Raw genomic sequence first — 54,271 nt, 5'->3', positions numbered from 1 at the left:
GGGGCGCTTGCGCAGGCCGTAGCCCTCGGTGAAGGCCAGCTTCGCGTTGGTGTGGCGGCGGCCGAACGGATAGGGGACGCCGGTCGCCTGGCACTGGCGGGTGAACTGCCTGCGGTCGTAGTCGCCCCAGCTCGCCCACGGGCGCGGCCCCGCCCGGTGTTCCACCGCCAGCAGCCGGCACGCCTCGGCGAAGGACACACCCCGGTCCACCTCGGCCTGGGTGAGGCCCGTCAGCTCGGTGCAGAAGGCGCTGACCCTCGACCTGGCCGGCCGCACCACGACCCGGTGCCGGTCGAGCCGCTCACCGGCCGCCAGGTCCACCACCGTGAGGCCGATCTCGATGATCTCGCTGACCTGGCCGGGTGGCGGCTGGCCGGTCCAACACGTCGCCTCGACGTCCACCACGTTCAGCAACTCGCCGGTCGCTCCCATGCCGTCGACCCTACGGAGCCGGCCGCCCGTCGGCACCCCCTTTCCGGTTTGAACGTACGTCCTGAACGCTCGTTCAAAACTCGGGTAGGGTGTGCCCCCATGGGCAACGCGAACGACCGGGGCTTCACCCATCTGCACGTCCACACCCAGTACTCGCTGCTGGACGGCGCGGCCCGGCTGGGGGACCTGTTCGCCGCATGCCGGGCACACGGCATGACGCACCTGGCCGTGACGGACCACGGGAACCTGCACGGGGCGTACGACTTCTTCCAGCAGGCGACGGGTGCCGGGGTGACGCCGATCATCGGGATCGAGGCGTATGTGGCGCCGGAGTCGCGGCGGCACAAGCGGCGGGTGCAGTGGGGACAGCCGCACCAGAAGAAGGACGACGTCTCCGGTTCCGGTGGTTACACGCACAAGACGATCTGGGCCGTCGACAAGACCGGCCTGCACAACCTCTTCAAGCTGTCCTCGGACGCCTACGCGGAGGGCTTCTTCGTCAAGTGGCCCCGGATGGACAAGGAGACGATCGCCGGACACGCCGCCGGTCTCGCCGCCTCGACGGGCTGCCCGTCCGGCGAGGTGCAGACCAGGCTCCGCCTCGGCCAGCCCGAGGAGGCGCTCAGGGCCGCCGCCGACTACCGGGACATCTTCGGGGCCGACAACTACTTCCTGGAGTTGATGGACCACGGTCTCGACATCGAGACCCGGGTCCGGGACGGGCTGCTGGAGATCGGGAGGAAGCTCGGCATCCCGCCGATCGTCACCAACGACTCGCACTACACCCACGCCGCCGAGGCGAGCGCGCACGACGCCCTGCTCTGCATCCAGACCGGCAAGAACCTCTCCGACCCGGACCGCTTCCGGTTCGACGGCACGGGCTACTACCTGAAGTCGCCCGAGGAGATGTACGCCATCGACTCCTCGGACGCCTGGCAGCAGGGCTGCGCCAACACCATGCTCCTCGCCCGACGGGTCGACACCACGGGCTGGTTCGAGAAGCGCGACCTGATGCCGCGGTTCGACGTGCCCGAGGGGCACACCGAGGTCTCCTGGTTCCGCGAGGAGGTCGCGCGCGGCATGGCCCGCCGCTACCCGGGCGGGGTCACCGAACGCCACCGCCGCCAGGCCGAGTACGAGATGGACGTCATCATCCAGATGGGGTTCCCCGGCTACTTCCTCGTGGTCGCGGACTTCATCATGTGGGCCAAGTCGCAGGGCATCGCGGTGGGTCCAGGGCGCGGCTCGGCGGCCGGTTCGCTGGTCTCCTACGCGATGGGCATCACCGACCTCGACCCCCTCGACCACGGGCTGATCTTCGAGCGGTTCCTCAACCCCGAGCGCGTCTCCATGCCGGACGTCGACATCGACTTCGACGAGCGCAGGCGCGGCGAGGTCATCCGGTACGTCACCGAGAAGTACGGCGCCGACAAGGTCTGCCTGATCGGCACCTACGGCACCATCAAGGCCAAGAACGCCATCAAGGACGCCACCCGGGTCCTCGGCTACCCGTACGCGATGGGCGACCGCGTCACCAAGGCCATGCCGGCGGACGTCGGCGGCAAGGGCATCCCGCTCTCCGGCATCACCGACAGGGACCACCCGCGCTACGCCGAGGCGGCCGAGGTCAGGTCGATGTACGAGAACGAGCCGGACGTCAGGAAGGTCATCGACACCGCGCGGGGTGTGGAGGGCCTGGTCCGGCAGATGGGAGTGCACGCGGCCGGCGTGATCATGTCCAGCGAGCCCGTCACCGACCACATCCCGGTCTGGGTCAGGCACACCGACCGGGTCACCATCACCCAGTGGGACTACCCCACCTGTGAGGCGCTCGGCCTGCTGAAGATGGACTTCCTCGGCCTGCGCAACCTCACGATCATGGACGACGCGCTGGCGCTGATCGAGCGCGCCGGCGGCGACCGGCTCGACCTGCTCGCGCTGCCGCTGGACGACCGCGCCACCTTCGAACTCCTGGGGCGCGGCGACACGTTGGGCGTCTTCCAGTTCGACGGCAGCGCGATGCGGTCGCTGCTGCGCATGATGAAGCCGAACCACTTCGAGGACATCACGGCGGTCACCGCCCTGTACCGTCCGGGCCCGATGGGCATGAACAGCCACATCAACTACGCCCTCCGCAAGAACGGCCAGCAGGAGATCACCCCGATCCACCCGGAGTTGGCGGATCCGCTGCGCGACGTCCTGGACGTCACCTACGGCCTGGTGGTCTACCAGGAGCAGGTGCAGAAGGCGGCCCAGGTGCTCGCCGGCTACTCGCTCGGACAGGCCGACCTGCTCCGCCGCGCCATGGGCAAGAAGAAACCCGAGGTGCTGGCGAAGGAGTTCGTCACCTTCCAGCGCGGGGCGCGGGACCGGGGCTACTCGGACGAGGCGATCCAGGCCGTGTGGGACACCCTGGTGCCGTTCGCCGGCTACGCCTACAACAAGGCGCACGCCGCCGCCTACGCCCTGGTCTCCTACTGGACGGCCTACCTCAAGGCCAACCATCCGGCCGAGTACATGGCGGGCGTCCTGACGTCCGTCAAGGACGACAAGGACAAGATGGCCGTCTACCTCAACGAGTGCCGCCGGATGGGCATCAGGGTGCTGCCGCCGGACGTCAACGAGTCGGACGCCGACTTCACGCCCAGCGGAGCCGACCGGATCCGCTTCGGCCTGACGGCCGTCCGCAACGTGGGCCGGAACGTGGTGGACTCGATCATCCGCACCCGCGACTCGAGGGGGAAGTACGCCGACTTCACCGACTACCTCGACAAGGCCGAGGTCGTGGTCTGCACCAAGCGGGCCACCGAGTCGCTGATCAAGGCGGGCGCCTTCGACCAGCTCGGCCACACCCGGCGAGGTCTCGCCGAGCGGTTCGAGCCGCTGATCGACGCGGCGGTCGCGGTCAAACGGCGGGAGGCCGAGGGGCAGTTCGACCTGTTCGGCGGCGCCGGCGCGGCGTCCTCCGACTCCTCGCCGGTGCTCGGCCCGCCGGTCGACTTCGCGGAGGCGGAGTGGCCCAAGCCCCGACTCCTGGCGCAGGAGCGGGAGATGTTGGGTCTGTATGTGTCGGACCACCCGTTGTTCGGGATCGAGCACATCCTGGACGAGAAGGCGGACGCGGCGATCTCGGCGCTCAACGGCGGCGACTACCCGGACGGGGCCGTGGTCACCATCGGTGGCATCATCTCCGGGCTCCAACGGAAGATGACCAAACAGGGCAACCCCTGGGCCATCGCCACCGTCGAGGACCTCGGCGGCTCCCTCGACTGCATGTTCTTCCCCGCCACCTACCAGCTCGTCTCCACCCAACTCGTCGAGGACGCCGTCGTCTTCGTCAAGGGACGCCTCGACAAACGCGAGGACGTCCCCCGCCTCGTCGCCATGGAACTCCAGGTACCAGACCTGAGCCACGCCGGCTCCGACGCCCCGGTCCGGCTCGAGATCGCGGAGTCCGCGATCACCCCGGCCTCGGTACGGCGCCTGAAGGAGGCCGTGTCGGCCCACCCCGGCCCGACGGAGGTCCATCTCCACGTCCGGGGTCTGGAGAAGACGACGGTGCTCAGGCTCGGTCCGCGCGTCGCGGCCGGTCCGGGACTGTGGGCGGACCTCAAGGCGGCGGCGGCCGTACGACGGCTCGTCTGAACGGTCGTTCAAGCCCGCGATAGGGTGCCCGCATGGGACACCGTGAGCGGTTGATGGCCGGCGCCAGGCGCCTCCTGGCGGAACGCGGCTACGCCCGCATCACCTCGCGCGACCTCGCCGCGGCCGCCGAGGCCCCGCTCGGCACCATCAACTACCACTACGGCTCGAAGGAGGCCCTGCTCAACGCCGCCCTGCTCGAAGCGCTGCACGAGTGGGGCGACCGCACGGTGCCGCGGTCCGAGCCGGCGGCCGAAGGGGACGACGCCGAACGGCTCGACCGGATGTGGTCGGACATCATCGAGTCGGTCACCACGCACCGACCGATGCTGGTCGCCGCCGTGGAGGCCTACGCCCAGGCCGAGCGCTCCGAGGACATCCGCCGGCAGATCGCCGAGGCCCTGGAGCGGTCCCGTCCCCGGATGGCGGAGGAACTGCACGGCGTCGGCACCGAGGCGGACGGCGAAGAGCGGGAGGCGCGGGCCATCGGCTCGGTCCACATGGCCCTGACCATCGGCCTCATCCACCAGTGGCTGGTCGACCCCGACCGCGCCCCGAGCGCCGCCGACCTGGCCCTCGGCCTGCGGGCCATCGCCCGCCGCCTGGAGACCGCGGACGACTGAGCCGCCCGCGGTCTCTAGGCGGCGCGCCCTCCCCGGCATCGCATTTACTTGCATACGCCTGCTATCACGATGGAGAATAGTCGGCGTACGCAAGGATGCCTCTCGCCGCACAGGAGCGAACCCTCATGAAGGTGCTGGTCACCGGCGCGACCGGATACATCGGCGGCTCGGTCGCCGTGCGTCTCGTCGCCGCCGGCCACACGGTCGTCGGCCTCACCCGCGACCCCGCAAAGGCCGACGCGCTCGACCGGCTGGGCATCGCCCCGGTCGTGGGGACGCTCGACGACGCCACCCTCCTCACCGCACAGGCCGGCGCGGCGGACGCCGTGGTCAACGCGGCCGACAGCGACCACCGGGGCGCGGTCGAGGCGCTGATCGCCGGCCTGGCCGGCTCCGGCAAGCCACTGCTCCACACCAGCGGCTCCAGCATCGTCGGAACCGACTCACGCGGCGAGCCGTCGGACACGGTCTTCGCCGAGGAGATCATGGCTCCCGGCTCGACCTGGCGTCCCGCCCCCGACAAGGCGGCCCGCGTCGCCATCGACCGCCTCGTCCTGGCGGCAGCCGATGCCGGCGTCCGCTCCACGGTGCTGTGCAACACACTGATCTACGGCCACGGGCTCGGCCCGGCGCGCGACAGCGTCCAGATCCCGGCCCTGGTCCGCCAGGCCCGCGCCAGCGGCGTCGCCCGCCATGTCGGCCGCGGCCTGAACATCTGGTCGAACGTCCACATCGCGGACGTCGCCGACCTCTACCTCCGCGCCCTCACCAAGTCCCCCGCCGGCTCCTTCCACTTCGTGGAGAACGGCGAGGAGTCCTTCGCCGCGATCACCGCCGCCATCGCCGAGCGGCTGGGCGTCGCGGGTCCCGAGCCGTGGGACGTCGAGGCCGCCATCGACGCCTGGGGCTACGAGCCCGCCGTCTACGCCCTCGGCTCCAACAGCCGGGTCCGCGCCTCCCGCGCCCGCCGGGAGTTGGGCTGGTCCCCGCGCCACGGGTCGGTCACCGCGTGGATCGGGGACGAGCTCATGACGGGCTGACCGGGGTCACGCTCCGCTCGACCGCCGCCGCGACGAACCGTTCGCGACGTGTCGGGCCGCCGGCTACGCCGCGCCCTTCTCACCTGGCTGAGGACGACAGTGCGGATTCGTGCACACAGCCGAAGTCAGGCAGGCGGACCTGACAGCGCGAGGCTCCGACACCTCAACACCCCCACGTCCCGGCGGCGGTGTCAGTCCCCCCGGGCCGCGGCCAGCCTGGCCCTCGCCTCCATGAGGGCGAAGCCGAGCAGGTTCGTGCCGGGCCAGCACGCCGGGTGCTCCGCCCGGTCGTCGTCCGCCGCCAGGCCGATGCCCCATATCCGGTCCAGCGGACTCGCCTCGACCAGCACCCGGTCGCGCGTCCCCAGCAGGTAGGCGCGCAGGGCCGGGTCCTGGCCGAACTTCGCCACGTTCCCCCGGACCACGAGCTCGAAGCGGGCCGCCGCCCAGCGCCGCTCGTCGAAGCCGCGCACCCGCCGCCCCAGCTTCTGGGCCTCGGCCGGATGCCGGGCCGCGAGGATCCGCTCCACCGAGCGCGCGTCGTCGAAGAGCCGTGCCTTGCCGGCCATCATCCAGTGCTCGGCGGTGGCGTACTCCTGCCCGTCCACGACGAAGGGCGAGGGGCACCACTGGCTGAACACCCCCGGCCCCACCGAGCCGTCCGCCTCCGGCGGCCGATGCCGCCAGAACATCAGCCACCTCACCCGCGCCCCCGAGCCGACCAGCGCCGCCAACTCCTCGCGGCTCCGCGCCTCGACCGGGCTCCTCCCCCGCTCCGTGTCCATGCCCCCGATGCTCCCAGCCACCACTGACAGCCGGCCAGGGGATTACCGCCGCGCCGCCCTGCCTGCCGGCCCACTCACCGGCCGCGCCGGCGTTCGCCGCGCTCCCCGCCGTGCGCTGGCAGCTGCCCGAGCTGAGCCAGGACCGTTGTCAGGTCTCCACCGGTGGGCCGGCGGGGTCGGGCGCGTCGAGGCCGGCCAGGTCGGCCATGACCCGCACCTGGTGGTCGAAGTACTCGTGGCGGGCGTCGATCATGCCGTCGAGCCGGCCGAAGCACTCGAATGTGACCAGGCCGAAGAGCTGCGTCCACAGGGTCAGCGCCATGGCGAGCACCCCGTCCGGCGGCACGGGCAGTTCGGGGGGCTCGGTGGGCCAGTAGCCCATCAGCCGCCGTACGTCCTCCCGCATCGCGGGCGGCAGCGGCCGCTCGGGCACGGCCTGGCGGCCGCCGCCGGACGCGCTGGCGAACAGGATGCCGGTGAGCGTGAGCAGGATCCGAGCGGCGGGTCCCACCGTCTCCCGCGGCGCGACGTAACCGGGCACCGGACTGCCGTAGATCAGGGCGTACTCGGCCGGATGCGCGAGCGCCCAGGTGCGCACGGCGTGGCAGAGGGCGAACCAGCGGTCGGCCTGGCCCGCTGTCGGCGAGGCGGCGACAGCGGCGTCCACCGCGTCGGCCAACGCCTCGTACGCCTCGGTGATCAGGGCGCTGAGCAGGGCGTCCCGGCTGTCGAAGTAGCGGTAGAGCGCCGACGGCACCAGCCCGGTGTCGCGGGCCACGGCGCGCAGGGAGAGATTGGCCCCCTCGGAGGCCAGATGCCGACGGGCGACCGCCAGGATCTCCTCGGTGATCTCGGCACGCACGCGTTCGCGGAGTGTTCTTCCTGGCATGACACCGGATTATGGCACGCGAGGAGAACGGGGGAGCGATTCGAGAACACTGTTCTTGCGCGGCAGGGTTCCCGTGTGTACGGTTACCCCCACACAGAGAACACCGTTCTCGAAACAGAACGGCGTACCAGGAGGTCAACGTCATGCCCCAGCACGTGATCGTCGGAGCCGGCCCGGTCGGCACGGCCACCGCCCTTCTTCTCGCCGAACGCGGCGAGCGGGTGCGCCTGTTGACGCGGCGTGGCACGGGCCCCGAGCACCCGGCGATCGAGCGGGTCGTCGCGGACGCCACCGACGCCGCCCGGCTCGCGGAGCTCGCCGAGGGGGCGACGGCCCTCTACAACTGCGCCGCCCCGCCCTACCACCGCTGGGCCGAGGAGTGGCCGCCGCTGGCCGCCGCCGTGCTGGGTGCCGCCGAGTCCAGCGGCGCCGTGCTGGCCACCGCCTCGAACCTCTACGGGTACGGCCCGGTGGACGGCGCCATCACGGAGACGGCCCCGCTGCGCGCGACGGGCGTCAAGGGCCGCGTCAGGGCCCGCCTGTGGCAGGAGGCGCTGGCCGCGCACGAGGCCGGGCGGGTCCGGGCCACCGAGGTCCGCGGCGCCGACTACCTGGGCGCCGGCACCCTCACCATGCTGACCGCCGCCGTGCTCCCCGCGGCCCTGGCCGGCCGCCGGGCCCGCGTCCCCGCCGACCTCGACGCCCCGCACAGCTGGACCTATGTCGGCGACGTCGCCCGCACGCTGGTCGCGGCCGCCGAGGACGAGCGCGCCTGGGGCCGCCCCTGGCACGTGCCGAGCGCCCCGCCGCGTTCCATCCGCCAACTCACCTCGCTCGCCTGCGACATCGCCGGCGCCCCCGCCCCCCGGCTGGCCACCATGCCGCGCCCGGTGCTGTGGCTCGGCGGCCTGTTCGACCCCCTGGTCCGCGAACTGCGCGAGACCCAGTACCAGTTCAGGGCGCCCTTCGTCCTCGACTCCACCGCCGCGACCGAGACCTTCGGCCTCACCCCGACCCCGATCGAGGACTCCCTGGCCGAGACCGTCCGGGCCCTGCCGGGCTCCGGCACGGGCTCGGCCGCGCCGGACCGTCCCTGAGCGGGGCGGCTCAGGAACCGCGTTCGTCAGAGCTCGCGGACCGGGCGGGCGGGGTTGCCGACCGCGACGACGTTGGCCGGGACGTCCTTGGTGACCACCGCGCCGGCGCCGATCACGGAGTTGTCGCCGATGGTCACGCCGGCGAGCACGATCGCCCCGCCGCCGAGCCAGACGTTGTCGCCGATGGTGATGGGGCGCGCGGCCTCCAGCTTGTCGCGGCGCGGCTCGGGCTCCAAGGGGTGGGTCGGGGTGAGCAGTTGGACGTTGGGGCCGATCTGGCAGTCCGCCCCGACGGTGATCCGGGCGACGTCCAGCGCGGTCAGGTTGTAGTTGACGAAGGTGCGGGCCCCGATGGTGATGTTGCTGCCGTAGTCGACGTACAGCGGGGGCCGCACCTCCGCGCCCTCGCCGAGCGAGCCGAGCAGCTCGACGAGGAGGGCGCGGGCGGAGTCCGGGTCCTCGACGCAGGCGGCCTGGTAGCGGGCCGCGAGCCGCATGGCGTGCCGCAGCCGCCTGCCGATCTCCGGGTCGTCGGCGACGTAGAGGTCACCCGCGAGCATCCGCTCCAGGTTCGTGCGCGGATCGCCCGCGAAGTACTCCTTGACCATGTGTACGATCGTACGCCCCGGGGGCCCGCTCGCCGCCGCCCGCCCGGTCGTCAGGCACCGACATAGGCCGCCAGGTGCTGGCCGGTGAGGGTGGAACGGGCGGCGACGAGGTCGGCGGGCGTGCCCTCGAAGACGATCCGGCCGCCGTCGTGGCCGGCGCCCGGGCCGAGGTCGATGATCCAGTCGGCGTGCGCCATGACCGCCTGGTGGTGCTCGATCACGATGACGGACTTGCCGGAGTCCACGAGCCGGTCGAGCAGGCCGAGCAGTTGCTCGACGTCGGCCAGGTGAAGGCCGGTGGTCGGCTCGTCCAGGAGGTAGACGCCGCCCTTCTCCGCCATGTGGGTGGCCAGCTTGAGCCGCTGCCGCTCGCCGCCGGAGAGCGTGGTGAGCGGCTGGCCGAGCGTGAGGTAGCCGAGCCCGACGTCGACGAGCCGGCCGAGCACGGCGTGCGCGGCCGGGGTGCGCGCCTCGCCGGCGCCGAAGAACTCCTCGGCCTCGGCCACCGACATGGCGAGCACCTCGCTGATGTCCCGGCCGCCGAGGTGGTGTTCGAGCACCGCGGCCTGGAACCGCTTGCCCTCGCACTCCTCGCAGGGGGTGGCGACGCCGGCCATCATCGCCAGGTCGGTGTAGACGACCCCGGCGCCGTTGCAGTTGGGGCAGGCGCCCTCGGAGTTGGCGCTGAACAGCGCCGGCTTGACGCCGTTGGCCTTCGCGAAGGCCTTGCGGATCGGGTCGAGCAGCCCGGTGTAGGTCGCCGGGTTGCTCCGCCGCGAGCCGCGGATCGGGGCCTGGTCGATCGCCACCACGCCCGCCCCTGGGCGCCCGGCCAGCGATCCGTGGAGCAGCGAGCTCTTGCCCGAGCCGGCGACGCCGGTGACGACGGTGAGCACCCCGAGCGGGATGTCCACGTCGACGTCGCGCAGGTTGTTCGTGGCGGCGCCACGGATCGGCAGCGTGCCGGTCGGCCGGCGCACCGTCTCCTTGACGGCGGCCCGGTCGTCGAGGTGCCGGCCGGTGATGGTGTCGCCGGCCCGCAGCCCCTCGACGGTGCCCTCGAAGCACACGGTGCCGCCGGCCGCGCCGGCGCCCGGGCCGAGGTCGACGACGTGGTCGGCGATGGCGATGACCTCGGGCTTGTGCTCCACCACCAGCACCGTGTTGCCCTTGTCCCGCAGCCGCAGCAGCAGGTCGTTCATCCGCTGGATGTCGTGCGGGTGCAGGCCGATGGTCGGCTCGTCGAAGACGTAGGTCACGTCGGTCAGCGAGGAACCCAGGTGCCGGACCATCTTGACGCGCTGCGCCTCACCGCCGGAGAGCGTGCCGGAGGAGCGGTTCAGCGACAGGTAGCCGAGGCCGATCTCCACGAACGAGTCCAGGGTCCTGCCCAGCGCGGTGAGCAGCGGCGCGACGTTGGGCTCGTCGAGGCCGCGGACCCACTCGGCCAGGTCGCTGATCTGCAGGGCGCACGCGTCGGCGATGCTGATCCCCTCGATCTTCGACGACCGGGCCGCCTCGCTGAGCCGGGTGCCGCCGCACTCGGGGCACTCGGTGAAGGTGACCGCCCGGTCCACGAAGGCCCGGATGTGCGGCTGCATCGCCTCCCTGTCCTTGGACAGGAACGACTTCTGGATCTTGGGGATCAGCCCCTCGTAGGTGAGGTTGACGCCCTCGACCTTCACCTTGGTCGGCTCCCGGTAGAGGAAGTCCGCCATCTCCCGCTCGGTGAACTCGCGGATCGGCTTGTTCGGGTCGACGAAGCCGGACTCCGCGTAGACCCGCACGGTGAAGAAGCTGTCCGACTTCCAGCCGGGGATGGTGAACGCGCCCTCGGCGAGCGACTTGGAGTCGTCGTAGAGCTGGGTGAGGTCGATGTCGGACACGGCGCCGCGCCCCTCGCAGCGCGGGCACATGCCGCCGGTGCGGGAGTAGGTCGCCTTCACGGCCTTCTTGGCGCCGCGCTCGACCGTGATCGCGCCGCTCGCCCGGACCGAGGCGGTGTTGAAGGAGTACGCGCTGGGCGGCCCGATGTGCGGCTGCCCGAGCCGGCTGAAGAGGACCCGCAGCATCGCGTTGGCGTCGGTGACGGTGCCGACCGTGGAACGGGGGTCGGCGCCCAGCCGCTGCTGGTCGACGACGATGGCGGTGGTCAGACCGTCGAGCACGTCGACCTCGGGCCGGGCCAGGGTCGGCATGAAGCCCTGGACGAAGGCGCTGTAGGTCTCGTTGATCAGCCGCTGCGACTCGCCGGCGATGGTGCCGAAGACCAGGGAGCTCTTGCCGGAGCCCGAGACGCCGGTGAACACCGTGAGCCGGCGCTTCGGGATCTCGATGCTGACGTCCTTGAGGTTGTTCTGGCGCGCGCCGTGCACGCGGATCAGATCGTGGCTGTCGGCGGCGTGCGGCGCGGGCGCGTCCTTCCCCGTGGCCTTGCTCATCGTGTTCTCCATGGGTGTCGGGATCCGGCTCGGGGATCCGGGTCGTGCGAGGGCCGCCCTCGCGGTCGTGGGCTCGGCGTCGCCTGGCTGAATCCGACCGGCGTCGAGCAGTATGTCTGATTTACCTTCGTCGGCACGACGGTGGTCGCGGTCGGCGGACCACGGCCACCGTCGCCCGGTCGTTCAGCGGACCTCGTTGAAACGGATCATGTTGCCCGCGGGGTCGCGGAAGGCACAGTCGCGGAACCCGTACGGCTGGTCGGTCGGCTCCTGCACGACGTCGGCGCCGCTGTCCCGCACCCGCGCGAAGGTGGCGTCCAGGTCGGTGGTGGCCAGGGTGACGCGGCCGTAGCTGCCCTTGGCCATCATCTCGACGATGGTGCGCCGCTCCTCCTCGGTGATGCCGGGGTCCATGGCCGGCGGCTCGAGGACGATCGCGGTACCGGCCTGACCGGCGGGGCCGACGGTGATCCACCGCATCGTGCCGCTGCCGACGTCGTTGCGGACCTCGAAGCCGAGGGTGTCGCGGTAGAAGGCCAGGGACGCCTCGGGGTCGTCGTGCGGGAGGAAGGTCCAGTGAATGGTTATGTCCATGGCTCGAACACTAGGTACACGCCTCTGACCGGCGCTTCTTCATTCCTGATCGGTTCCGGCCGCCCATCGGGGGAGCCCACCGTGGCAGACTGACCGGGTGAGACGGCAGGACCTCGACGACCTCCGCCGGCTGCGGCGGGCCCGCGACCGGATGGACCGCGACTACGCCCAGCCGCTGGACGTCCCGGCGCTGGCGCGCGAGGCCCTGATGTCGACCGGCCACTTCGCCCGCAGCTTCCGCGCCGCCTACGGCGAGACGCCCTACAGCTACCTGATGACCCGCCGCGTCGAGCGGGCCAAGGCGCTGCTGCGGCGCGGCGACCTCTCGGTGACCGAGGTCTGCTTCGCGGTCGGCTGTACGTCGCTCGGCTCCTTCAGCACGCGCTTCACCCAGCTGGTCGGCGAGAGCCCGAGCGCCTACCGGGCCCGGGACCATGATCACGGCGCGGCCATTCCGGCGTGCATCGCCAAGATCCACACGCGACCGGTCAGAAACGGAGAAGCGAGCGCCGCCCCCCAGCCGTAGCGTGATCACTATGAACATCAGCCTTTCCCAATGCTTCATCGCCGTCGACGACCACGACAAGGCGATCGCCTTCTACCGCGACGTGCTCGGCCTGGAGGTCCGCAACGACGTCGGCTTCGAGGGCATGCGCTGGGTGACCGTCGGGGCGCCCTCCCAGCCGGACGTGAACATCGTGCTGGAACCGCCGGCCGCCGACCCGAACACCTCGCCGGCCGACAAGCAGGCCATGGCGGAGCTGATGGCCAAGGGCCTGCTGCGCGGCGTCATCTTCTCCACGGACGACTGCGACGCCCTCTTCGAACGCGTCAGCGCCTCGGGCGCGGAGGTACTGCAGGAGCCCACGGACCAGCCCTACGGCGTCCGCGACTGCTCCTTCCGCGACCCGGCGGGCAACATGCTGCGCTTCAACCAGCCACTGAAGAAGTGAGCCGCGCCGGGCCCGGGCACCGGCCCGGGCCCGCGCCACGGGCGACGGCCTGAGCCGCGCCGGCCGGGCGACCGCTCAACCGCTCGGCGTGCCGATCCGCAGCCGGTTCCCGTCGGGGTCGCGCAGCTCCACCTCGCGGCCCCACGGCGCCTCCCGCGGCCGAACCCCGAACTCCGCCGCGACCTCGTCCAGATCGCGCACCCGCAGATAGACCAGGGTGTCGGGCCGCGCGTCCCCCTCGTGCTCGGAGAGGAAGAGCCGCACCGCTCCGCGCGCGACCTCCGTGAACACGGGCAGGCCGGGCTCGAAGCGGTGCTCCCACTGCTGGACGAAGCCGAGCCGCGCGTACCAGGCGACCGCCGCCGCGGCGTCCCTCACGCGCAGGATCGGGATGATCTCCTCTGTCATCCGGCGATCGTCCCACCGCCCACTGACAGCCGCCGGCGCACGGGCGCCCACCGCACAACGGGTCGGGTCCACCGTGACCGTCGCGGGGTTCGCCCGCTCAGGCCGGGCGGCTCGTTCGCCGCATCGTCGCCGTCCACGATCACCACGCGTCGCGTGGGGCGCCGCCGAGGTCAGCGCCAGCGCCCCCGCACGAGCCTGCCACCGACCACGCCCGCGCCGCCAGCCGGGTGACGGGCCCAACTCATCACACCCGCACACCCCTTGACTCCCGCCGAGCCCGCCGGGACACTCTGGGCGCACCATCAGCAAGCGCTTGCCGCCGGGCGCGCGCCATCCCGATGAACCGCTTCACGAGCCGCGCGCCACACCCCGCTTATGAATCGATTCACCCCGGGATCCGCCCTGCCCGTCGGCAAGCCCGTGCCACCAACCACACAGGAGTGAACGGATGGACGGAACAGCCGCCACGCCCCCCACGGGCCACCGCAGACGGACGGTCCTGCGGGCCGCGCTCGCCGGCGCGGCCACGGCCGGCGCCGCCGGCCTCGCGCTGCCCGGGACCGCCCGCGCCGCCGACGCGGCGGGCGCCGCTACCGGCGCCGGGACCGGGCCCACGATCTACATCGCCAGCGACTCGACCGCCCAGACCTACGACCCCTACTACGCGCCCCAGGCCGGCTGGGGCGAGGTGCTCGGGCAGTTCTTCTCGGACGCCGTCACCGTCGCCAACCATGCCATCGGCGGGCGGAGTTCGCGGAGCTTCATCGCCGAGGGCCGGCTTCAGGCGATCCTGGACGTCATCCAGCCGGGCGACTACCTGTTCGTGCAGTTCGGCCACAACGACGCGACGATCAGCCGGCCCGAGCGGTACACGCCGCCAGCCGACTACAAGGAGTTCCTGCGCAACGACTACATCGGCGGCGCCCGGGCCCGCGGCGCCGTCCCGGTGGTGGTCACGCCCGTCTCGCGCCGTGACTTCAACCGCGCCACCGGGAAGTTCAACGTCTCCTTCCCCGAGTACGTGGCGAAGGCCGTCGAGGTGGCCTCCGAGGAGGGCGTGCCGCTGGTCGACCTCTCCGCCTCGAGCCGCGCCTACCTGGACGAGGTCGGCATCGAGGAGGCCAGGTCGGTCTTCCTGCACGTGCCGCCCGGCGTCTACCCCAACCGCCCGTTCGGCACCATCGACGAGACCCACTTCCAGCACTACGGCGCCGTCCGGATCGCCCGGCTGATCGCGCTCGACGTGGCCCGGCTCGGCGTCCCGCTGGCGCGCCACGTCCGGAACACCGCGCCCCCGCGCCACCGCCCCGACCGGCCGACCGCCGCGCCCGTCGCGGCCCTGGTCTCGCACGAGGGCGCCAGGCTCACCTGGGACGAGGTGCCGGGCGCGGAGCTCTACCGGATCCAGCGACGGCGGCGCGACGTGCCGGACGACGAGTACACCCTCGCCACCACCTCGCCCATCCCGCTGGCCGACATCGGCGGCCTGGCCGAGGACACCGCCTACGACCTGCGGGTGATCGCGGTCAACGGCCGCGGCCAGTCCGCCCCCTCGCCCAGGCTGCGGCTCACCACCCGCGTCGCCGACCTGCGGTACGACTTCGGCCCGGCCGACAGCCCGGTCGCCGAGGGCTTCGTCGGGGTGAGCCCGGAGACCCTGTACACGCCGGAGCGCGGCTACGGCTTCACCGACGCCACCGGCCTCATCACCCGGGACCGCGGCCCCGGCACCGACGACCTCGGGCGCGACTTCGTGGCCTACTTCGACGGGCGCTACGAGTTCAGGACCGACACGCCGAACGGCACCTACGCGGTGACCGCCCACGTCGGCGACGCCGCCGGCTCCTCCCGCTCCGGCTTCGTCCTGGAGGGCGGCGACCGCGGGCAGGTGATCGGTTCGCCGAACGCCATCACCCGGCAGACCTTCACGCTGGTCGACGTCCGGGACGGCCAGCTGAGCGTCACCGTCTACGGCCAGACCGGCCACCTCAACGGCCTGGTGATCACCAGGGTGGGCTGACCGCTCCCCTTCCCCGACGGCGGCCGGGACGCACCGGCCCGCCGTCCGTCAACAAACATCAACGTTCCAACAGGCTCACACAAGTCTTGACGGAACCGATCAGCGATTGCGAGACTCGCCCGCAATGAGAGCGCTTTCCATCGCTCGAATGAATCGATTCATCCCGAAACGCCCCGCCCCGGGCCCGAGCGCAGAACGCACCGCCACCCTCCGACGAGCAAAGGAGCACCGGATGGGCACCAGAGCCGCCGCCCCCGTCCCGCGAGCTCGGCGCGCGCCCCGCCTCGGCACGCTGCTGACCGCGGCGCTCGCCGCCCTCGCCACGGCCGCGGCCGGCCTCTCGGCCCCGGCGGCGGCCGCCTCGGACGCCGACCGGCCGCACCGCCCGGCGCGCCAGATGGAGAACCTGGACCGCGCCCCGGTGGCCGTGGCGACCGAGGACGGCGTCTTCGTCGGCTGGCGGATGCTGGGTCTGGACCCGGAGTCCGTCGCCTTCCACGTCTACCGGGACGGCGAGCGGATCACCCGTCGCCCGATCACCGGCGCGACCAGCCTCACCGACCCGCGCGGCACCGAGGACTCCGTCTACCAGGTGGCGGTGCTCCGCGGCGGCCGGGTCGCCGAGCGCACCGAGCGGTTCGGGGTGTGGGAGCAGCAGTACCGGGAGATCCCGGTGAACCGCCCGCCGGACGGCGTGACCCCGACCGGCGCCACCTACTCCTACCGCCTCAACGACGCGAGCATCGGCGATCTCGACGGCGACGGCCGCTACGAGATCGTGCAGAAGTGGGAGCCGAGCAACGCGCAGGACAACTCGCGTTCCGGCTACACGGGGAACGTCTACCTGGACGCCTACACGCTGGACGGCGAGCAGTTGTGGCGCATCGACCTCGGCCCCAACATCAGGGCCGGCGCGCACTACACCCAGTTGATGGTCTACGACCTCGACGGCGACGGCCGCTCCGAGGTGGCGGTGAAGACGGCCGACGGCACGGTGGACGGCACCGGCTCGGTCATCGGTGACCCGACCGCCGACCACCGCAACGCCTCCGGCTACGTGCTGGCCGGGCCCGAGTACCTGGCGGTGTTCGACGGCGCGACCGGGGCCGCGCTGGACACGGTGGAGTACACGCCGCCGCGCGGCGACACCTGCTCCTGGGGCGACTGCTACGGGAACCGGGTGGACCGGTTCCTGGCGGGCGTCGCCTATCTGGACGGCGAGCACCCGTCGGTGGTGTTCGCGCGCGGCTACTACACGCGCACGGTGCTGGCCGCCTACGACTTCGACGGCGGGAGCCTGGAGCACCGCTGGACCTTCGACTCGGCCCAGGCGGGTCGTGAGTACGAGGGGCAGGGCAACCACAACCTCTCGGTGGCCGACGTGGACGGGGACGCCAGGGACGAGATCGTCTACGGCTCGATGACGATCGACGACGACGGCTCCCCGCTGTACAACACCCGGCTCGGGCACGGGGACGCGCTGCACGTCGGCGACTTCGCGCCGGACCGGCCGGGGCTCGAGGTGTTCGCGCCGCACGAGTCCATGTCGGCCTCGGGCAACCGGGGCGCGACGTTCAGGGACGCGGCCACCGGCGAGATCATCCACGAGCTGCCGGGCACCAGGGACACCGGCCGCGGCGCCGTGGGCGACATCGACCCGAGGCACGAGGGCGCCGAGAGCTGGGCGGTCACCGCGACCGGCGCGTGGAACTCACGCGAGGGTCAACTCCGGGGCGCCGACGGCACGTTGATCGGCACGGACATTCCCTCGGCCAACTTCATGATCTGGTGGGACGGCGATCCGCTGCGCGAGATCCTCGACCATGACTTCGTGGAGGGTGTGGATCCGGCCGGTCGGCCCTATGTCGCCGAGTGGGACTGGGAGTCGGGCGAGCAGCGCGTGGTCTTCCAGCCGGACGGCGTCTACTCCAACAACTACACCAAGGGCACCCCGGTACTTCAGGCGGACCTGTACGGCGACTGGCGCGAGGAGGTCGTCTACCGCGCCCAGGACGACTCCGCGCTGCGGGTCTACACGACGACCGAGGAGACGGAGCTGCGGTTGCGGACGCTGATGCACGACCCGCAGTACCGGCTCGCGGTGGCCTGGCAGAACGTGGCGTACAACCAGCCGCCGCATCCGAGCTACTTCATCGGGGAGGGGATGGCTGATCGGCAACCGCGGCCGAACATCCGCTACACGGCCCGGCACTGAATGTCCAGACTCAACTGAATAGCCTTTCCGATCGGCCGGTTCTCTTCCCTCACGAGGGCGGAGCCGGCCGGTCGGAATGGCCGACCGCTATTCCGATGGATCTCGTAGTTGTCCAGCAGTCGATCCATGTTTCGCCGGGTCACGACGACGTTTCTGAAAAGTTATCCGCGATCCGGTTGCCGGGTGGGGACCCGCAGGTATTGTAACGATTCACTTCGGCCGGGCGCCGGAGCCGAAAAGGGCCAAGCCACCGCCTCCGGAGTGTAGTTCCACATTGACAGAGCAGGGAGGCTCCTATGTCAATCAGAAAGACCGCGACGAGCGGCATCGCTCTCGCCCTGGCCGGTTCGCTGGCCCTCACCGCCTGCGGCTCCGGGGGCGATGACGGTGGCGACGGCGGGAACGTGACGCTCAACTTCACCTGGTGGGGCAGCGACGAGCGGTCCGAGCGTTACGAGGCCGCCATCGATCTCTTCGAGGAGGCGAACCCGGGCATCACGGTCCAGACGAGCTTCGCCGAGTTCCAGGACTACTGGACCCAGCGCAGCACCGACGCCACCTCGGGCGAACTCCCTGACGTGCTGCAGATGGACGTCTCGCGACTGCTGGAATATGCCAACAACGGTCTGCTGTACGACCTCACCGAATTCGAGGGAAACGGCATCGACACCTCGACGATCGACGAGGGTCTGCTCGAGTCGGGCCGCACCAATGAACAGTTGGTCGCCATTCCCACGGGCTCCAATACCCTCGCGCTGATGGTCAACCCCGACCTGGTGGAGGAACTCGGCGTCGAGCTGCCCGACTGGGACTACACCTGGGAGGAGTACCAGGACTTCGTCGTGGCGGCCAGCGAGGCCGGCGCGGACCGCGACCCCCGGGTGTACGGCGGTGGCGACTACACCATGACCTGGTGGTTCTTCATGCAGTACCTCGTCCAGCAGGGCATCGAGCCGTTCTCCGAGACCGGCGAGATGAACTTCACCGAGGACGACATGCGCGACTTCATCAGCAGCGCCGACCCGGTTCGCGAGGCCGCGGGCGGCGACGCGTTCTTCCCGCTGGAGCGCGGCGAACAGCTGCTGCCCAAGGGCGGGTTCACCAGCGGCGAGGCGCCCGTCGAGTTCCACTGGGACAACTTCATCAGCGGCTACAGCAACGACCTCGGCAGCGACAACATCCAGCTGATGCCGATGCCGACCGGGGCCGACGGCCAGAAGCACATGTTCTTCAAGCCGACCATGCAGCTGGCGATGGGCGCCAACACGGCCCACCCCGAGGAGGCCGCCGCGCTGATCGACTTCCTGATCAACGACCCGGAGGCGGGCCAGATCATCGGCACCGACCTGGGCGTGCCGTCCTCGCAGACCCGGCTCGAGGCGCTGGAGGTCGAGGAGGGCAGCCTGGACCAGCGGGTCATCGAGTACGAGCAGCGCGTCCGTGACGAGGGCTACGCCACCGCGACCGTGCCGTTCCAGCCGGAGGGCTTCGGTGCCCTGGAGACCGAGTACGTGGAGGTCCTCTCGCAGGAGTTCCAGTACGGGCAGATCTCCGTGGACGAGTTCGTCGAGCGCTGGTTCTCCGAGGCGTCCAACCTCCTGGTGACCTCCTGACCGGCGTCGACTCCATGTGACCCGTGTGACACCGATTCACCGAACGGAACCCCCTCATGACCATCACCCATGAGGCGACCCGGTCCGCTCAGGTCGGCAAGCCCCCGCGACGGCCGCAGAACCGGCGGCCGTCGCGGCGGGCCGCCGAGACCCGGGCCGGCTACGCCTTCCTGGCGCCCTGGTTGCTCGGCTTCATCGCCCTGACCGCGGGGCCGATGATCGCCTCGCTCTACCTGGCCTTCACCGACTTCCACCCGATCCGCGGCGGCGAGTGGATAGGCGTGGAGAACTTCACCCGCCTGTTCGACGACCCGCGCTTCCTGGACTCGGTCCAGGTCACGCTGACCTACGCCATCGTCGGCACGCCGATCAAGCTGGCCGCCGCGCTCGGCGTGGCCATGCTGCTCAACAACCGCCGCCGGGGCCAGGGCCCCTACCGGTCGATGTTCTACGCGCCCTCGCTGATCGGGGCCAGCGTCTCCATCGCCATCGTGTGGAAGGCGATGTTCAACGACCAGGGCATCGTCGACGACGTCGGCGACTTCTTCGGCACCTGGCAGGGTGGCTGGGTCGGCGACCCGGGCAAGACGATGCCGATGATGGTCCTGCTGACGGTCTGGCAGTTCGGCGCGCCGATGGTCATCTTCCTGGCCGGCCTCAAGCAGATCCCGGGTGAGCTGTACGAGGCCGCCGAGGTGGACGGGGCGGGTCCGTGGCGCAAGTTCACGCGGATCACGCTGCCGATGCTCTCGCCGGTGCTGTTCTTCAACCTGGTGCTGGAGACGATCCACTCCTTCCAGGTGTTCGCCTCCGCGTTCATCATCTCCGGCGGCCGTGGCGGCCCGGCCAACTCGACGCTGTTCTACACCCTCTACCTCTACCAGCGCGGTTTCGGTCAGGGGCAGTTGGGCTACGCGGCGGCGATGGCCTGGCTCCTGGTGATCGTGGTCGGCGTCATCACGCTGATCTTCTTCAGGACCTCCCGCTACTGGGTCCACTACACCGGAGAGGGCCGATGAGCACAACCACCCTCACTGAGCAGCACGAGACGTCACGCCGCCGGGCCAAGCGGCGGCGGGTCGGGCGGACCGTGGTGTTCCACGCCGCGGTCTGGGCGATCGCCATCGTGATGCTCTACCCGGGCGTCTGGATGCTGCTGTCGTCCTTCCGGCCGACCAACCAGATCATCGGTGAGACGGGGCTGATCCCGGACAACACCACGCTGGACAACTTCAGGAACGCGCTGGACGGCATCGGCGGCATCTCGTTCTGGACGTTCTTCGGGAACTCGCTGTTCCTGGCCGTCGGTTCGGTGGTCGGCGTCTGCCTGTCGTGCTCGGTGACGGCCTACGCCTTCGCCCGCATCGACTTCCCGGGCCGGGGGCTGTTCTTCAGCCTGATGATCGGCACCCTGCTGCTGCCGTTCCACGTGGTGATCATCCCGCAGTTCATCATGTTCAACGAGATCGGCTGGACGGACTCGTACCTGCCGCTGCTGGTCGGCAAGTTCCTGGCCGCCGAGGCGTTCTTCGTCTTCCTGATGGTGCAGTTCATGCGGAACCTGCCGCGCGAGCTGGACGAGTCGGCGCGCATCGACGGCGCCGGGCACCTGCGGATCTTCTCGGCCATCATGCTGCCGCTGATGCGTCCGGTGCTGGCGACGTCGTCGATCTTCGCGTTCATCTGGAGCTGGAACGACTTCCTGGCGCCGTTGATCTACCTGCGCAGCCCGGACAAGTACCCGCTGCCGCTGATGCTGCGTCAGTTCACCGACCAGACCAGCGTCTCGGACTACGGGGCGCAGATGGCGGCGGCCGTGCTGGCGCTGGCACCGGTGATGATCTTCTTCATCCTCTTCCAGCGGTACATCGTGGAGGGTGTGGCCACCCAGGGGTTGAAGGGATGAGTGCCGTGGCGGGGCGGAGCGGCGGGAAGCGGCTTGGCGCGAGCCTCGCGCTCTTCGGCGAGGTGGTGATCGTCGGGGTGCTGGTGGCCGTGCTCGCGCTGCCGGTGGTCACCGCGCTGCCGGCGCTCGCCGCGGGCGCCGCGCACCTGCGGCGGCACTTGTCGGGGGACAGCGTGCGGGTGGCGGACCTGCTGCGGGACTTCGCGGCCGCCTGCCGCTCGCTGTGGGCGGCCGGCCTGGCCGCCGCCGTGGCCGCGCTCGTGCTGTTGTGGAACCTGTCGCTGGCGCAGGCCGACGTGCTGCCGGGCGCCGGCGGCCTGCTGCTGGTGACGCCGCTGATGATGGCGGCGCTTGGGGTGGTGGTGCTGCGCGCCGCCGCCGGCTGGCGCCCGGAGCGGGCCGAACCGCTTTCGCTGGTGCGGGAGTCGGCCGAGGGCGCGGTGCGCGATCCGGCCGGGTCGGTGCTGTTGGCGTTCGCCTGGCTGATGTGCGCGGTGTTCGTGTGGATGCTGCTGCCGCTGGCGCTGGTGGCCGGCGGCCTGTTGGCGCTGGCCGGCATCGCGGTCGAGCAGCGGTCGGCGGCGCGGGATCAGGCGGAGAGCGACTTGTAGAAGAAGGTCGTGGGCCGCGGCTCGCCCGAGGGGGCGGCCGCGTGGCCCGGCACGACGCCGATGCTGGTCCAGCCCCGCCGCGCGTACAGCGCCTCGGCGGGGCTGCCGGTCTCGGTGTCCAGCATCAGCAGGGTCCGGCCCTCGGCCAGCGCGGCGGCCTCGGCGGTCGCGAGCAGCGCGCCGCCCACGCCCCGGCCGCGGGCGTCGCGGCGCACCATGAGCTTGACGATCTCGGCGCGGTGCCGGCTGTTGGGCTTGTCGGCCCTGACCAGGCTTATGGTGCCGAGCGGCTGGCCGCCGGCATCGTTGGCGATCCAGACGGTCTGTCGGCCGTCGGCCACGAGCGGGGCCTGGGCGGCCCACCAGGCCGCGGCCTCGGCGTGCTCGAACGGCGACAGGAAGCCGACGGAGGCGCCGCCGGCCACGGTGTCGACCAGCAGGTCGGCCAACGCCTCGACGTGGTGCAGCAGTTGGGCTCCGGTCGACAGGCTGACGAGTGCCGGATCCGGACGGTGGCGCATGGGTGTGGACTCCTTCACGGGAGGACGACCGCGAGGGCGTAGCGGGCCGGGGCCGGCCCCGCGCAGCGGAAGCGGGAGGCGCCCCAGAGCCGGTAGCGCAGGCAGTCGCCGGGGCCGAGCAGGTGTGGGCGGTCGTCGACGGTCAGCTCCAACTCGCCGGCGAGCAGCCACAGATGGTGCTCAAGACCGGCGACGGGTGGCGCGTCGTAGTCGATGGTCGCGCCGGCGAGCAGGGTGCCCTCGACCAGTTCGGCGCGCAGCCCCGGGTGCGGCGGGGAGAGCGAGCGCCGGGTGAACCCGGTGGCCTCGTCCCGCCAGACCGGCTGCTGGTCGGCGCGCAGCAGCTGGGGCGGCTCCCGCTCGACCTCGGCGAGCAGTCGGGACATGGTGAGGCCGTAGACCGTGCCGAGGCGGCCCAGCTGGGCGGCGGTGGGGCTGATCTCGGCCCGCTCCAGGCGGGAGAGCGCGGACCGGCTGACGCCGGACCTGGCGGCCAGCTCGTCCAGGGTCAGGCCGCGTTCGCGGCGCAGTTCGCCGAGCCTGGCGGCCAGCCGCCGGTCGATCGGGTCCTCCAAAGTGTCTCCCATATTCGGGATGCTATCCCAGATACGGGAACCGGCCGCGGTGGCTCATGAGAATGCGTTGCAGCTCACGCGCGGCCCGCGGCGGCGAGACGTCGCCCCGGTGCGCCACCGAGATCGTCCGGTGCAGCCCGGGCGGGGCGAACGGGGTGGCCCGAAGCCCCGAGCGGTCGGCCACCATGCTGGGCACCACGGCGAGACCCAGGCCGGCGCGCACGAAGCCGAGCACGGCGTCCATCTCGCCGCCCTCCACGCTGAACGAGGGCTCGAAGCCGGCCCCGTGGCAGGCCGCGAGGGTCAGCTCGCGCAGGTCGTAGCCGTGCCGGAACATCACGAGCGGCTGGTCGCGCAGGTCCTCGACCCTGATCCGCCCGCCGGCTCCGGGCGGCGGCTCGGCCGGCGAGGAGATCACCACCAGCTCCTCGCGCAGCAGCTCGGTGGTGGCCAGCGCCGGCCCCTGCGCGGTCAGCGGGGTGATGATCAGCGCGAGGTCGAGGTCGCCGGCGGCCAGGATCCGCACCAGGTCCTGCGAGCCGTCCTCGTGCACCTTCAGCTCCACGCCCGGGTAGCTGTCCCGGAAGGTGCGCAGCACGTCGGGCACCAGGCTGGCGCACAGGCTCGGGGTGGCGCCGAGCCGCAGCCGGCCCCGGCGCAGCTGGGCGACCTCCTGCACCTCGCGGCGGGCCGTCTCCGCGTCGGCCAGGATCCGGCGGGCCAGCGGCAGCAGCGCGGCGCCCGCGTCGGTCAGCGTGATGTGACCGCGGGCCCGGGAGAACAGCTCGGCGCCGAGCTCCCGCTCCAGCGACCGGATCTGCTGGGAGAGGGAGGGCTGGGCGACGTGCTCCCGGCGGGCCGCGCGCGTGAAGTGCCGGGTCTCGGCGACGGCCGTGAAGTAGCGGAGCTGCTGCAGCTGCATGACCGGAATCGTACGGCGGCACGATAGACATCGCCTATCGAAAGCAGCCGATCTATGTCTTGGACTGATTCCGTGGGTCTCTCCTACCGTCGATCACATGGCTCTGGCGACACGCACGCCGACTCCCCCGAAGACCCCCCAGCGCCGCCGGCCGTCGTCCGCGCCGGCCAGGTTCTGGCACTCCACGGTCGGCAAGAAGACGGTGATGGCCGTCAGCGGCACGATCATGCTGCTGTACCTGGTCGTCCACATGGCCGGCAACCTCAAGGTCTTCTTCGGCCCCGACGAGATGAACGGCTACGCCCACTGGCTGCGCACCGTGGGCGAGCCGGTGCTGCACCACGAGTGGTTCCTGTGGATCGCGCGGGTGGCCCTGCTGGCCGCCGTCGTCGCCCACGGCACGGCCGCCTACCAGCTCAGCCGCCGCGACCTCGCCGCCCGGCCCGTCAAGTACCAGCACCGCTCGGCGCGCACCAGCTACGCCACCCGCACCATGCGCTGGGGCGGCGTGATCATCGCGCTGTTCCTGGTCTGGCACATCCTGGACCTGACGACCGGCACGGTGAACCCCAACGGTGAGGCCGGCCGCCCCTACGAGAACATCGTCGCCGCCTTCAGCACCTGGTACGGCAACGTCATCTACGTCGTCGCCATGCTCGCCGTCGGCCTGCACATCAGGCACGGCTTCCACGCCGCGGCCCAGACCCTCGGCGCCGGCGGCCGCGGCCGCGACCGCCTGCTGAAGGGCGTCGCGAACGGCCTCGCCCTGCTGCTGACCGTCGGCTTCCTCTCCGTCCCCGTCGGCGTCATGACCGGAATCGTGGAGTAGTGACGACCATGAGCGACTCCCTCAGCTACCTCGACTACACGACGGGCGACCCGATCCAGGACACCAGGGCGCCGTCGGGACCGATCGCCGAACGCTGGGACCGCCGCCGCTTCGAGGCGAAGCTGGTCAACCCGGCCAACCGCCGCAAGCACACCGTGATCGTGGTCGGCACCGGCCTCGCCGGCGGCGCCGCCGGCGCCACCCTGGCCGAACAGGGCTACCACGTGCTGCAGTTCTGCTACCAGGACTCCCCGCGCCGGGCCCACTCGATCGCGGCCCAGGGCGGCATCAACGCGGCCAAGAACTACCGCAACGACGGCGACTCCGTCCACCGCCTCTTCTACGACACCGTCAAGGGCGGCGACTTCCGCGCCCGCGAGTCCAACGTGCACCGCCTCGCCCAGGTGTCGGTGGAGATCATCGACCAGTGCGTGGCCCAGGGCGTGCCGTTCGCCCGCGAGTACGGCGGCCTGCTCGACACCCGCTCGTTCGGCGGCGTGCAGGTCTCACGCACCTTCTACGCCCGCGGCCAGACCGGCCAGCAGCTGCTGCTCGGCGCCTACCAGGCGCTCTCCCGGCAGATCGCGGCGGGCAACGTGGAGATGCGGCCGCGCACCGAGATGCTCGACCTGATCGTGGTCGACGGACGGGCCCGCGGCATCGTGGCCCGCGACCTGATCACCGGCCGCGTCGACACCTACCTGGCCGACGCCGTGGTGCTGGCCACCGGCGGCTACGGCAACGTCTTCTACCTCTCCACCAACGCGAAGAACTCCAACGCCTCCGCCATCTGGCGCGCCCACCGGCGCGGCGCCTACTTCGCCAACCCCTGCTTCACCCAGATCCACCCGACCTGCATCCCGCGCTCCGGCGACCACCAGTCCAAGCTGACGCTGATGAGCGAGTCGCTCCGCAACGACGGCCGCATCTGGGTGCCCAAGCGCCCGGGCGACGACCGCGCCCCCGCCGACATCCCGGAGGACGAGCGCGACTACTACCTGGAGCGGATCTACCCGTCGTTCGGCAACCTGGTGCCGCGCGACATCGCCTCCCGGGCGGCGAAGAACGTGTGCGACGAGGGCCGCGGCGTCGGCCCGGGCGGCCAGGGCGTGTACCTGGACTTCGCCGACGCCATCGCCCGGATGGGCCGCCCGGCGGTGGAGGCCAAGTACGGCAACCTCTTCGACATGTACGCCCGGATCACCGCCGAGGACCCGTACACGGTGCCGATGCGAATCTACCCGGCGATCCACTACACGATGGGCGGCCTGTGGGTCGACTACGACCTGCAGACCACCATCCCGGGGCTCTTCGCGATCGGCGAGGCCAACTTCTCCGACCACGGCGCCAACCGGCTGGGCGCCTCGGCCCTCATGCAGGGGCTCGCCGACGGCTACTTCATCCTCCCCTCGACCCTGGCCGACTACCTGGCGCGGCACCCGCACGAGGAGGTCGCCGAGGACCACCCGGCCGTCACCGACGCCGTGTTCGAGGTCACCGACCGGCTCTACCGGCTGCTGTCCAACAACGGCGACCGCACGCCCGACTCCTTCCACCGGGAGCTCGGCGAACTGCTGTGGGACGAGTGCGGGATGGCCCGCAACGACGCCGGGCTGCGCAAGGCGCTCGGCCGCATCCCCGAACTGCGCGAGGAGTTCTGGCGCCGCGTGAGGGTGCCGGGCGACGGCAAGGAGCTCAACCAGTCGTTGGAGAAGGCCAACCGGATCTCCGACTACCTGGAGCTGGCCGAGCTGATGTGCCTGGACGCGCTGCACCGCACCGAGTCCTGCGGCGGCCACTTCCGCGAGGAGAGCCAGACCGAGGGCGGCGAGGCCGCCCGCCGGGACGAGGAGTTCTCCTACGCGGCGGCCTGGGAGTTCACCGGCACGGGACAGGCGCCCGTGCTGCACAAGGAAGCCCTCACCTTCGAGTACGTCCACCCCACGCAACGGAGTTACGCGTGAACCTCACCCTGCGCATCTGGCGGCAGCGCGACCCGGAGTCCCCCGGTGCCATGACCACCTACGAGGTGGCCGACGTCTCCCCCGACATGTCGTTCCTGGAGATGCTGGACACCCTCAACGAGCAGCTGATCCTGCGCGGCGAGGAGCCGGTGGCCTTCGACCACGACTGTCGGGAGGGCATCTGCGGCGCCTGCGGCATGGTGATCAACGGCGACGCGCACGGCCCGGAGCGCACCACCACCTGCCAGCTGCACATGCGCAGCTTCAGCGACGGCGACACCATCGACGTCGAGCCCTGGCGGGCCGCCGCCTTCCCGGTGGTCAAGGACCTGGTGGTCGACAGGTCGGCGTTCGACCGCATCATCGGCTCCGGCGGTTACATCACCGCGCCGACCGGCAGCGCCCCCGAGGCGCACGCCACCCCGGTGCCCAAGCCGGCCGCCGACACCGCGTTCGAGCACGCCGAGTGCATCGGCTGCGGCGCCTGCGTGGCCGCCTGCCCCAACGGCTCGGCGATGCTGTTCACCTCGGCCAAGGTGGTGCACCTCAACTCCCTGCCGCAGGGCGCCCCCGAGCGCGAGAGCCGGGTGCTCGACATGATCGACACCATGGACGCCGAGGGCTTCGGCGGCTGCACCGTCACCGGCATGTGCACCACGGTGTGCCCCAAGGGCATCCCGCTGTCCTCGATCACCACGATGAACCGGGAGTTCCTGCGCGCCACCCGCAGGGGCGGTTCGGCCTGACCCGGTCCGGCGGGCCGGTCCGCCGGGCGCCCGAAACGTCGACCGGCCCCCGCCCGGTGGGGTGGCGGGGACCGGTCCTCGGCGTGACGGGGTGGGCGGGGCGGCGAGGCGCTACGGCGCCGCTTGTCGGGCGTGCGCATAACGTTCGTACAGGCCCTCCCTGAGAGCCCTCGAAACGGCGAGCGTGCGGTTGTTGCAGTCCATCTTCGCCAGGATGTTGGCCACCAGCCGCTTCGCGCCGTTCTGCGATATCTGCAGACCGCGGGCGATCTGCTTGTTGCTCATGCCCTCGACCATGAGAACCAGGGCTTCCTGTTCCCGTGGGGTGAGCCTCAGTCGGACCTGTGGTGGTGCCTTGTGTCGGCCCGCGAAACGCACCAGATCGGAGGCGAGTTCCTCCGGGATCGCGGCACCGCCGTTCGCCGCGGCGGCCACCGCCTTGCGCAGACTGTACTCGTTGACGCTGCTGGCCCTGACGAATCCGGCACGGAGCCCCATGACCTTCGGTAAATCGAAGAGGTCACCCTCCTCGACGAGGAGGACGATGCCGACGCCGCGGGCCACGGTGTCCCGCAGCTCGTTGGCGGAGTCCTCGTCCACCTCGTTGAGAAGCGCGATCAGCACGTCGCCCGCGTGGAGGCCCGAGTCCAGCGCGCCGGCCAGGCCCGACCTGGTGCTTATCTCGGGCTCCCGGGGCATGAGTTGGAGCATCCGCTCGACGCCGAGGCGGACGACGCCGTTCCCGATTCCGACCGTGACGCGACCGGTGACACTCCCTCTCTCCTGACTTTCCGTGACATCCAACATGACGACCCCCAGTCGTTTGGTCAAGCACCCCTGGTCATTGGAGTGCACTTAAAGGTAACCCCAAGGGATCCCCAAATCCAGACCATACAAATGACGCGGTATTGATCACGGAGAGGCCACGGGAAGCGTTTTTGAGAATGCCGAGAATTTCTCCCTGCCGAAGTACCGCACATCGTCTCGGAAACGTGCGTGTAAACGTTAGCTGGTACGGGCGGTGGCGATTTCCGGAGCCTGCGGTCCGGTCGACTCCGCGCGCTTGGTGGATCTGGGCCTGACGGCCCAGGCGAGGAACGCGACCAGCGACAGGCCGCCGCCGGCCGCCGAGGCGCCCGCCCAGCCCGCCATCTGGTAGGCGGCGGAGCCGATGGCCGAGCCGAGCGCGCCGCCGATGAAGTAGCTCGTCATGTAGACGGCCGTCAGCCGGGCGCGCGCGCTGGGCGAGAGGGCGTAGATCACTCCCTGGTTGAGCAGGTGCACGCCCTGCACCGTCGCGTCCATCACCAACACCCCGACGATCAGCAGCAGCAGGCTCTCGCCGCCGGCCCCCATCGCGAGGAAGGAGAGCGCCAGCGCGGAGAGCATCACCCCGGAGAGCACGCTCTGCCGCGCGTCGGTCATGTACCGGCCGGCCAGGTTGGTGGTGAGCGCGCCCGCGACGCCGACCAGGCCGAACAGGCCGATGTCGCCCTGGTCGAAGTGGTAGGGGTCGTCCGCGAGCAGGAACGCCGCCGTCGTCCAGAAGCAGTTGAAGGCCGCGTAGACGCAGGCGCCGATGAGCGAACGGCGGCGCAGCACGGGCTGGCTGGCGGCGACCGAGACGATGGCCCGCATCTGCTGCCGGTAGGTGATGCTGAGGTCGGCGGGGCGCGGGCCGAGCAGCCGGAACAGGACGGAGGCGGCGAGCAGCATGAAGACGGCGGCGAGCGCGTAGACCGCGCGCCAGCTGACGGCCTCGGAGACGAGCCCGGCGAAGGTGCGGGAGAGCAGCACGCCGATCAACATCCCGCTCAGCAGCATCCCGATGACGCGGTTGCGTTGGGCGTCGCCGGCCACCGAGGCCGCGAACGGGACCAGGATCTGCACCACCACGGAACTGACGCCGACGACGCAGGCGGCGACGATCAGGGTGGTGAGGTTGGGCGCCGCCGCGCTGACGGTGAGGGCGGCGGCGTCGACCAGCAGCAGGCCGCACACCAGCGGGCGGCGCGGCACGATGTCGCCGAGCGGCACGAGGAGCACCAGGGCTGCGGCGTATCCGAGTTGGGTGGCGGTCACGACGGCGCCCGTGCTGCCCTGGGAGACGCCGAAGCTCTCCGAGATGGCGTGCAGCAACGGCTGTGTGTAGTACAGGTTCGCCACCGTCAGGCCGCACGCGAGCGTCAGCAGCCAGACAAAGCGGGGGGATGGCGTTATCTGCATGCGAACTGTCTTCCTTCGGGGCCGGGTTGGGTTACCCAGCTGCAACTAGTTAGTTAGACGAAGGAGTCAAACCACACAGTCAAACCGTTTGGTTGGGCGCTATCGTCATGAAACCGCATGGTTTCCCGTGTGGCAACCCCGTGGAGGAAGTGGCATATGACGTCGCTGGACACCAAGAGCCGCATCATGGCCGCCGCGCTCGCCGAGTTCGCCGAGCACGGCGTGGCCGGGGCCAGGGTGGACCGGATCGCCCGCAACGCGCGGGCGAACAAGGAGTCGATCTACCGCTACTACGGCCTCAAGGAGGAGCTGCTCGAGCAGGTGCTCAGCGAGTACCTGCGGCACAACGGGGACACCGTCACCCCTGAGGCCAACGCGCTGGACGAGTACGTGGCGGGCCTGTTCCGGCACTACCGGCACGATCCGCGCTATCTGAGGCTCTGTCTGTGGGAGGGGATGGAGGGGATCGGGATGCGGAGCGACGCGGCGATCGAGGAGCGCCGCGCCCACTTCGCCGACAAGCTCGACGCCGTCCGCGCCTCCCAGGAGGCCGGCACCGTCGACCCCGAGCTGGACCCCAGACACCTGATGATCGTGCTGCTCGGGATGGTCAACTACTGGTTCGCGGTGCCGCAGATCGTGCGGCTGCTCTTCGGCGGGGAGCCGGACGAGGCCGTCCTGGCCGAGCACGAGCGGTTCGTGGCGGAGTGCGCGCGACGGATCATCGCCCCGCGGGTCCCGCCACGCGGACCGCTGCCCGACGAAGATCAGCCGCGTTCCTCGTCGAGCGTGTGACAGTCCGCGGAACGGGCCCGGCGGTCGCCTCGTCGGCGCGCCGGGTTGCCGTGCGACGGGGCGCCGCAGCGCCCCGGTCGCGCTCGTCGTCGAGCGCGTCGCCGGGGATCCGCCGCGCGAGCCGGGCGACACCGCGCGCTAGCCGCCGGGTTCGCCACGTGAGCCGGGCGCCACGGGCTCGCCGCCGAGCGCGTCGCAGCCCGGCGGGCAGACCTGGCGGCCCGGCAGGCCGCCGCCCATCGACCAGCAGGCGACGGCGTCGTCGCACGGCGGGCGAGGATCCCACAACGGACCGCGATCCCGCCGCGCCGCAGGCTCAGTCCGCATGACGAGTCCCTCCTTCGCCGGCCGCAGGCCGTTCGTGCCAGCGGATGAGCGCGGTGGCCACCGACATGCCGCCGCCGAAACCGGCGAGCAGCAGCAGGTCGCCGTCCGCGAACGCGCCCTCGCCACGGGCGTGGTCGAGCGCGATCGGGATGGAGGCGGCGCTGGTGTTGCCGTGTCGCTCCACGGTGAGCACCTGCCGGGCCCGGCCCAGCCCGAGCAGCGGCCAGACGTCGGCCAGCAGCGCGCCGTTGGCCTGGTGCGGGACGAAGTGGTCGACGTCGTCGCCGGTCAGGCCGTTGGCGTCGAGCACGCTCGCGACGGCCGCCGGCAGTTGGTCGGTGACGAACTCCCTGACGCCGCGTCCGTCCATCCGGAAGTGGTGCGAGCCGTCGATGACGCTCTCCTTGCTCGCCGGTACGCGGCTGCCGCCGGCCTCGACGCGGATGAGCCCGGACAGGTCGCCGCGGCTCGACATGCCGCCGCCCACGAAGCCGCGGTCGCGCGGCACCGGGCCGAGCACCACGGCGCCCGCCCCGTCGCCGAAGAGGATCGCCGTCTTGCGGTCGCTCGGGTCGATGATGCGCGAGTAGACGTCGGCGCCGATGACCAGGCCGTAGCCGCCGGTGCCCGACATCAGGCGGGCGCCGGCCGCGAGCGCGAAGACGAAGCCGGCGCACACCGCGTTGATGTCGAAGGCCGCGGCCTGGTGGGCGCCGATCTGGTGCTGCACCAGGCAGGCGGTGGCGGGCTGCGGCTGGTCGGGGGTGGAGGTGGCGACCAGCACCCAGCCGAGTTGGTCGGCGGTGATCCCGGCGTCGGCGAGCGCGGCCCGGGCCGCCTTGACCGCCAGGTCCGAGGTCGCCTCGTACTGGCCGGCGTAACGCCGTTCCCTGATCGTGGTCTTGCGGACGATCCACTCCGGGGTGACGCCGGCCCGGGCGGCGACGACGCTGTTGGACACCACCTGGCTCGGCAGGTGGGAGCCCACGCCGACGATGCCGGTGCCCGGGGTGCCTTCGGGGAAGGCGGTCATGCCCTCGCTCCTCTCGCGGTCGGTCGTACCGCGGTGCTGTGCCCCGCGGTGCTGTGTCCCGCGCGGCGGCGCCGGCGCGCGGCGAGGTGCGCGAGCACCTCGGGGTGGTCGCCGACGGCGACCGGGTGGCCGACGAGGTCGAGCATCGGCAGGTCGCTGGGGTGGTCGCCGTAGGCGTAGCAGTCGGCGGGGTCGACGGTCGAGTGCTCGTCCAGCAGCCGCTGGACGGCGGCCTCCTTGTGCTCGCCGATCATGGGGGTCTCGATCTCCCCGGTGTAGCGGCCGCGGGCGGTCAGCGGCCTGGTGCACAGCACGTGGCTGGCGTCCACGGCCTCCGCGATCGGGTCGAGGCAGGCGTCGAAGGAGCCGGAGACCAGCACCAACGCGGCCCCGGCCCGCCGGTGTTCGCGCAGCGCGCGGAGGGTGTCGGCCAGGTAGAAGCCCTCGCGCGCGGCGCGGTCGGCGTACCAACGGCGGCCGGCCTCGCGGATCTCCGCCACCGGGGCGCCGCGGTAGGCCCGGTAGTAGGCGCGGTTGACCTCGGTACGGGGGACGCCGCGGTCGGCCATCGAGCGCAGTTCCCCCGCCACCCGCCGGTAGACGCCGGGCGGGGTGTGGAAGGCCAGGAAGTCGAACATGCTCTTGGTGCTGATCAGCGTCTCGTCGACGTCGCAGAACACCAGGTAGGGCCGTTGGGTGCGGGTGGTCATCGCGCGTCACCCGCCGCGCCGAGCTCGACCGCGACCAGCACCAGGTCGGTTTCTCCGGTGTTGCGCAGCGCGTGCCGGACGCTGCCGCCCGCCGGGAGCGGGTTGAACTTGACCGTGCCGGTGACGAGTTCGACGTCCTCGGGCTCGCCGCCCTCGGCGTCGCTCACCTGCGCCGAGCCGCCGCTGACGACGATGGTCAGCCACGGCCTGTGGTGGGTGTGGAACGGACGGCTCTCGCCGCGCGGGATGCGCTCCACCCAGGACCTGGCGTCGCGGGTGTCGACCTCGAGTTCGGCGCCGAGTTCCTTCCAGGGCCCGTCGTGGGAGGCGGCTCCCGCGTCCGGGTCGGTGACGGTGGTCATGGGGTGCTCCTCGGAGGTGGGGGCGGGCGCGGCCACCCGCGCGGGGTGGAACGCGGCGAGCAGCGCGTGCACGGACTCCAGGTCATCGGGGTGCCCGTGGTCGGCGACGTAGCCGTCGGGCCTGACGAGGTAGTAGCCGTCCCTGGCGCAGGGCAGCGACGGCACGCGGGCCTGGTCGAGCGCGTGGTGCGTGAGGAGGCCGGGCCAGTCGGCGGCCACGGCCCCGGCCCGCCGGGCGAGGGCGCCGGAGCCGACGGTCACCAGGCGGTAGCCGTCCCGCTGCGGGCCGGTGGCCGGCAGCCTGGCGGGGAACGCGGCGCCGACACCGCCGTGCGCGCGTGCCCGCCGTCCCGGCGGGCGCAGCATGGGCGGATAGGTGATGCGGCGGCCCGCCATCACGGGCGCGTACCGGCGAGTGAGCACGCCGGTGGAGTCGGCGGCGCGCAGCAGCACGTCGCGGACCCGCACCTTCCAGGGGGCCGACACCAGCCAGGCCCTGGTCTGGATGTCGGTGTCCCTGACCACCTGGCGGGCCACCGCGTGGCGTTCCCTGTGGTAGGTGTCGAGCAGCGTCGGCGCGGCGCGCCCGGTGATCACGGCGGCCAGCTTCCAGGCGAGGTTGTGGGCGTCCTGGAGGCCGGTGTTGAGGCCCTGGCCGCCGGCGGGCGAGTGGATGTGGGCGGCGTCGCCGGCGAGGAAGCAGCGTCCGCCGCGCATGCGGGTGACCAGCCGGTGGTGGACCTCGAAGGTGCTGATCCACTCCGGGTCCGCCAGGTCGACGCCGCCCGGGCCACGCTGTTCCACCACGTCCTGGAGCAGTTCGAGGCTGGCCTGCCGCTGCCCGGTCGGCGCGTTGACGAAGAACCGGGAGCGGCCGTCGGGCAGCGGGACCACCACCAGGACGCCGCCGGGCGACTGGTAGTAGTGGGCGATGTCGCGGGCGAGGAGGTCGCCGCCCGCGCCGCGCCGGCGGGCGGTGGCGAAGGCGTCGACCAGCATGAAGGTGTTGGGGTAGGTGGCGCCGACGAACTCGATGCCGAGCAGCTCGCGCACCGTGCTGTGCGCGCCGTCGGCGCCGATCACCCAGCCGGCGGTCATGGTGTCGGTCGCGCCGTCCGGGGCCCGGGTCACCAGGCGTACGCCCTCGGGGCGTTGGTCGAGCTCGACCAGCCGCCGGCCGCGTTCCACCGTGCCGCCCAGTTCGTGCAGCAGGGTGGTCAGCACCTGCTCGGTGGAGCGCTGCGGCAGGCACTGCGGGAAGGTCGCGGTGTCGAAGTCGATGTGCGCGACCGGGCGTTTCGACGAGTAGTAGCTGAACCGCCGCAGCGGGATGGCCTTTCCGGCCGCCGCCCGCGCGACGCCGAGCCGGTCGAGCACGTCCATGCTGCGCGGCCACAGCAGCAACGCCTTGGAGTGGGCGGAGGGTTCGGGTCTGGCGTCGATCAGCCGGACCGATATCCCGTGGCGCAGGAGTTCGCAGGCCGCGACCAGTCCGGTGGGTCCCGCGCCGACGATGGCCACGTCGGTCGTGGTCGGCACGGCGCTCAACCTCCCTGCCGCAGGTAGGTGAGTTCGATCTCGGCGGTGGAGATCGGCGTGTCCCGCTGGCCGAGCGTCGCGGTGACCGGCACGGTCAGCAGCCCGCCCCTGGTGACCGGGGCGCCGGCGGTGGCGGTCGCGGTGGTGGCCAGGTCGAGCTCGCCGAACCGGACGAAGACGGCGTCGAGCCCGGTGAGCCGGCCGCGGAACGGGTGGAGCGCGTGGGTGGCGTCGGCGGCGTGCAGGGCGATCTGCCGGTACGCCTCGTTCATCACCATGCCGGGGACGTGGTCCTGCGGGTGGTCGAACATGCTGGGGTGGTCCTGGTCGACCCGGATGTCGGCGGTGACCTCGCCGGGCCCGGTGACGCGCGGCGCGGCGAGCACGACGTTGTCCTGGTCGCGGCGGCCGACCAGGTCGGGGGCGATGGCCTGGAGGGGCGCGAGCGGCACTCCCTCGGCGGCGAGTCCGGCCTCGGCCCGGCCGCGTTCGCGCAGCCGGGCGTAGGAGTCGGGGGTCTTGTAGACCATGCCCATGCCGACCTCGGCCACCGGGTGTCCCTCGATGATGAGGATGGCCTCGAAGTCGAGGCCGCGGACCGCGTCGTCGCGCAGCACGGTGCGGACGACGCGGACGTTGACGGTCAGCTGCGCCGGGGCCGGTCCGACGCGGAGTCCGGGCAGTGAGGTGACGGCGATCCGGTTGTGGGTGAGGACGAACTTGTCGCGCTCCGGGATGTCGTGGAACTCGTGGGCGCCGGCCATCACGGCCTGCCGGACGACCTCGACCAGCAGCAGCGTGTCGTGGTGCGCGGGCGCCCGGCCGCCGTCGCCGAAGTAGGCGTGGGAACGCGGGAGTTGCGCACCGCAGGCGAACAGGTCGGCGGCGAGCGGCACGATGTCGGTGACGAACGTCTCGGCCAGCGCCGCGCGGTGCACGCGGCTGCGGCTGATGGTGGAGTGGAACCCGATGTCGGGCGTGGGGATGGTGGGGGCCTGGGGTGCGTGGGGGAAGCCGGGGCTCGGCATGGTGCGCGGTCACCTTCCTGGGTGCCCCGCCCGGCGGCGGCCGGGGGAGGGTGGCGGACGGTCGGCTGCGGTACCGGAGGCCGGGGTCAGAAGCGGGTGCCGACGGGCGCGGGCAGGCCGTCGAGCTCGACGAGGTCGGCCTCGCCCAGTTCCAGGTCGACGGACTTCACGTTGTCCTCCAGGTGCGCAAGCCTGGTGCTGCCGGGGATCGGCACGACGTGCGGCCCCTGGGCGAGCACCCAGGCCAGGGCGACCTGGGCCGGGGTGGCGTCGTGGCGCTGGGCGACCTTCTCGACGCCGTCCACGATGCGCAGGTTCCGCTCCAGCGCGGTGGGCGCGAACCTCGGCTGCTGGGCGCGGAAGTCGCTGGGCGGCAGTTGGTCGGCGCTGCGGATGGTGCCGGTCAGGAAGCCGCGGCCGAGCGGCGAGAACGGCAGGAAGCCGACGCCGTTCGCCTGGCACCAGGGCAGCACGTCGGCCAGCGGGTCCCGCGACCACAGCGACAGCTCGGACTGGAGGGTGGCGACCGGGTGGATGGCGGAGGCGCGCTCCAGGTGCTCGACCTTGGCCTCGGACAGCCCGATGTGCCGGGCCTTGCCGGCGGCGACCAGCTCGGCCATGGCGCCCCAGGACTCCTCGATGGGCACCTCGGGGTCGATGCGGTGCAGCTGGTAGAGGTCGACGTGGTCGGTCCCGAGGCGGCGCAGGCTGCCGTCGATGGAGGCCCTGATGTGCTCGGGACGGCCGTTGGGCGTCACCTTGACCTTGGTCGGGTAGAGCGACATGTCCGGCACCAGGCCGCACTTGGTGGCCAGCACGACCTCGTCACGCCGGCCGGCGAGCGCGCGTCCGACCAGCTCCTCGTTGGTGAACGGGCCGTAGAGGTCCGCGGTGTCGATGAAGGTGACGCCGAGGTCGACGGCGCGCTTGATGACGCGGTCGGACTCGGCGTCGTCGCGCTCGGACTCGGCGTAGACCCAGCTCATGCCCATGCAGCCGAGGCCGATCGCGGAGAGTTCGAGTCCGCTGTCGCCGGTCAGTCGGGTCTTCATGTCGGGGGCTCCTTCGCGGTGTTGCGCGTGATCGGGGGTCAGTAGGGTGCGACGGGGGTGAAGTAGCGGCGCGGGTTGTCCACGAGCATCACGCGGATGTCCTCCTCGGTGACGCCGAGTTCGAGCAGCGCGGGGATGACGCGGCGGTGCAGGTGGGTGTAGTCCCAGTCGGGCAGGGTCGCCGCCATGTCCTCCTGGGTGAAGTAGTCGATGAAGCAGGGGCAGTCGTGGGAGAGGACCATGCGGTCGGCGTAGCCGGCGGCGACGAGGTCGGCGACGATGCGGACCCGCTTCTCGTGGGGGGTGAAGTTGTCGAGGCCGAACCGGTCCATGCCGATGGTCGAGCCGGCGTCCATCAACTCCTTGAGGTAGTCGAGGTCGTCGGTGTCCCCGCTGTGGCCGATGATCACGTGGCTGAGGTCCACGCCCTCCTCGGCGAGGATCTTCTGCTGCGGAAGGCCGTTGCGGACGTAGGCGTTGGAGTGGGTGGTGATGGGCGCGCCGGTCTCGCGGTGGGCCTGGGCGGTGGCGCGCAGCACGCGTTCGACGCCCTCGGAGACGGTGGCCTCCTCCGTCGCGCACTTGAGCACGGCGGCGCGGACCCCGGTGTCCGCGATGCCGGTGGTGATGTCGCGCACGAACAGCTCGGTCATGGGCTCCGGCCCCTCGAAGAGCCGCCCCGGGCCGCGGTAGTGAAAGAAGTAGGGGACGTCGTGGTACGTGTAGACGCCGGTCGCGACGATGATGTTGAGCGGCACCCGGGCGGCCACCTTCTGGACCCGCGGGATGAACCGGCCCTGGCCGATCGCGGTGAGGTCGACGAAGGTGCGCACGCCGAGTTCGTAGGCCGTCGTCAGCTTGGCCACGGCGTCGTCGACGCGCTCCTCCTCGTTCCACAGGTGCGGCTGGTTCTGCTGGACGTCGGGGGTCAGCACGAACAGGTGCTCGTGCATGAGCGTGACGCCGAGGTCGTCGACGCCGACCGGGCCCCGGACGGTCTGGACGAAGGACTCACCGTTCTGTGACATGGGCATGCCATCTCCTCGGTCGCCGAAACGGGCGGCGTTGGGTCGGGGGTGCCTGGGATGCGGTCGATCTCCCCCAAGCCTCATGCCAGCGGCAACCACCCACAAGGCGAGATCGGTCTGCCCGTTCGGGTACCCCGCACGGCCGCCGCGTGCCCGAAACGGGCACGCGGCGGCCCCCGCCCTGGTCAGGGAGCGGTCGGCGGCTCCGCCTCGTACCCCCGTCGCAGCGCCGCGACGAACGCCGGCGCCGCCGGCAGCTCCACGGCCCCGATCCGACGCACCGGCACCGCCGGCGTCCACGAGTTCATCACCACCGCCCCCCTCAGCGCCGCCACGTCGGCCGGCGTGACCTCCGAGACCCGCTGCGGCACCCCGAGCCCCGCCAACCGCCGGCGCAGGATCCCCATCGTGACCCCGCCGAGCACCTCGGCCTCCGGCCACACCACCGCCTCGCCGTCCCAGAACGCCAGGTTCCAGATCGTCGCCTCGCTCAACCGGCCCCGCCGGTCCACGAACGCCGCGTCGTCGAAGCCCTCGGCCACGGCCCCGCGCAACAGGTACGTCTTGGCCACCTCCCCCACGTGCTTCACCCCCGGCAGCGTCCGCTCGTGCTCCACCACGTCCAACGCCAGCGGACCCGCCGGCCCGTCCGTGGGCGGCCCGGTCCGCACCAGCACGTCCAGCTCACCCCCGGCGGCGGTGAACTCCCCCGCCGACGAGTACACCGTCGCCGTCAGCGAGACGTCGGCCGGCGACTCCCCGAGCGCGGCCCGCAGCAGCTCCCGCACCCGCTCGTCGGGCAACGCCCGCCCGAACAGCTCCACCGACGCCGACCGCAACCGCGCCAGATGGAGATCGAGCCCTCTGATCCGCCCGCCCCGCACCTGCGCGGCCGTGAAGTGCGCGTATCCCGCGAACGCCAACGGCGCGAGCTCCTCGGCGCTCGCCGGCCGCCCGTTCCGTTGCACGACGAAGAAGGCCATGGTCAGCTCCCTGGAAATCCGGAATGTTCACAGCGCCGGCGACGTTAGGCCCTGACACCGGTGGAAAGGTCAAACACGGATGGTGTGCGTCACATGCTGATCGGAGAGCTGTCGAGACTGACCGGGGCGAGCCACCGCTCGCTGCGCTACTACGAGGCCCAGGGCCTCCTCACCGCGCGCCGGGGCGTGAACGGCTACCGCGAGTACGACGAGCACGCCGTCGCCACCGTCCGACAGATCCGCACCCTGCTGGACATCGGCCTCTCCACCGACGTGATCCGCACCGTCCTCCCCTGCGTCCGCGGCGAACTGCGCGACCCCGCCCACCTCACCTGGTGCGACGACCTCCGCGCCGTCCTGAGCCGCGAGCTGGCCACCATGGACGACCGCATCACCGGCCTCCAACGCAGCCGCCGGGCGCTGGCGAGCTACCTGGCGGAGGCGTGATCCCGCCGGCTCCCGTCGTCGTCCCCGCACCTAGACTCAGCCCATGGGAAGGACCGACCGCGCCAGCCGGCTGATCGCGGCACCACAGACGACCGTCTACGACGCCCTCCTCGACCGGGAGGCCATCGAGGCGTGGCTGCCGCCGGACGGCATGCGGGGGCGGGTCGAGTGGTGGGACCCCCGGCCCGGCGGCGGGTTCCGGATGGTCCTCACCTATCTCGACCCCACCGACAGCCCCGGCAAGACGTCGGACGCGACGGACGTCGTCGAGGTCGGGTTCGCCGACCTGGTACCAGGGGAACGCGTGGTGCAGCGGGCCGTGTTCGAGGCCGACGACCCGTCGTACGCCGGCACCATGACGATGACCTGGCAGCTCACCCCGGCCGGCGAGGGGACCGAGGTGACCGTCACCGCCACCGACGTGCCACCCGGCATCGCCCAGGCCGACCACGAGGCCGGCATCGCCTCCTCGCTGGCCAACCTGGCGTCGTACGTCGAGACGCCCTCCGCCAAGTCGCCGACTCGCTGAAGCGCGCTCGCGGCCAGACGCCGCACGTCCCAGATGTTCCGTCACGCATCCACCGGCACCCAGGCCAGGCGGTCGCCGTCCGCCAGGACCCGGCCGAAGGGCACGTCCGCGAAGTGGATGCCGAAGCCGATCGTGTCGGGTTCCCGGAGTTCGGCGATCAGTTGGCGGCGGACGTCCGTCGACCAGGTCGTGTCGTGGTCGGGGGCCGCGTGCCACTCCGGGTGGTTGATCTGGATCGGGGAGTGCAGGGCGTCGCCGAAGGCGATCAGGCGGCGGCCGCCGGAGGCGATGACGTAGCCGGCGTGGCCGGGGGTGTGGCCGGGGGCCAGGCGGACATGGACGCCGGGGAAGATCTCCTCGCCGTCCGCGACGGTCCGGACGTGCGGGGCGAGCGCGTCGAGGACGTCCTTGCCGGTGCCGTGCGACTGCAGCAGGTCGCGTTGGGTCCACTCGGGCTCGGCGACCAGGTGGGGGGCGTGGGCGAGGGCCGGGTGGCCGGCCCAGCCGAGGTGGTCGACGTGCAGGTGGGTGAAGGCCAGGGCCTCGATGTCCCGTGGCGCGCGGCCGATTCGGGCCAGGTTGTCGAGGAGCGCGCCGCCGTGGATGGCGCCGATGGCGCTGCCCGGTTCGGCCGGGAGTGTCCGGGGGCCGAAGCCGGCGTCTATCAGCAGGGCGCGGTCGCCCCGCTCCACCAGCAGTCCGCCGATGCCGGCGGCGAGGTGGCCCGAGGCGTCCAGGTACTCGGGGTGGGCGGCCCAGTCCTCGTCCGTCGTGGTGGGGAGCCAGCCGCGCGGCGTGAGCTGGACGGCTCCGTCCGGCACGTAGGTCACCGTGGTCTCGCCGAGCCGGAGCGACCTGAGAGTCGCGGGGGTGCGCAGTCGTTCGTCCGTGTCCATGGCGGCGACCATAAAGCATCAAGCTAGAAACATTCAAGCTCACAATATCCAGGCTTGAGCTAGGATGGCCCGCATGAGCATCGACGATCAGGAGACGCGGGCCGTCGCCGAGCGGCAGCTGTGCGGCCTGGTGAACGGGATGGCCCAGCAGATCGCCGAGCACCTGCGCCAACGCGCCGCCACGCTCGGGCTCACCGCGCCGCAGGCGACCGCGCTGCGCGAGCTCAGCGGGCCGATGACCATGCGGGAGCTCGCCGAGCGAATGAGCTGCGAGCCCTCCAACGCCACCTTCGTCGTCGACAGGTTGGAGAAGCAGCGGCTCATCGAGCGCCGCCCGCACCCCACCGACCGCCGCGCCAGGCACCTGGTCCTCACCCCGGACGGCACCGCGCTCCGGGAGCGGCTGCTCGCCCTCCTCGGCGAGGACTCCCCGCTCGCCGCCCTTTCGCAGGACGAACAGCGCACGCTGCAAGGGCTGTTGGAACGCGCCATCATCCCCGCGACCACAACCCGGGTGCGCGCGTGATCACGTCCGGGTAGCCTGCCCCCATGCACATGCTTCAGATCTACGGCTGACGCGGACCCCGGGCAGCGCCCGGCCTCCGCTCCACGTGTCGTGCGGGCGCCGCCAACGGCGGTGCCCCGGCTCGTCGTTCCCTTTCTCGCCGTAGATCTGAAACGAGTGATCTCCATGTCCCGTCGCCGTGCCCATATCGCCATGGTCGGCATCCCCGCCATCAGCCACGTCCTGCCGAGCCTCGAAGTCATCCGCGAGCTGGTGTCCCGCGGGCACCGCGTGACCTACGCCAACGACCCGCGCGTCGCACGCGTCGCCGAGCGCATCAGGGAGACGGGCGCCGAACTGGTGCCCTGCCACTCCACGTTGCCGGTCGACGACAACGACTGGCCGGACGACCCGATCGCCGCCATGGGCTGCTTCCTCGACGACGCCGTCCAGGCACTCCCCCAGCTCCGGGCCGCCTACGACCCGGACCCTGCCGACCTCTACCTGTACGACATCGGCGCCTACGCGGCCCGCGCCCTCGCCGAGGCCCAGGGGCGTCCGCTGCTCCAGCTGTCGCCGACCTACGTGGCCTGGAAGGGATACGAGGAGGAGGTCGCCGCCCAGATCTGGCAGCTGCCGGGCGCGGCCGCGTACCGCGCCAGGTTCGCCGACTGGCTCGGCTCGTGCGGCGCGACCACTACCGACGTGGACGCCTTCTCCGGGCGCCCGTCGCGCGCCCTGGCGCTGATCCCCCGGGCGATGCAGCCGCAGGCCGACCGGGTCGACACCGGGACGGTGACCTTCGTCGGCCCCTGTTTCGGCACCCGCGCGGCGCGCGACGCGTGGACCCGCCCGGCCGGCGCCGAGCGGGTGCTGCTGGTCTCGCTGGGCTCCGCCTACACCCGCCAGCCCGAGTTCTACCGCCGGTGCCTGCGGGCCTTCGGCGACCTGCCGGGCTGGCACGTGGTGCTCCAGATCGGCCGGCACACCGACCCGGCCGAGTTGGGCGAGATCCCGGCCAACGTCGAGACGCACCCCTGGGTGCCGCAGCTGGCGATCCTGGAGCAGGCCGACGCGTTCGTGACCCACGCCGGGATGGGCGGCAGCAGCGAAGGGCTGTTCACGGGCGTGCCGATGATCGCCGTGCCGCAGGCCGTCGACCAGTTCATGAACGCGGACCGGCTGGTCGAGCTCGGTGTGGCCCGCCGCCTCGACACGGCGGACGCCACGGCGGAGGCGCTGCGGGCGGCACTCACCGAACTGGTCGACGACCCCGAGGTGGCGCGACGCTCGCGACGGCTGCGGGAAGAGGCCCGCGCCGAGGGCGGCACCACGCGAGCGGCCGACCTCGTCGAGGCGATGCTGCGCCAACCCGCCGCCTAGCTAGGCGGCCAGCATCCCGCGCAGCAACTCGGTGATGCCGGTGCGGAGTTCGGCCTCGCTCGGCGGGGTCGCGGACTCCGCGCCGGCTACGAATCGGAACTGGACGCCCTCGCACCAGGCGGCCAGGGAGCGGGCCTGACGCGCGGGTTCTGGGGCGCCGAGCGCGGCCAGCATGGCGGCCAGCACGTCCCGGAACCCACGGCCGAACTCGTCGTAGACGGCACGGAGTTCGAGGTTGCGGGTCGCCTCCAGGGCCAGTTCGACGCGGGCCCTGGTCAGGTCGGCGCCCTCGGTGATCGACCGGTGCAGGGCCGTCGCCAGCACCGCCCCCGCCGCCTCCGGCTCCGCGCCGGCGGGCAGCGGTTCGCCGGCGCCGAGGACCGCCGCCTCGCGCGCGGCGAGGCGCCTGGTCGCCAGTTCGAGCAGCGCGGTGCGGGTCCGCGCCCGATTGGATGTCGAGCCGGGCGGCAGCCCGGCCGCCTCGTCGACCGCGCGGTGGGTCAGTCCCCGGGCGCCGCGCTCGGCCAGCAGGCCGAGCGCGGCGTCGGCGATCACATCGATACGCGCCTTGCTCACCGGACGAACCTATACGGGCCGACACCCGGCGAACTTATTCCTTGACACGAATATTCGTCATGGAGAATACTTCTGGGCATGGACGCACTCCTCACCGCGCTGGCCGACCCGGCCCGCTGGCGGCTCGTGGGCCTGCTGGCCGAGCGACCCCGCTCGGTCGGCGTGCTCGCCCAGCTCGCCGGGGCGCGGCAGCCACAGACGACCAAGCACCTGCAGACCCTGGAACGCGTCGGCGTCGTCACCTCCCAGCGCACCGGTCAGCGCCGCGTCTACGCGCTCCGGCCCGGTCCGCTGCGCGAGCTCGCCGCCGCGCTCGGCCGGCTCGCCGACACCGCCGACCGGGCCGACGGCCCGCGTGCCGCCTTCGACGAGCACGGGCTCAGCCTCCGCGCGGAGCGGCTCGCCGCCACGGATTCCGGGTGGGCCGACGACCGCTCGTTCGCCTTCCACAGGTCCCTCGCGGCCGGCCCCGAGCTGGTCTGGCGCCACCTGACCGAGCCCGCCCTGCTCGCCCACTGGTGGACGCCCGACGACCTCCGCGTCTCCGAGCTCGTCTTCGAGGCGCGGCCGGGTGGGCGGATCGTCCAGGAGTACCGCGACGCCGAGGACACCGACGGCTCCGACCCGGTCGTCGGGCGCGCGGAGGGAGTCGTCGACGACGTTCGCCCCGGCGAGCGCCTCGCCTACCGCCTCTCCCCGCTGCTTCCCGACGGGGGCCTCGCCTTCACGGCCCATGTCGACCTCCGCCTCCGCCCCAGCGACACCGGCACGGACCTCGACGTCCACTGGCGCCTCACCGACAGCACCGTCGAGTCCGCGGACTTCGTCGCGGGCATCGAGCTCGGCTTCGGCCAGAGCCTGGACCGGCTCGCGGCGACCCTCGCAGCGCCCCTCGCCACCGACTCACACGACACCGACAGCACCAACGCAAGGAGCACGAAATGACCCAGCAGACCGCCGGCCGCCGCGTCGTCACCAACATGAGCCTCTCCCTCGACGGCCGCTACGCCAAGCCGGACAACCCGCTGGACATGAGCTGGGTGATGCCGTACGCCGTCTCCGACGTCGCTCGCGACCACCTGACCAGCCTCTGGGAGTCGGCGACGACGGCCCTGCTCGGGCGGGTCAACGCCGAGGGCTTCCTGGGCTTCTGGCCCACCGTCATCGGCATGGAGGGCGCCGACCCGCGCGACGAGGGGTTCGCGAAGTGGCTGGTGGACGCCGACAAGGTGGTCCTCTCCAGCACTCTCGACGAGGCGCCGTGGGAGCGGACGACGATCGTCGACAAGTCGACCGCCGAGGCGGTCGCGGACCTGCGGGCGACCGAGGGCGGCGACATCCTCGTGCTGTCCAGCGCGAGCGTCATCAAGGCGCTGCTGGCGGCCGACGCCGTCGACCGGCTGGCGCTCACCATATTCCCGGTCGTCCTCGGCGGCGGGCCGCGTCTCTTCGAGGACGGCCTGCCCGCCGGACAGTGGACGCTCGTCAGCCAGACCGCGGGCGAGCACGGCACGTTGGCCCTCGTCTACGACCGGGTCCGCTGAGCCACCACCGTAAGGCTGCGGCCACCACACGACTACATCCGTAGTCCCAGGCGCTAGACTGCACTACATCTGTAGTTAACGCGTCTCTCGCCGGAGGAGCCATGCCCCAGCCACGAGCCGTCGTCGTCGGCGCCGGCGTCGGCGGCCTGACCGCCGCCGTCGCCCTGTGGCGACGCCGCTGGCGGGTCACGGTCCTCGAACGCGCCCGGGTACTCGAACCGGTGGGCGCCGGCATCGCGGTCGCGCCCAACGCCCAGCGGGCGCTCGACGTCCTCGGCCTCGGCGACGCCGTCCGTGCGCGGGCCGCCTTCTCCGGCTCCGGCGGGCTCCGCACCCCGCGCGGGCGGTGGATCTCGCGGACCACCGGCGAGGCCGCGGCCGCCCGCTTCGGCGGGCCCGTGGTGCTCACCCGCCGCGCCGAGCTCGTCGACCTGCTGCTCGGCGCGCTGCCCGAGGGCACCGTCAGGACCGGCACGACCGTCACCCACGTCGAACCCGGCGCCGCCGGCGGCGCGCCGGCCCGCGTCACCTCCGAACGGGGAACGGTGGAAGCGGAGTTGGTGGTCGCGGCGGACGGCGTCCACTCCCCCACCCGCGCCGCCCTCTTCCCCGACCACCCGGGACCCGACTACGCCGGCCTCACCGCCTGGCGGTTCGTCGCGGACGCCCCTGCCACCGGGTACGAGCCGCACGAGACATGGGGGCGCGGCACGCTCTGGGGCACCACCCCGCTGGCCGGCAGCCGGGTGTACTGCTACGCGACGGCCGTCGTCCCGCCAGGCGGTCGCGCCCCGGACGACGAACTGGCCGAACTGCGCAGGCGGTTCGGCGACTGGCACGCCCCGGTGCCGCAACTGCTCGACGCCGTCGCCGCGGACGCCGTCCTGCGCGACGACGTGCACGACATGCCCACTCCGCTGCCCGCGTTCCACCGCGGCCGGGTCGCGCTGCTCGGCGACGCCGCGCACCCCATGACGCCCAACCTCGGCCAGGGCGGCTGCCAGGCCGTCGAGGACGCCGTGGTGCTGGCACATCTCGCCACCGCCGAAGGGGAGTTGGCCGCGTACACCGAGCGGCGGCTGCCCCGCACCACCCTGGTGGCGCGGCGGTCACGCCGCGTCGCGGCGCTCACCGCCTGGCGGTCGAGGCCCGCGGTGGCGGCCAGGGCCCTGATGTTCGCGGCGACCGGACTGCTCGGCCCGGCCGCCGCGCTGCGCGCCCTCGACGGCATCGCCGACTGGCGGCCGCCGGGGGCCTATCAGCGCACCGGGTGACCGGCCCCCCGCAGCGCTTCCTTGACCTCGCCGATCCGCAGGTCGCCGAAGTGGAACACGGAGGCGGCGAGCACCGCGTCCGCGCCCGCCTCGATGGCCGGGGCGAAGTGCTCACGCCGCCCGGCGCCGCCGGAGGCGACCACCGGGACGGTGACGTGCTTGCGGACGGCGGCGATCATCGACGTGTCGTAGCCGTCCTTGGTGCCGTCCGCGTCCATCGAGTTGAGCAGGATCTCGCCGGCGCCCAACTCGGCGGCCCGGTGCGCCCATTCCACGGCGTCGATCCCCGTGCCGCGCCGGCCGCCGTGGGTGGTGACCTCGAAGCCGGAGGGCGTGCTCGTGCCGTCGGGGCAGCGGCGCGCGTCCACCGAGAGGACCAGCACCTGGCTGCCGAACCGCTGGGCGATCTCCCTGATCAGCTCGGGGCGGGCGATCGCCGCGGTGTTGACGCCCACCTTGTCGGCGCCGGCCCGCAGCAGCCGGTCCACGTCCTCCGTGGTCCGCACACCGCCGCCCACCGTGAGCGGGATGAAGACCTGCTCGGCGGTGCGGCGCACCACGTCGTAGGTGGTCTCCCGGTTGCCGGAGGAGGCCGTGATGTCGAGGAACGTCAACTCGTCGGCGCCCTCGGCGTCGTAGACCTGCGCCATCTCCACCGGATCGCCCGCGTCCCGCAGGTTCTGGAAGTTGACGCCCTTGACGACCCTGCCCCCGTCCACGTCGAGGCAGGGAATGACCCGAACGGCAAGGCTCATGCGGCGACCTCTCCGCCGGCGACCACGGCCAGCGCCTCCTCCAGCGTGAAGGCGCCGGCGTACAGGGCCTTGCCGACGATGGCGCCCTCGACGCCGTCCGGCACGAGGGTGGCGAGCGCCCGCAGGTCGTCGAGCGAGGAGACCCCGCCGGAGGCCACCACCGGGCGGTCGGTGGCCGCGCAGACGGAGCGCAGCAGCTCCAGGTTGGGGCCCTGCAGGGTGCCGTCCTTGTTGATGTCGGTGACCACGTAGCGGGCGCAGCCCTCGGAGTTCAGCCGCTCCAGCGTCTCGAACAGGTCGCCGCCGTCCCTGGTCCAGCCGCGGCCGCGCAGCGTGGTGCCGCGCACGTCGAGGCCGACCGCGATGCGGTCGCCGTGCTCGGCGATGACCTTGGCCACCCACTCCGGCGACTCCAGCGCCGCCGTGCCCAGGTTGACGCGGGTGCAGCCGGTGGCCAGCGCGGCGGCGAGCGAGTCGTCGTCCCTGATGCCGCCGGAGAGCTCGACCCTGATGTCCATGGCGCGGGTGACCTCGGAGATCCGCTCCCGGTTGTCGCCGGTGCCGAACGCGGCGTCCAGGTCGACCAGGTGCAGCCACTCGGCGCCGGCCGCCTGCCAGGCGAGGGCGGCGGTGAGCGGGTCGCCGTAGGAGGTCTCGGTGCCGGAGACGCCGTGCACCAGGCGGACGGCCTGGCCGTCGCGGACGTCGACGGCGGGCAGCAGTTGCAGCGTGGACATCAGAGGGTCTCGATCCAGTTGGTGAGGAGGCGGGCGCCGGCGTCGCCGGACTTCTCCGGGTGGAACTGCGTCGCCCACAGCGGGCCGTTCTCCACGGCGGCGACGAACGGCTGGCCGTGGGTGGCCCAGGTGACCCTGGGCGGCGCCTGGGCCGCGTGGTGGGTGGGCAGCTCCCAGTCGTGCACGGCGTAGGAGTGCACGAAGTAGAAGCGGTCCTCGGGCGACAGGCCGGCGAAGAGCGCGGAGTCGGCGGGGGCGTCGACGGTGTTCCAGCCCATGTGCGGCACTATGTCGGCGCGCAGCGGGCCGACCGTGCCGGGCCACTCGTCCAGGCCCTCGCTCTCCACGCCGTGTTCGATCCCGCGGGCGAAGAGGATCTGCATGCCGACGCAGATGCCGAGCACCGGCCGGCCGCCGGCCAGCCGCCGGCCGACGACCCAGTCGCCACGGGCCTCGCGCAGCCCGTTGATGCAGGCGGCGAAGGCGCCGACGCCGGGGACCAGCAGCCCGTCGGCGTTCAGCGCGGTGTCGTAGTCGCGGGTGATCTCGACCTGGGCGCCCGCCCTGGCCACGGCACGCTCGGCGGAGCGCACGTTGCCGAAGCCGTAGTCGAAGACCACCACCTTCTTCTCACTCATCGGCTACCCCAGCCTGAGGACGCCGGCGAGGAGACAGAGCGCGCTGCCGGTGCCGAGCAGCACGACCACGCCCCTGGGCAGCCCCTGCTTGAGGAACGAGATCACCCCGCCGAGCAGGAAGAGCCCGACCACGATCAGCGCGGTCGACACCCCGTTCACAGCGCGCCCTTGGTCGACGGGATCCCGGTCTGCCGGGGGTCGATCTCGCTGGCGTAGCGCAGCGCCCTGGCCAGGGCCTTGAACTGGCACTCCACGATGTGGTGCGCGTTGCGCCCGTAGGGCACGTGCACGTGCAGCGCGATCTGGGCCTGGGCGACGAAGGACTCCAGGATGTGCCGGGTCATGGTGGTGTCGTAGGAGCCGATCATCGGCGCCATGTTCTCCGGCTCCCGGTGCACCAGGTACGGGCGGCCCGAGAGGTCGACGGTCACCTGGGCGAGCGACTCGTCGAGCGGCACCGAGGCGTCGGCGAACCGGACGATGCCCCGCTTGTCTCCGAGCGCCTCGCGGAACGCGGCGCCCAGCGCGAGCGCCGTGTCCTCGATGGTGTGGTGGCTGTCGATGTGCAGGTCGCCCTCGGTGGTGACGGTGAGGTCGAACAGGCCGTGCCGACCGAGCTGGTCGAGCATGTGGTCGAAGAAGCCGACTCCGGTCGACACGTCGACCTTTCCGGTGCCGTCGAGATCGATCTCGACCTTCACCGAGGTCTCCTTGGTGGTGCGCTCCACGCGACCCACGCGGGTCATTGGTTGATCTCCTTCATCACGGCTCGTACCGCGTCGAGAAACGCGTCGTTCTCCTTCCGGGTGCCCGCGGTGACCCGCAGCCGCCCCGGCACCCCGTTGTCCCGCACCAGCACCCCGTGGTCGAGCAGCCGCTGCCAGACGTCGTGCGGCTCGGCGAAGCGGCCGAACTGCACGAAGTTGGCGTCGGACTCGGTGACCTCGCAGCCGAGCTCCCGCAGCTCGACGACGAGCCGGTCCCGCTCGGCCTTGAGCTCCTCGACGTAGCCGAGCAGCGTGTCGGCGAACTCCAGCGCGGCGTGCGCGGTGGCCTGGGTGACGGCCGACAGGTGGTAGGGCAGGCGCACCAGCTGCACGGCGTCGACGACGGCCGGGTCGGCGGCGAGGTAGCCGAGCCGCAGCCCCGCGGCGCCGAACGCCTTGGACATGGTGCGGCTGACGACCAGCGTGGGGCGCCCCTCGATCAGCGAGAGCAGCGAGGGCCGGTGGCTGAACTCGGCGTACGCCTCGTCGATCACCACCAGCGCGCCCGGGCCGCCCCTGGCCGCCTGCGCCGCCTCGTACAGCGCGAGCACCGTCTCGACCGAGACGGCGGTGCCGGTCGGGTTGTTGGGCGAGCAGATGAACACCACGTCGGGCCGGTGCTCGTGGATGGCGGCGACCGCGGCCTCGGTGTCGATGTCGAAGCTCTCGGTGCGCGGCCCGGAGATCCAACCGGTGCCGGTGCCCCGGGAGATCAGCGGGTGCATCGAGTAGGACGGGTCGAAGCCGAGGGCGGTGCGCCCGGGGCCGCCGAACGCCTGGAGCAGCTGCTGCAGGATCTCGTTGGAGCCGTTGGCCGCCCACACCTGGTTGGGCGCGAGCGGGTGGCCCGTGGTGCGGGTGAGGTAGCCGGCGAGCTGGGTGCGCAGGCCCACCGCGTCCCGGTCGGGGTAGCGGTTGAGGGTGCGGGCGGCGTCCGAGACGCGCTCGGCGATGCGCCGCACCAGCTCCTCCGGCATCGGGTACGGGCTCTCGTTCACGTTGAGCCGCACCGGGACGTCGAGCTGCGGCGCGCCGTAGGGGGACTTGCCGCGCAGTTCGTCCCGGACGGGGAGGTCGTCGATGCGGGTCACTTGCTCTGGGGAACCTTCCGGTCGGCCTTCCTGTCGGCTGCGAACCTCTCCCTGACCGCCGAGCCGTGGGCCGGCAGGTCCTCGGCCTCGGCGAGGGCCACCACGTGGTGGGCGACGTCGGCCAGGGCCTCGCGGTCGTACTCCACGACGTGCACACCGCGCAGGAACGACTGTACGGAAAGCCCGGAGGAGTGGCAGGCGCAGCCCCCGGTGGGCAGCACGTGGTTGGAGCCGGCGCAGTAGTCGCCGAGCGAGACGGGGGCGTACGGGCCGACGAAGACGGCGCCCGCGTTGCGGACCCGGGCGGCGACGGCGGCCGCGTCCTCGGTCATGATCTCCAGGTGCTCGGCCGCGTACGCGTCGACGACGGCGAGCCCGTGGTCGAGGTCGGCCACCAGCACGGTGCCGGACTGCCGGCCGGCCAGCGCCTCGGCGATCCGCTCCTGGTGCTTGGCGGCCGGCACCTGCCGGGCCAGCTCCGCGTCCACCGCGTCGGCGAGCGCCACGGACGGGGTGACCAGCACCGCGGCGGCCAGCACGTCGTGCTCGGCCTGGCTGATCAGGTCGGCGGCCACCAGCCGCGGGTCCGCGCTGTCGTCGGCGAGCACGGCGATCTCGGTGGGTCCCGCCTCGGCGTCGATGCCGATCACGCCGCGCAGCAGCCGCTTGGCGGCGGCGACGTAGACGTTGCCCGGCCCGGTGACGAGCCGGACCGGGCGGCACTCCTCGGTGCCGTAGGCGAACATCGCCACGGCCTGGGCGCCGCCGGCCGCGTAGACCTCGGTGACGCCGAGCAGGGCGCAGGCGGCGAGGATGGTGGGGTGCGGCAGGCCGCCGTGTTCGGCCTGCGGCGGCGAGGCCACGGCGAGCGAGCCGACGCCGGCCTCCTGGGCCGGCACCACGTTCATCACCACGGACGAGGGGTAGACGGCGCGGCCGCCGGGCACGTAGAGGCCGACCCGCTCGACGGGGATCCACCGCTCGGTGACGGTGCCGCCCGGCACGACGCGCACGGTGGAGTCGGCGCGCCGCTGGTCGCGGTGGACGAGGCGGGCGCGCCTGACGGACTCCTCCAGGGCGGCCCCGACGGCCGGGTCGAGGGCGGCCAGCGCCCGGTCGAGCTCCTCGACGGGCACCCGCACCCGCTCGATGGCGACGCCGTCGAACCGCTCCGCGTACTCGATCAGCGCCGCGGTGCCGTGATGGCGCACGTTCTCGCAGATGGGCCGCACCTTCTCCAGGGCGGCCTCGACGTCGAGCTCGGCGCGCGGCAGCAGGTCGCGGTCGATCCCGTCCGTGGCGGACGGGGCGTCCCGCAGATCGATTCGGTTCAGCACGGTTACCAGTCTCGCAGACGGCCGGAACCGGCCGGTGACGCGTTCACCATGCGGGCCACGCGCGGGGCGTGCGCGGGTAGCGGCCTTCGGCACAGCCGATAGGCTGGCCGGTCGTGACGACCACGCGCCTGCCGCTCTTCCCGTTGAACACCGTGCTGTTCCCCGGGCTGGTGCTGCCGCTCAACGTGTTCGAGGAGCGTTATCGCGCCATGATGCGCGACCTCCTCGAACTGCCCGACGAGGCGCCGCGGCCGTTCGCGGTGGTCGCCATCAGGGACGGGCGGGAGACCGCGCCGAGCGGGCTCGGGCTGCCGGAGGCCGGCGAGCGCCCCGAGCCGGGCCCCACCGGCGGGTTCGACCCGGAGGACCCACGGCGCTCCTTCCACGACGTGGGCTGCGTGGCGGACGCGTCGACCATCAGGCCGCGGACGGGGGGCGAGGGGTACGAGGTGCTGGCCACCGGCACCACCCGGTTCCGGCTGGTCTCGGTGGACCCGACCGGGCCTTATCTGACGGCCGAGATCGAGCCGTTGGAGGAGGTCGCGGGCGAGGGCGCGGGGGCGCTGGCGACCGGGGTGCTGCGGGCCTTCCGCGGCTACCAGAAGGTGCTTGCCGGCGCCAACGAGCGGACGCTGGCGCCCCGGCAGGAGCTGCCGGACGACCCGTCGGTGGTCTCCTACCTGGTGGCGGCCGCGACGATGCTCCCCACGGCGGACAAGCAGCGGCTGCTGCAGGCCAAGGACACGGCGACGCGGCTGGCCGAGGAGCTGCGGATCCTGCGGCAGGAGACCGCGGTGATCGCCCGGCTGCCCTCGGTGCCGGGCACCGAGTTCACGGTCCGGCCGACGAGCCTCAACTGATCCGGGGGGATCCATGGCGAAGCGCGGGCAGCGGGGCGGCACCCCGGCGACGGTGGCCGCGAGCGGGGCCGGGGTGGCGTTCACGCTGCACGCGTACGAGCACGATCCGGCGGTCGCGTCCTACGGCGAGGAGGCGGCCCGGGTCCTCGGGGTGGACCCCGGTCGCGTGTTCAAGACCCTGGTGGCCGACGTGGACGGCGGACTCACGGTGGCGCTGGTGCCCGTGTCGGCCTCGCTCGGCCTGAAGGCGCTGGCCGCGGCCGTCGGCGGCAAGCGGGCCGCGATGGCGGACCCGGCGGCGGCCGAGCGCGCGACCGGCTATGTGCGGGGCGGGATCTCGCCGCTCGGGCAGCGGCGGCGGCTGCGGACGGTCGTGGACCGGTCGGCGGTCGACCTGCCCTCGGTGTTCGTGTCGGCCGGCCGCCGGGGCCTGGAGATCGAGCTGGCGCCGGCCGACCTGATCCGGCTGACCGGCGCGGTCACTGCTCCGATCGCCCGGGAGTAGGCCCCGGGCCACCGGCCGCCTCACCCCATCGGGGGAACTCGGCGGGCACCTGCTGCGGGTCGCGGGGGCCCCACAGCGCCGTGCAGATCAGGTGGAGGCCGAGCGCCGCGAACGGCAGGCCGAGCAGTACCCCACGGGCGCCCAGGTCGAGCGGGGCGTCGAAGACGGCGTCCCCGGCCGCGCGGGCGTGCGCGGCCACGTCCTGCTCCGGGCCGAACCAGACGCCGATCCGCCAGGCGATGAACGAGCCGAGCAGGGCGCCGGCGGCGAGCCCGATGACGGACGCCACCCCGCCGTGGCGGCGGAGCAGGAACACCAGCACGCCGGCGACGGCCCCCACGGCGAGCCCGGCGAGGAAGAAGGTGCCGTCCGCGCCGAAGGCCTGCTGCCCCTCGGGCTCGGCGAGGATCACGTCGTTGCCGCTGGCGACGAGCGGCACCCGGGGCGCCCGCCACAGCCAGAGCAGACCGAGCAGCGGCCCGGTGAGCACCGCGACGGGCACCGCGACCAGCAGCGCCCCGCGTATCTCCCGCCACCAGCGCCGCGCGACCGGCTCCGCCGGGGCGGGCGGGCTCGCGGCCCCCCACGGGTCGTGGCCGCCATCGAGGGCGGGACGCGGTTCCGGTGTTGGCTCGGGTGCGGTCACCCCGTCATCCTGCCAGGTCCGGCCGGGTGTTCGGCCAACGGGACGGCCGTTCGGGCGTATGAACGGCTCAACGTACCGCCGCCCTGCGGTACGCCCAGGTCGCCAGGGCCAGCGCCACGGCACCGATGGCCGCGCAGACGGTGAGGTTGGCGACGACCGACCCCCAGTCGGGCCGCGGGTCGAGCGCGACGGCCAGCGCGTCCACTCCGTAGCTGGACGGCAGCAGCTCGCGCAGCCAGCGGGCGAGCTCCGGCAGCCGGGACTCGGGCAGCACGCCGAGCAGCAGCGCCGCCGACATGCCGAGCTGCCCGCAGAGGGTGGCCAGCTCCGCCCGCGGCGCCAGCAGCCCGAGCGCGGCCCCGAGCCCGGCGAGCGCGGCCCCGGCGAGCGGCACCACGGCCAGCGCCACCCACAGGCCGCCCAGCGGCAGCTGGTAGAGCAGGGCCCCCACGACGGCGGTGACGAGAACCCCGGGCACCGTGAACGAGGCGTACGCGGCCGCCGTCCCCAACGCCACGGCGGCGCCGGGCACGGGGAGCGTCGCGTAGTGGTCGAGCCCGCCGGCGGCGCGGAGGTGCCCGAAGTACTGGGCGAGCAGGTTGAGCGCGACGAAGGCCACGACGAGCACGGCCGACCCCGCGACCACGGCCCGCGCCTCCTCCCCGCCGCCGTCGACGACGCCACGCATCAGGACCATGATCCCGACGGACTGGAACGTCGCCACGAACAACAACGGAATCCGCGCCACCCGCGCCCGCGACAACTGCGCCCGGTACACGGCCCCGAGCGCCCCCCACACGGCCACCCGCGGCCCCAACCCGACCACGGCCTCACCACCGCCGACCATCAACGACCTCCTGTCCCCACCTCAGGGCGCCATCCCGGCGCAGCCGGGAGCGGCGCCGACAACCGACACGGCGCGGCCAGCGCCGCCCTGCGCCCGGGACGGCCGGCGCTCCGCGCCGCGGCCGGGTACGGGCCCCGGGCCCGTACCCGGCCGCCAGTGCACCGATGTGGCGCGCCAGCCACCCGGGCAGCGGCCGACAACACCGGGCCGAGGGCTCCGGACGGCCAGCCGGCCGCGGGCCCGGCCCGTACCCGGCCAGCCGCCGGGTGAGGCGCGGAGCGCCACAGCACGGCGCAGTGCGCCGAGGCGGCACGCCAGCCGGCAGGTCCCGGCCCCGGCCGTGGCCGCCTGCGGGCGAGCACGCCCTCCCCGGCCGGCACGGCCGCCAGGCCGGCCACGGCCGGTCCGCAACACGGA

Annotated in this window: 56 protein-coding genes (1 of these 56 cut by a window edge); 25 read left to right on the top strand and 31 right to left on the bottom strand. The window is 72.4% G+C overall.

Annotated elements, in window-relative coordinates; translation table 11 throughout:
• Window positions 1-432, bottom strand: the 5' portion of a protein-coding gene (locus RNC47_RS20980) for a 3'-5' exonuclease (protein ID WP_311600989.1). It extends 132 nt beyond the left edge of the window; only the first 432 of its 564 coding nucleotides appear in the window; its start codon is at window positions 430-432; its stop codon lies beyond the left edge, outside the window.
• A gap of 99 nt (window positions 433-531) precedes the next feature.
• Between RNC47_RS20980 and dnaE the strand changes: the two genes are divergently transcribed.
• The 3 genes from dnaE (at window position 532) to RNC47_RS20965 (ending at window position 5,737) form a co-directional block, all read left to right on the top strand.
• Entirely contained in the window at window positions 532-4,077 is a 3,546-nt protein-coding gene (gene dnaE / locus RNC47_RS20975; RefSeq protein ID WP_311600988.1) for a DNA polymerase III subunit alpha, read from the top strand.
• A gap of 32 nt (window positions 4,078-4,109) precedes the next feature.
• On the top strand, window positions 4,110-4,697 hold the full coding sequence (locus RNC47_RS20970) for a TetR/AcrR family transcriptional regulator (protein WP_311600987.1): 588 nt from the start codon (window positions 4,110-4,112) through the stop codon (window positions 4,695-4,697).
• Between the two features lie 125 nt (window positions 4,698-4,822).
• Entirely contained in the window at window positions 4,823-5,737 is a 915-nt protein-coding gene (locus RNC47_RS20965) for an NAD-dependent epimerase/dehydratase family protein (protein WP_311600986.1), read from the top strand.
• 191 nt (window positions 5,738-5,928) lie between these two features.
• On the opposite strand, the gene RNC47_RS20960 is transcribed toward RNC47_RS20965, so the two are convergent.
• Both RNC47_RS20960 and RNC47_RS20955 read right to left on the bottom strand, forming a co-directional pair.
• A complete protein-coding gene (locus RNC47_RS20960; protein WP_311600985.1) occupies window positions 5,929-6,522 on the bottom strand; it encodes an NADAR family protein in 594 nt (197 codons plus the stop codon).
• Between the two features lie 148 nt (window positions 6,523-6,670).
• Window positions 6,671-7,411, bottom strand: a complete 741-nt coding sequence (locus tag RNC47_RS20955; protein ID WP_311600984.1) for a TetR/AcrR family transcriptional regulator — start codon at window positions 7,409-7,411, stop codon at window positions 6,671-6,673.
• Window positions 7,412-7,554: 143 nt separating this feature from the next.
• Between RNC47_RS20955 and RNC47_RS20950 the strand changes: the two genes are divergently transcribed.
• A complete protein-coding gene (locus RNC47_RS20950; RefSeq protein ID WP_311600983.1) occupies window positions 7,555-8,508 on the top strand; it encodes an NAD-dependent epimerase/dehydratase family protein in 954 nt (317 codons plus the stop codon).
• A 26-nt stretch (window positions 8,509-8,534) separates the two neighbouring features.
• Here the strand turns inward: RNC47_RS20950 and RNC47_RS20945 are convergent, their stop codons facing one another.
• From RNC47_RS20945 to RNC47_RS20935, 3 genes are all read right to left on the bottom strand, one after another.
• Window positions 8,535-9,116 carry a sugar O-acetyltransferase gene (locus RNC47_RS20945; RefSeq protein WP_311600982.1) on the bottom strand — a complete coding sequence of 194 codons (582 nt, stop codon included), beginning with the start codon at window positions 9,114-9,116 and terminating at the stop codon, window positions 8,535-8,537.
• A 50-nt stretch (window positions 9,117-9,166) separates the two neighbouring features.
• Window positions 9,167-11,557, bottom strand: a complete 2,391-nt coding sequence (locus RNC47_RS20940; RefSeq protein WP_311600981.1) for an excinuclease ABC subunit UvrA — start codon at window positions 11,555-11,557, stop codon at window positions 9,167-9,169.
• 183 nt (window positions 11,558-11,740) lie between these two features.
• Entirely contained in the window at window positions 11,741-12,151 is a 411-nt protein-coding gene (locus RNC47_RS20935; RefSeq protein ID WP_311600980.1) for a VOC family protein, read from the bottom strand.
• A 151-nt stretch (window positions 12,152-12,302) separates the two neighbouring features.
• Here RNC47_RS20935 and RNC47_RS20930 point away from each other — a divergent pair, with 151 nt between their 5' ends.
• Both RNC47_RS20930 and RNC47_RS20925 read left to right on the top strand, forming a co-directional pair.
• Window positions 12,303-12,677, top strand: a complete 375-nt coding sequence (locus RNC47_RS20930; RefSeq protein WP_311601009.1) for a helix-turn-helix transcriptional regulator — start codon at window positions 12,303-12,305, stop codon at window positions 12,675-12,677.
• Window positions 12,678-12,687: 10 nt separating this feature from the next.
• A complete protein-coding gene (locus RNC47_RS20925) occupies window positions 12,688-13,104 on the top strand; it encodes a VOC family protein (RefSeq protein WP_311600979.1) in 417 nt (138 codons plus the stop codon).
• 75 nt (window positions 13,105-13,179) lie between these two features.
• Here the strand turns inward: RNC47_RS20925 and RNC47_RS20920 are convergent, their stop codons facing one another.
• Window positions 13,180-13,512, bottom strand: a complete 333-nt coding sequence (locus RNC47_RS20920) for a glyoxalase superfamily protein (RefSeq protein ID WP_311600977.1) — start codon at window positions 13,510-13,512, stop codon at window positions 13,180-13,182.
• 448 nt (window positions 13,513-13,960) lie between these two features.
• Between RNC47_RS20920 and RNC47_RS20915 the strand changes: the two genes are divergently transcribed.
• The 6 genes from RNC47_RS20915 (at window position 13,961) to RNC47_RS20890 (ending at window position 21,877) form a co-directional block, all read left to right on the top strand.
• Window positions 13,961-15,532: a GDSL-type esterase/lipase family protein gene (locus tag RNC47_RS20915; RefSeq protein ID WP_311600976.1), complete on the top strand. Its 1,572-nt coding sequence runs from the start codon at window positions 13,961-13,963 to the stop codon at window positions 15,530-15,532.
• 232 nt (window positions 15,533-15,764) lie between these two features.
• Window positions 15,765-17,747, top strand: coding sequence for a rhamnogalacturonan lyase (locus RNC47_RS20910; protein ID WP_311600975.1), 1,983 nt, complete (start codon window positions 15,765-15,767; stop codon window positions 17,745-17,747).
• 296 nt (window positions 17,748-18,043) lie between these two features.
• A complete protein-coding gene (locus tag RNC47_RS20905; RefSeq protein ID WP_311600974.1) occupies window positions 18,044-19,360 on the top strand; it encodes an ABC transporter substrate-binding protein in 1,317 nt (438 codons plus the stop codon).
• Window positions 19,361-19,416: 56 nt separating this feature from the next.
• A complete protein-coding gene (locus RNC47_RS20900; RefSeq protein WP_311600973.1) occupies window positions 19,417-20,379 on the top strand; it encodes a carbohydrate ABC transporter permease in 963 nt (320 codons plus the stop codon).
• The gene (locus RNC47_RS20895; RefSeq protein WP_311600971.1) at window positions 20,376-21,266 is read left to right on the top strand and encodes a carbohydrate ABC transporter permease; all 891 of its coding nucleotides are present in this window, start codon (window positions 20,376-20,378) and stop codon (window positions 21,264-21,266) included. Before RNC47_RS20900 ends, RNC47_RS20895 begins: the two co-directional genes overlap by 4 nt.
• Window positions 21,263-21,877, top strand: coding sequence for a hypothetical protein (locus tag RNC47_RS20890; protein ID WP_311600970.1), 615 nt, complete (start codon window positions 21,263-21,265; stop codon window positions 21,875-21,877). Before RNC47_RS20895 ends, RNC47_RS20890 begins: the two co-directional genes overlap by 4 nt.
• On the opposite strand, the gene RNC47_RS20885 is transcribed toward RNC47_RS20890, so the two are convergent.
• The 3 genes from RNC47_RS20885 to RNC47_RS20875 are packed head-to-tail and all read right to left on the bottom strand — an operon-like array spanning window position 21,856 to window position 23,895.
• Window positions 21,856-22,398, bottom strand: a complete 543-nt coding sequence (locus tag RNC47_RS20885; RefSeq protein ID WP_311600969.1) for a GNAT family N-acetyltransferase — start codon at window positions 22,396-22,398, stop codon at window positions 21,856-21,858. The two genes, RNC47_RS20890 and RNC47_RS20885, sit on opposite strands and share 22 nt — an antisense overlap.
• A 14-nt stretch (window positions 22,399-22,412) precedes the next feature.
• Window positions 22,413-22,985, bottom strand: a complete 573-nt coding sequence (locus RNC47_RS20880) for a helix-turn-helix domain-containing protein (protein ID WP_311600968.1) — start codon at window positions 22,983-22,985, stop codon at window positions 22,413-22,415.
• A gap of 10 nt (window positions 22,986-22,995) precedes the next feature.
• Window positions 22,996-23,895 carry a LysR family transcriptional regulator gene (locus RNC47_RS20875; RefSeq protein WP_311600967.1) on the bottom strand — a complete coding sequence of 300 codons (900 nt, stop codon included), beginning with the start codon at window positions 23,893-23,895 and terminating at the stop codon, window positions 22,996-22,998.
• Window positions 23,896-23,992: 97 nt separating this feature from the next.
• On the opposite strand from RNC47_RS20875, the gene RNC47_RS20870 reads away from it, so the two are divergent.
• The 3 genes from RNC47_RS20870 to RNC47_RS20860 are packed head-to-tail and all read left to right on the top strand — an operon-like array spanning window position 23,993 to window position 27,434.
• Window positions 23,993-24,724, top strand: a complete 732-nt coding sequence (locus RNC47_RS20870) for a succinate dehydrogenase cytochrome b subunit (protein ID WP_311600966.1) — start codon at window positions 23,993-23,995, stop codon at window positions 24,722-24,724.
• Window positions 24,725-24,732: 8 nt separating this feature from the next.
• Window positions 24,733-26,688 (top strand): fumarate reductase/succinate dehydrogenase flavoprotein subunit, encoded by a 1,956-nt coding sequence (locus tag RNC47_RS20865; protein ID WP_311600964.1) that lies wholly within the window; start codon window positions 24,733-24,735, stop codon window positions 26,686-26,688.
• The gene (locus tag RNC47_RS20860) at window positions 26,685-27,434 is read left to right on the top strand and encodes a succinate dehydrogenase/fumarate reductase iron-sulfur subunit (RefSeq protein WP_311600963.1); all 750 of its coding nucleotides are present in this window, start codon (window positions 26,685-26,687) and stop codon (window positions 27,432-27,434) included. Before RNC47_RS20865 ends, RNC47_RS20860 begins: the two co-directional genes overlap by 4 nt.
• Window positions 27,435-27,545: 111 nt before the next feature.
• Here RNC47_RS20860 and RNC47_RS20855 read toward each other — a convergent pair whose 3' ends face one another.
• Entirely contained in the window at window positions 27,546-28,241 is a 696-nt protein-coding gene (locus RNC47_RS20855; protein WP_311600961.1) for a helix-turn-helix transcriptional regulator, read from the bottom strand.
• Between the two features lie 198 nt (window positions 28,242-28,439).
• On the bottom strand, window positions 28,440-29,660 hold the full coding sequence (locus RNC47_RS20850; protein ID WP_311600960.1) for an MFS transporter: 1,221 nt from the start codon (window positions 29,658-29,660) through the stop codon (window positions 28,440-28,442).
• A gap of 156 nt (window positions 29,661-29,816) precedes the next feature.
• Here RNC47_RS20850 and RNC47_RS20845 point away from each other — a divergent pair, with 156 nt between their 5' ends.
• Window positions 29,817-30,455 (top strand): TetR family transcriptional regulator, encoded by a 639-nt coding sequence (locus RNC47_RS20845; RefSeq protein WP_311600959.1) that lies wholly within the window; start codon window positions 29,817-29,819, stop codon window positions 30,453-30,455.
• 138 nt (window positions 30,456-30,593) lie between these two features.
• Here the strand turns inward: RNC47_RS20845 and RNC47_RS20840 are convergent, their stop codons facing one another.
• From RNC47_RS20840 to RNC47_RS20805, 8 genes are all read right to left on the bottom strand, one after another.
• Complete coding sequence (locus RNC47_RS20840) at window positions 30,594-30,782, bottom strand: hypothetical protein (RefSeq protein ID WP_311600958.1); 189 nt, start codon at window positions 30,780-30,782, stop codon at window positions 30,594-30,596.
• Window positions 30,772-31,815 carry a 3-oxoacyl-ACP synthase III family protein gene (locus RNC47_RS20835; RefSeq protein ID WP_311600957.1) on the bottom strand — a complete coding sequence of 348 codons (1,044 nt, stop codon included), beginning with the start codon at window positions 31,813-31,815 and terminating at the stop codon, window positions 30,772-30,774. The genes RNC47_RS20840 and RNC47_RS20835 overlap by 11 nt, the downstream gene beginning before the upstream one ends.
• Complete coding sequence (locus tag RNC47_RS20830) at window positions 31,812-32,525, bottom strand: HAD family hydrolase (protein WP_311600955.1); 714 nt, start codon at window positions 32,523-32,525, stop codon at window positions 31,812-31,814. Before RNC47_RS20830 ends, RNC47_RS20835 begins: the two co-directional genes overlap by 4 nt.
• Window positions 32,522-34,426 (bottom strand): FAD-dependent monooxygenase, encoded by a 1,905-nt coding sequence (locus tag RNC47_RS20825; RefSeq protein WP_311600954.1) that lies wholly within the window; start codon window positions 34,424-34,426, stop codon window positions 32,522-32,524. The genes RNC47_RS20830 and RNC47_RS20825 overlap by 4 nt, the downstream gene beginning before the upstream one ends.
• A 5-nt stretch (window positions 34,427-34,431) precedes the next feature.
• Window positions 34,432-35,454 carry a ScbA/BarX family gamma-butyrolactone biosynthesis protein gene (locus tag RNC47_RS20820; protein WP_311600953.1) on the bottom strand — a complete coding sequence of 341 codons (1,023 nt, stop codon included), beginning with the start codon at window positions 35,452-35,454 and terminating at the stop codon, window positions 34,432-34,434.
• A gap of 86 nt (window positions 35,455-35,540) precedes the next feature.
• The gene (locus RNC47_RS20815; RefSeq protein WP_311600952.1) at window positions 35,541-36,506 is read right to left on the bottom strand and encodes an aldo/keto reductase; all 966 of its coding nucleotides are present in this window, start codon (window positions 36,504-36,506) and stop codon (window positions 35,541-35,543) included.
• A gap of 38 nt (window positions 36,507-36,544) precedes the next feature.
• The gene (locus tag RNC47_RS20810; RefSeq protein WP_311600951.1) at window positions 36,545-37,540 is read right to left on the bottom strand and encodes a phosphotriesterase family protein; all 996 of its coding nucleotides are present in this window, start codon (window positions 37,538-37,540) and stop codon (window positions 36,545-36,547) included.
• 179 nt (window positions 37,541-37,719) lie between these two features.
• Window positions 37,720-38,517: an aminotransferase class IV family protein gene (locus RNC47_RS20805; RefSeq protein ID WP_311600949.1), complete on the bottom strand. Its 798-nt coding sequence runs from the start codon at window positions 38,515-38,517 to the stop codon at window positions 37,720-37,722.
• Window positions 38,518-38,610: 93 nt separating this feature from the next.
• Between RNC47_RS20805 and RNC47_RS20800 the strand changes: the two genes are divergently transcribed.
• Both RNC47_RS20800 and RNC47_RS20795 read left to right on the top strand, forming a co-directional pair.
• The gene (locus tag RNC47_RS20800) at window positions 38,611-38,964 is read left to right on the top strand and encodes a MerR family transcriptional regulator (protein ID WP_311600948.1); all 354 of its coding nucleotides are present in this window, start codon (window positions 38,611-38,613) and stop codon (window positions 38,962-38,964) included.
• A 43-nt stretch (window positions 38,965-39,007) separates the two neighbouring features.
• Window positions 39,008-39,493, top strand: a complete 486-nt coding sequence (locus RNC47_RS20795; RefSeq protein ID WP_311600947.1) for an SRPBCC family protein — start codon at window positions 39,008-39,010, stop codon at window positions 39,491-39,493.
• 41 nt (window positions 39,494-39,534) lie between these two features.
• Here RNC47_RS20795 and RNC47_RS20790 read toward each other — a convergent pair whose 3' ends face one another.
• Complete coding sequence (locus tag RNC47_RS20790) at window positions 39,535-40,389, bottom strand: MBL fold metallo-hydrolase (protein ID WP_311600946.1); 855 nt, start codon at window positions 40,387-40,389, stop codon at window positions 39,535-39,537.
• Window positions 40,390-40,462: 73 nt separating this feature from the next.
• Between RNC47_RS20790 and RNC47_RS20785 the strand changes: the two genes are divergently transcribed.
• Complete coding sequence (locus tag RNC47_RS20785; protein WP_311600945.1) at window positions 40,463-40,915, top strand: MarR family winged helix-turn-helix transcriptional regulator; 453 nt, start codon at window positions 40,463-40,465, stop codon at window positions 40,913-40,915.
• Between the two features lie 165 nt (window positions 40,916-41,080).
• Entirely contained in the window at window positions 41,081-42,277 is a 1,197-nt protein-coding gene (locus tag RNC47_RS20780) for a macrolide family glycosyltransferase (protein WP_311600944.1), read from the top strand.
• On the opposite strand, the gene RNC47_RS20775 is transcribed toward RNC47_RS20780, so the two are convergent.
• Window positions 42,278-42,853, bottom strand: a complete 576-nt coding sequence (locus tag RNC47_RS20775) for a TetR/AcrR family transcriptional regulator (RefSeq protein WP_311600943.1) — start codon at window positions 42,851-42,853, stop codon at window positions 42,278-42,280.
• A 78-nt stretch (window positions 42,854-42,931) separates the two neighbouring features.
• On the opposite strand from RNC47_RS20775, the gene RNC47_RS20770 reads away from it, so the two are divergent.
• The 3 genes from RNC47_RS20770 to RNC47_RS20760 all read left to right on the top strand — a co-directional run bounded on the left by RNC47_RS20770 (window position 42,932) and on the right by RNC47_RS20760 (window position 45,671).
• Window positions 42,932-43,798 carry a metalloregulator ArsR/SmtB family transcription factor gene (locus RNC47_RS20770; protein WP_311600942.1) on the top strand — a complete coding sequence of 289 codons (867 nt, stop codon included), beginning with the start codon at window positions 42,932-42,934 and terminating at the stop codon, window positions 43,796-43,798.
• Window positions 43,795-44,397 (top strand): dihydrofolate reductase family protein, encoded by a 603-nt coding sequence (locus RNC47_RS20765; RefSeq protein WP_311600941.1) that lies wholly within the window; start codon window positions 43,795-43,797, stop codon window positions 44,395-44,397. Before RNC47_RS20770 ends, RNC47_RS20765 begins: the two co-directional genes overlap by 4 nt.
• A 101-nt stretch (window positions 44,398-44,498) precedes the next feature.
• Window positions 44,499-45,671, top strand: a complete 1,173-nt coding sequence (locus RNC47_RS20760) for an FAD-dependent monooxygenase (RefSeq protein ID WP_311600939.1) — start codon at window positions 44,499-44,501, stop codon at window positions 45,669-45,671.
• Here the strand turns inward: RNC47_RS20760 and hisF are convergent.
• Genes hisF through hisD form a run of 7 tightly spaced genes read right to left on the bottom strand, consistent with a single transcriptional unit; the run spans window position 45,656 to window position 50,996 of the window.
• A complete protein-coding gene (hisF, locus tag RNC47_RS20755; RefSeq protein ID WP_311600938.1) occupies window positions 45,656-46,426 on the bottom strand; it encodes an imidazole glycerol phosphate synthase subunit HisF in 771 nt (256 codons plus the stop codon). The genes RNC47_RS20760 and hisF overlap by 16 nt on opposite strands.
• Window positions 46,423-47,163: a bifunctional 1-(5-phosphoribosyl)-5-((5-phosphoribosylamino)methylideneamino)imidazole-4-carboxamide isomerase/phosphoribosylanthranilate isomerase PriA gene (priA, locus tag RNC47_RS20750; protein ID WP_311600937.1), complete on the bottom strand. Its 741-nt coding sequence runs from the start codon at window positions 47,161-47,163 to the stop codon at window positions 46,423-46,425. Before priA ends, hisF begins: the two co-directional genes overlap by 4 nt.
• Window positions 47,163-47,801 (bottom strand): imidazole glycerol phosphate synthase subunit HisH, encoded by a 639-nt coding sequence (hisH, locus tag RNC47_RS20745; protein ID WP_311600936.1) that lies wholly within the window; start codon window positions 47,799-47,801, stop codon window positions 47,163-47,165. Before hisH ends, priA begins: the two co-directional genes overlap by 1 nt.
• A 3-nt stretch (window positions 47,802-47,804) precedes the next feature.
• Window positions 47,805-47,960 (bottom strand): hypothetical protein, encoded by a 156-nt coding sequence (locus tag RNC47_RS20740; protein ID WP_311600935.1) that lies wholly within the window; start codon window positions 47,958-47,960, stop codon window positions 47,805-47,807.
• On the bottom strand, window positions 47,957-48,547 hold the full coding sequence (hisB, locus tag RNC47_RS20735; protein ID WP_311600933.1) for an imidazoleglycerol-phosphate dehydratase HisB: 591 nt from the start codon (window positions 48,545-48,547) through the stop codon (window positions 47,957-47,959). Before hisB ends, RNC47_RS20740 begins: the two co-directional genes overlap by 4 nt.
• Window positions 48,544-49,659: a histidinol-phosphate transaminase gene (locus RNC47_RS20730; protein WP_311600931.1), complete on the bottom strand. Its 1,116-nt coding sequence runs from the start codon at window positions 49,657-49,659 to the stop codon at window positions 48,544-48,546. Before RNC47_RS20730 ends, hisB begins: the two co-directional genes overlap by 4 nt.
• Window positions 49,656-50,996, bottom strand: coding sequence for a histidinol dehydrogenase (gene hisD / locus RNC47_RS20725; protein WP_311600929.1), 1,341 nt, complete (start codon window positions 50,994-50,996; stop codon window positions 49,656-49,658). The genes RNC47_RS20730 and hisD overlap by 4 nt, the downstream gene beginning before the upstream one ends.
• 113 nt (window positions 50,997-51,109) lie before the next feature.
• Between hisD and RNC47_RS20720 the strand changes: the two genes are divergently transcribed.
• Entirely contained in the window at window positions 51,110-51,856 is a 747-nt protein-coding gene (locus tag RNC47_RS20720; protein WP_311600927.1) for an LON peptidase substrate-binding domain-containing protein, read from the top strand.
• Between the two features lie 13 nt (window positions 51,857-51,869).
• Window positions 51,870-52,361 (top strand): Cys-tRNA(Pro) deacylase, encoded by a 492-nt coding sequence (ybaK, locus tag RNC47_RS20715; RefSeq protein WP_311600925.1) that lies wholly within the window; start codon window positions 51,870-51,872, stop codon window positions 52,359-52,361.
• Here the strand turns inward: ybaK and RNC47_RS20710 are convergent.
• Complete coding sequence (locus tag RNC47_RS20710; protein ID WP_311600923.1) at window positions 52,336-53,007, bottom strand: ABC transporter permease; 672 nt, start codon at window positions 53,005-53,007, stop codon at window positions 52,336-52,338. The two genes, ybaK and RNC47_RS20710, sit on opposite strands and share 26 nt — an antisense overlap.
• 67 nt (window positions 53,008-53,074) lie before the next feature.
• Window positions 53,075-53,854 (bottom strand): ABC transporter permease, encoded by a 780-nt coding sequence (locus tag RNC47_RS20705; RefSeq protein ID WP_311600921.1) that lies wholly within the window; start codon window positions 53,852-53,854, stop codon window positions 53,075-53,077.
• Between the last annotated feature and the right edge of the window lie 417 nt (window positions 53,855-54,271).

The sequence above is a fragment of the Streptomyces millisiae genome, from assembly GCF_031845425.1.
In the GTDB taxonomy this organism is placed as follows: Bacteria; Actinomycetota; Actinomycetes; order Streptomycetales; family Streptomycetaceae; genus Streptomyces; species Streptomyces millisiae.
This window is presented reverse-complemented; position numbering and strand designations above follow the sequence as displayed.

What these genes read in the sequence shown, in the direction of transcription:
- RNC47_RS20915 (WP_311600976.1), top strand. Translation starts at nt 13,961, where the DNA reads ATGGACGGAACAGCCGCCACGCCCCCCACGGGCCACCGCAGACGGACG.
- RNC47_RS20785 (WP_311600945.1), top strand. Translation starts at nt 40,463, where the DNA reads ATGAGCATCGACGATCAGGAGACGCGGGCCGTCGCCGAGCGGCAGCTG.
- ybaK (WP_311600925.1), top strand. Translation starts at nt 51,870, where the DNA reads ATGGCGAAGCGCGGGCAGCGGGGCGGCACCCCGGCGACGGTGGCCGCG.
- RNC47_RS20920 (WP_311600977.1), bottom strand. Translation starts at nt 13,512, where the DNA reads ATGACAGAGGAGATCATCCCGATCCTGCGCGTGAGGGACGCCGCGGCG.
- dnaE (WP_311600988.1), top strand. Translation starts at nt 532, where the DNA reads ATGGGCAACGCGAACGACCGGGGCTTCACCCATCTGCACGTCCACACC.
- RNC47_RS20800 (WP_311600948.1), top strand. Translation starts at nt 38,611, where the DNA reads ATGCTGATCGGAGAGCTGTCGAGACTGACCGGGGCGAGCCACCGCTCG.
- RNC47_RS20865 (WP_311600964.1), top strand. Translation starts at nt 24,733, where the DNA reads ATGAGCGACTCCCTCAGCTACCTCGACTACACGACGGGCGACCCGATC.
- RNC47_RS20830 (WP_311600955.1), bottom strand. Translation starts at nt 32,525, where the DNA reads ATGACCACCCGCACCCAACGGCCCTACCTGGTGTTCTGCGACGTCGAC.
- RNC47_RS20805 (WP_311600949.1), bottom strand. Translation starts at nt 38,517, where the DNA reads ATGGCCTTCTTCGTCGTGCAACGGAACGGGCGGCCGGCGAGCGCCGAG.
- priA (WP_311600937.1), bottom strand. Translation starts at nt 47,163, where the DNA reads ATGTCCACGCTGCAACTGCTGCCCGCCGTCGACGTCCGCGACGGCCAG.
- RNC47_RS20760 (WP_311600939.1), top strand. Translation starts at nt 44,499, where the DNA reads ATGCCCCAGCCACGAGCCGTCGTCGTCGGCGCCGGCGTCGGCGGCCTG.
- RNC47_RS20885 (WP_311600969.1), bottom strand. Translation starts at nt 22,398, where the DNA reads ATGCGCCACCGTCCGGATCCGGCACTCGTCAGCCTGTCGACCGGAGCC.
- RNC47_RS20910 (WP_311600975.1), top strand. Translation starts at nt 15,765, where the DNA reads ATGGGCACCAGAGCCGCCGCCCCCGTCCCGCGAGCTCGGCGCGCGCCC.
- RNC47_RS20905 (WP_311600974.1), top strand. Translation starts at nt 18,044, where the DNA reads ATGTCAATCAGAAAGACCGCGACGAGCGGCATCGCTCTCGCCCTGGCC.
- RNC47_RS20955 (WP_311600984.1), bottom strand. Translation starts at nt 7,411, where the DNA reads ATGCCAGGAAGAACACTCCGCGAACGCGTGCGTGCCGAGATCACCGAG.
- RNC47_RS20790 (WP_311600946.1), bottom strand. Translation starts at nt 40,389, where the DNA reads ATGGACACGGACGAACGACTGCGCACCCCCGCGACTCTCAGGTCGCTC.
- RNC47_RS20895 (WP_311600971.1), top strand. Translation starts at nt 20,376, where the DNA reads ATGAGCACAACCACCCTCACTGAGCAGCACGAGACGTCACGCCGCCGG.
- RNC47_RS20960 (WP_311600985.1), bottom strand. Translation starts at nt 6,522, where the DNA reads ATGGACACGGAGCGGGGGAGGAGCCCGGTCGAGGCGCGGAGCCGCGAG.
- RNC47_RS20835 (WP_311600957.1), bottom strand. Translation starts at nt 31,815, where the DNA reads ATGACCGCCTTCCCCGAAGGCACCCCGGGCACCGGCATCGTCGGCGTG.
- RNC47_RS20815 (WP_311600952.1), bottom strand. Translation starts at nt 36,506, where the DNA reads ATGAAGACCCGACTGACCGGCGACAGCGGACTCGAACTCTCCGCGATC.
- RNC47_RS20840 (WP_311600958.1), bottom strand. Translation starts at nt 30,782, where the DNA reads ATGCGGACTGAGCCTGCGGCGCGGCGGGATCGCGGTCCGTTGTGGGAT.
- RNC47_RS20965 (WP_311600986.1), top strand. Translation starts at nt 4,823, where the DNA reads ATGAAGGTGCTGGTCACCGGCGCGACCGGATACATCGGCGGCTCGGTC.
- RNC47_RS20930 (WP_311601009.1), top strand. Translation starts at nt 12,303, where the DNA reads ATGGACCGCGACTACGCCCAGCCGCTGGACGTCCCGGCGCTGGCGCGC.
- RNC47_RS20900 (WP_311600973.1), top strand. Translation starts at nt 19,417, where the DNA reads ATGACCATCACCCATGAGGCGACCCGGTCCGCTCAGGTCGGCAAGCCC.
- hisF (WP_311600938.1), bottom strand. Translation starts at nt 46,426, where the DNA reads ATGAGCCTTGCCGTTCGGGTCATTCCCTGCCTCGACGTGGACGGGGGC.
- RNC47_RS20810 (WP_311600951.1), bottom strand. Translation starts at nt 37,540, where the DNA reads ATGCCCATGTCACAGAACGGTGAGTCCTTCGTCCAGACCGTCCGGGGC.
- RNC47_RS20855 (WP_311600961.1), bottom strand. Translation starts at nt 28,241, where the DNA reads ATGTTGGATGTCACGGAAAGTCAGGAGAGAGGGAGTGTCACCGGTCGC.
- RNC47_RS20765 (WP_311600941.1), top strand. Translation starts at nt 43,795, where the DNA reads ATGACCCAGCAGACCGCCGGCCGCCGCGTCGTCACCAACATGAGCCTC.
- RNC47_RS20945 (WP_311600982.1), bottom strand. Translation starts at nt 9,116, where the DNA reads ATGGTCAAGGAGTACTTCGCGGGCGATCCGCGCACGAACCTGGAGCGG.
- RNC47_RS20845 (WP_311600959.1), top strand. Translation starts at nt 29,817, where the DNA reads ATGACGTCGCTGGACACCAAGAGCCGCATCATGGCCGCCGCGCTCGCC.
- RNC47_RS20850 (WP_311600960.1), bottom strand. Translation starts at nt 29,660, where the DNA reads ATGCAGATAACGCCATCCCCCCGCTTTGTCTGGCTGCTGACGCTCGCG.
- RNC47_RS20795 (WP_311600947.1), top strand. Translation starts at nt 39,008, where the DNA reads ATGGGAAGGACCGACCGCGCCAGCCGGCTGATCGCGGCACCACAGACG.
- hisH (WP_311600936.1), bottom strand. Translation starts at nt 47,801, where the DNA reads ATGAGTGAGAAGAAGGTGGTGGTCTTCGACTACGGCTTCGGCAACGTG.
- RNC47_RS20875 (WP_311600967.1), bottom strand. Translation starts at nt 23,895, where the DNA reads ATGCAGCTGCAGCAGCTCCGCTACTTCACGGCCGTCGCCGAGACCCGG.
- RNC47_RS20935 (WP_311600980.1), bottom strand. Translation starts at nt 12,151, where the DNA reads ATGGACATAACCATTCACTGGACCTTCCTCCCGCACGACGACCCCGAG.
- RNC47_RS20705 (WP_311600921.1), bottom strand. Translation starts at nt 53,854, where the DNA reads ATGGTCGGCGGTGGTGAGGCCGTGGTCGGGTTGGGGCCGCGGGTGGCC.
- RNC47_RS20940 (WP_311600981.1), bottom strand. Translation starts at nt 11,557, where the DNA reads ATGAGCAAGGCCACGGGGAAGGACGCGCCCGCGCCGCACGCCGCCGAC.
- RNC47_RS20880 (WP_311600968.1), bottom strand. Translation starts at nt 22,985, where the DNA reads ATGGGAGACACTTTGGAGGACCCGATCGACCGGCGGCTGGCCGCCAGG.
- RNC47_RS20950 (WP_311600983.1), top strand. Translation starts at nt 7,555, where the DNA reads ATGCCCCAGCACGTGATCGTCGGAGCCGGCCCGGTCGGCACGGCCACC.
- RNC47_RS20970 (WP_311600987.1), top strand. Translation starts at nt 4,110, where the DNA reads ATGGGACACCGTGAGCGGTTGATGGCCGGCGCCAGGCGCCTCCTGGCG.
- RNC47_RS20780 (WP_311600944.1), top strand. Translation starts at nt 41,081, where the DNA reads ATGTCCCGTCGCCGTGCCCATATCGCCATGGTCGGCATCCCCGCCATC.
- RNC47_RS20770 (WP_311600942.1), top strand. Translation starts at nt 42,932, where the DNA reads ATGGACGCACTCCTCACCGCGCTGGCCGACCCGGCCCGCTGGCGGCTC.
- RNC47_RS20820 (WP_311600953.1), bottom strand. Translation starts at nt 35,454, where the DNA reads ATGCCGAGCCCCGGCTTCCCCCACGCACCCCAGGCCCCCACCATCCCC.
- RNC47_RS20870 (WP_311600966.1), top strand. Translation starts at nt 23,993, where the DNA reads ATGGCTCTGGCGACACGCACGCCGACTCCCCCGAAGACCCCCCAGCGC.
- RNC47_RS20890 (WP_311600970.1), top strand. Translation starts at nt 21,263, where the DNA reads ATGAGTGCCGTGGCGGGGCGGAGCGGCGGGAAGCGGCTTGGCGCGAGC.
- hisB (WP_311600933.1), bottom strand. Translation starts at nt 48,547, where the DNA reads ATGACCCGCGTGGGTCGCGTGGAGCGCACCACCAAGGAGACCTCGGTG.
- RNC47_RS20925 (WP_311600979.1), top strand. Translation starts at nt 12,688, where the DNA reads ATGAACATCAGCCTTTCCCAATGCTTCATCGCCGTCGACGACCACGAC.